Raw genomic sequence first — 46,159 nt, 5'->3', positions numbered from 1 at the left:
TTATTTGAACAATCTAAAATATTTGTATTACCTGAAAAAAGGCAAAGGCAATGTCCGCGAGTAGTGAAAATTAAAGCACAAAAATATCCAAGAAAATGCCAGTCAATTTCTTAACTGACTGGCATTAACCCGAAGGTGGCTCTTTTTTGAATGGTTTAAAGGCTAATTAAAGACCGTTAAATTCATCGCTAAATGCTTGGCTTAAAGCTTGATCTACATCAGAGAAATCATTGTGAAGTTCAAGCTCTGCAGCTTCAGATTCTTGACGACGACGCTCTAAGTGGTAAGCCAAACCTGTACCCGCTGGGATCAGACGACCTACAACTACGTTTTCTTTCAGACCGCGTAATTCATCTTCTTTACCTGTTACAGCCGCTTCAGTTAACACACGAGTTGTTTCCTGGAACGATGCAGCAGAAATGAACGAGTCAGTAGAAAGTGACGCTTTGGTAATACCCATCAATTGACGTTCAAACTTCGCTGGGAATTTGTTCTGAGCTGCCACTGCTTGGTTTTCTTGAACAACGCGGATGTATTCCACCTGTTCGCCTTTGATGAAGCTTGTATCACCACCGTCAGTGATTTCAACTTTACGCAACATTTGACGTACGATAACTTCAATGTGCTTATCGTTGATTTTTACACCTTGCAGACGGTATACGTCCTGAACTTCGTTCACGATGTAGTTTGTCAGTGCAACTTCGCCTTTCAAACGTAAGATGTCATGTGGGTTTTGCGGACCATCAGAAATGGTTTCACCACGGTTCACATGCTCGCCTTCGAACACGTTAATGGTACGCCATTTCGGAATTAACTCTTCGTAAATCTCAGAGCCATCATCCGGAGTAATCACAAGACGGTTCTTACCTTTGGTTTCTTTACCGAAGCTCACGATACCTGAAATTTCAGCAAGGATCGCATGCTCTTTCGGTTTACGTGCTTCGAACAAGTCAGCTACACGCGGTAGACCACCGGTAATATCACGTGTACGTGAAGATTCTTGTGGTACACGACCAATAACGTCACCGACACCAATTGTTTCGCCGTCGCGAACAGTCAGAATCGTATTTTGTGGCAAGAAGTAGAACTGTTCGCCGCCATCCGTTGTATCCAATACAACAGCTGGACGCATATCTTTACCAGATGCTGGACGTGAAGTTACTGGAAGTACTTCAATAGTCGTCATACCTGTTGCATCATCAGTTTTCGATGTAACAGTTACGCCATCAGCGATTTGGCTGAAACGTACTTTACCTGCAACTTCTGTAACAAGTGGATGTGTATGCGGATCCCAAGTCGCTACGATACCGCCAGCTTCCACAGCTTCGCCATCTTTAATGATGATTGAAGCACCGTATGGAAGTTTGTAACGTTCGCGTTCACGACCTAAATCATCCGCAATACCGATTTCACCTGAACGTGAAGTTGATACCAAGTGACCTTTTGCGTGTTGTACTGTTTTCACATTGTGGAAACGTACTGTACCTTTGTTACGAACTTGTACGCTGTTTGCAGCAGAAGTTCGGCTCGCAGCACCACCAACGTGGAACGTACGCATGGTTAACTGAGTACCTGGCTCACCAATTGATTGAGCAGCCATTACACCTACAGATTCACCTGGGTTCACTTGGTGACCACGTGCTAGGTCACGACCATAACACTTCGCACATACACCGAATGTAGACGCACAGTTTACAACTGAACGTACTTTAATTTCGTCGACACCTGCATTTTCAATAAATGCAGCAAGTTTTTCATCGATCAATGTGTTACGTGCAAGAAGAACTTCTTCTGTACCCGCTTTTTTCACATCTTCAGCAACTACACGACCCAATACACGAGTACCAAGGTTTTCAATTACATCGCCACCTTGAATGAACGGTGTCATTACTAGACCGTCGTAAGTACCACAATCTGGCTCAGTAATTACTAAGTCTTGTGCTACGTCTACAAGACGACGAGTCAAGTAACCAGAGTTCGCAGTTTTCAATGCTGTATCGGCCAAACCTTTACGCGCACCGTGTGTTGAAATGAAGTACTGAAGTACTGTCAAACCTTCACGGAAGTTTGCTTTAATTGGTGTTTCAATGATCGAGCCATCTGGCTTAGCCATCAAACCACGCATACCCGCTAACTGACGAATCTGAGCTGCCGAACCACGGGCACCTGAGTCAGACATCATATAAATCGAGTTGAATGATTTTTGTTTCTCGTCTTCACCCTGTTTGTTTTTAACAGTTGTGAATGACAAGTTGTCCATCATTGCTTTCGCTACTTGGTCGTTTGTACGTGCCCAAATATCGACAACTTTGTTATAACGTTCGCCGGCAGTTACGAAACCTTGCTCAAATTGTTGTTCGATTTCACGAACTTCAACTTCAGCTTTTTCGATAATTGCTTGTTTTTGTGGCGGAATCAACATGTCTTCCATACCAACAGACACACCTGAGTGAGTCGCTTGACGGAAGCCCAAGTACATCAATTGGTCAGCAAAGATAACCGTATCTTTTAGACCCAATTTACGGTAGCAAGAGTTGATCAATTTAGAGATGTTCTTTTTAGTCATCTCAACGTTAATTTGTTGGAAATCCATGCCTTCAGGCACAACTTCCCAAAGTAAACAACGACCTGGTGTTGTATCAACAACAATCGTTTGTTGTTCACGGTTACCATTTTCGTCGATTACAGTTTGGTGTACACGCGCTTTAACACGAGCGTGTAAATCAACTTGACCTGTTGCAAGTGCACGGTTTACTTCGTCAGTATCCGCGAACACCATGCCTTCACCTTTGGCATTAATTGCATCACGTGTGATGTAATAAAGACCTAAGACAACGTCCTGAGAAGGTACGATGATTGGCTCACCGTTCGCAGGAGACAAGATGTTGTTAGTTGACATCATTAACGCACGAGCTTCTAACTGAGCTTCAAGTGTTAATGGTACGTGTACCGCCATTTGGTCACCGTCGAAGTCGGCGTTAAATGCCGCACAAACTAACGGGTGAAGACGAATCGCTTTACCTTCAATTAGAGTCGGTTCAAATGCTTGAAGACCCAAACGGTGAAGTGTTGGCGCACGGTTCAACATCACTGGATGTTGACGGATTACGTGAGCAAGAACGTCCCAAACTTCTGGTGTTTCGCGCTCAACCATTTTCTTCGCAGCTTTAATGGTTGTTGCTTGGCCAGATGCTTGTAGTTTCGCAAAAATGAATGGCTTGAATAATTCAAGTGCCATTTTCTTCGGAAGACCACATTGGTGTAAACGTAAAGTAGGGCCTACAGTAATTACCGAACGACCTGAATAGTCAACACGCTTACCAAGTAAGTTTTGACGGAAACGACCTTGTTTACCTTTGATCATGTCTGCCAAAGATTTAAGAGGACGTTTGTTCGAACCAGTAATTGCACGACCACGACGACCGTTATCCAGCAATGCATCCACAGATTCTTGCAACATACGTTTTTCGTTACGTACGATGATATCTGGAGCCGCAAGGTCAAGTAGACGTTTCAAACGGTTATTACGGTTAATTACACGACGGTAAAGATCATTCAAGTCAGAAGTCGCGAAACGACCACCTTCTAGAGGAACTAAAGGACGAAGATCTGGTGGAAGTACTGGCAGTACAGTCAACACCATCCATTCAGGCTTATTGTTCGAATCTTTAAACGCTTCCATCAATTTCAGACGTTTCGATGCTTTTTTCAGCTTCGTTTCTGAAGTTGTATTTGGAATTTCTTCACGAAGACGTGAAATTTCTGCTTCAAGATCGATGTCTTTCAACAAGTCTTGAACAGCTTCCGCACCCATTTTCGCGCTGAATTCGTCACCGTGTTCTTCTAATGCTGTGAAGTATTCTTCATCGTTTAGAAGTTGGTATTTCTCAAGCGGAGTCATACCAGGATCAGTGACAACATAAGATTCGAAATACAATACGCGTTCGATATCACGTAGCGTCATGTCTAATAATAGACCGATACGGCTAGGAAGTGACTTTAAGAACCAAATATGTGCAACTGGAGAAGCAAGGTCAATATGACCCATACGCTCACGACGTACTTTTGCAGTTGTTACTTCAACGCCACATTTTTCACAAATGACGCCTTTGTATTTCATACGCTTGTATTTACCACACAAGCATTCGTAATCTTTTACTGGACCAAAGATTTTGGCACAGAATAAACCATCACGTTCTGGTTTGAACGTACGGTAGTTGATGGTTTCTGGCTTCTTCACTTCACCGTGAGACCATGACTTAATCATTTCTGGTGACGCAAGACCAATACGGATGCGATCAAACTCTACAGGAGCATGACCGTCTGAATCCGTCTTTTTGCGCATGATATCGAGCAAGTCTTTCAATTTTTTTCTCCGTGTGTTGTGGAGATTTTCACTTCACAACTGGGTCACAAATATTGTTTTTTAACTGAGTAATCCCCCTCAATCCCGCCTGATTTAAGCGGGAAACTCCCCTTAAAATAAGAGGAGTAAATCCCCCCCTTATAAAGGGGGTTGGGGGGATTGAATGGTTACTTAGTCACCATTTTTCAGTTCAATGTTGATACCTAAAGAACGGATCTCTTTGGTCAATACGTTGAACGATTCAGGCATACCCGGATCCATATAATGGTTACCATCTACAATGTTCTTGTAGATACGAGTACGACCTTCAACGTCATCCGATTTCACAGTTAACATTTCTTGAAGTGTATATGCAGCACCGTAAGCTTCAAGTGCCCATACTTCCATCTCACCGAAACGCTGACCACCGAATTGAGCTTTACCGCCCAATGGTTGTTGTGTAACTAGAGAGTAAGAACCAGTAGAACGCGCATGCATCTTGTCGTCAACCAAGTGGTTCAGTTTCAACATGTACATGTAACCTACAGTTACTGGACGGTCAAAACGTTCACCTGTACGTCCATCATACAATACTGTTTGACCAGTACGTGAAATGTTCGCAAGTTCAAGCAACTCTTTAATTTGTGATTCTTCAGCACCATCAAATACAGGCGTCGCTAAAGGAACACCTTTACGTAGATTGCCTGAAAGTACCAAGATTTCTTCATCAGTTAAGCTATCAAGATCTTCTTGCTCGCCACCAACTTTGTTGTAAATCTTGTCTAAGAATGCACGAAGCTCAAGAATCGTACGTTGCTCTTTCATCATCTTGTCGATTTGATCGCCAAGACCTTTTGCAGCCATACCCAAGTGAGTTTCAAGAATCTGACCCACGTTCATACGTGATGGTACACCCAGTGGGTTCAACACGATATCAACAGGTACACCGTTTGCATCATGCGGCATGTCTTCTACTGGTAAGATGTTAGATACAACACCCTTGTTACCATGACGACCTGCCATCTTATCACCCGGTTGGATGCGACGTTTTACAGCAAGGTAAACTTTAACAACTTTCAACACGCCAGTTGTAAGCTCATCACCTGTAGAAAGTTTGCGTTTTTTCTCTGCAAATTTCTCGTCAATCTCAATGCTCTTCTCTTTTAAGAAAACTTGGATTTGAGTTAGACGTTCAGCAACTGCTTCATCTACTGGTTGAATTTCAAGAAGTTCAACAAGCTCTAAGCTAGACAATAAATCTTCAGACAGTTTATCGCCACGTTTAGTCGTGCCGCCGCCATTCGATTCTTGGCCTTTCAACAAGCGAACGATACGTTCACGTGCTGCTTCTTCGAAGATTTTGTATTCTTCTTTCAAGTCTTTACGGTACGCATCAAGCTGTGCTTTCTCAATTGCTTGAGCACGTTCGTCTTTTTCTAGACCGTCACGTGTAAACACTTGTACGTCAATAACTGTACCTTTAACGCTTGAAGAAACACGTAAAGATGAGTCTTTTACGTCAGCAGCTTTTTCACCGAAGATTGCACGAAGCAATTTTTCTTCAGGTGTTAATTGCGTTTCACCTTTAGGCGTTACTTTACCTACAAGGATGTCGCCCGCAGTAACTTCAGCACCAATGTAAACGATACCTGATTCGTCAAGTTTAGAAAGTGCTGCTTCACCCACGTTTGGAATATCGGCAGTAATTTCTTCAGCACCCAATTTAGTATCACGTGCTACACATGATAATTCTTGGATGTGGATTGACGTTAAACGGTCTTCTTGAAGAACACGCTCAGATAATAAGATCGAGTCTTCGTAGTTGTAACCGTTCCAAGTCATGAACGCTACACGCATGTTTTGACCTAATGCCAATTCACCGCCATCTGTCGATGGACCATCAGCAAGAACGTCACCACGTGCAACTTTGTCGCCTAAACGTACAACAACGTTTTGGTTAATACATGTATTTTGGTTCGAACGTGTGTATTTGATCAGGTTGTAGATATCTACGCCTGCTTCACCCGCGATCATCTCTTCTTCGTTTACACGAATAACCACACGAGATGCATCAACAAACTCAATACGACCACCACGTTTCGCAAGTACACACACACCAGAGTCATGCGCTACGTTTGCTTCCATACCTGTACCAACGAGCGGTTTATCAGCACGTAAAGTAGGCACAGCCTGACGTTGCATGTTTGAACCCATCAATGCACGGTTCGCGTCATCGTGTTCAAGGAACGGAATCAGTGACGCCGCTACAGATACAACCTGCTGAGCAGATACATCCATATGCGTTACTTTTTCAGGAGGCATACGTACGAAGTCACCTTGGTGACGTACAGATACGAACTCTTCAGTCAAATGACCGTCTTTATCTACACCAGAATCGGCCTGTGCAATCACAGTACCTACTTCTTCAATCGCAGAAAGATATTCAACATCATCAGTTACACGACCTTCAACAACTTTACGATACGGCGTTTCTAAGAAGCCGAAGTTGTTACATTTCGCATAAACAGACAATGAGTTGATCAAACCAATGTTTGGACCTTCAGGAGTCTCAATTGGACAAACACGACCGTAGTGAGTTTGATGTACGTCACGTACTTCGAAGCCCGCACGTTCACGTGTTAAACCACCTGGACCAAGCGCCGATACACGACGTTTGTGTGTGATTTCAGACAACGGGTTGTTTTGGTCCATGAACTGAGATAACTGGCTTGAACCAAAGAATTCTTTGATTGCAGCAGCTACTGGCTTCGCATTGATTAAATCTTGCGGAGACAAGTTATCAGTTTCAGCTTGTGATAGACGTTCTTTAACAGCGCGTTCTACACGAACAAGACCTACACGGAATTGGTTTTCTGTCATTTCACCAACAGAACGAACACGACGGTTACCTAAGTGGTCGATATCGTCGACTTCACCTTTACCGTTACGGATTTCAACCAATGTTTTTAATACATCAGTGATGTCTTCGTTAGAAAGAATGCCTTCAACTTCACGAGACTTCTGATCTGTACCTACTTCGTAAGGACGACCCAAACGACGGTTGAACTTCATACGACCTACTGGTGATAAGTCATAACGTTCAGAAGAGAAGAACAAGTTGTTGAATAAGTTTTCAGCAGCTTCTTTTGTTGGTGGCTCACCTGGGCGCATTACTTTATAGATTTCAACTAGCGCTTCTTCGCGACCAGTTGTTGTATCAGCACGTAATGAGTCAGCAATGAACGGACCACGGTCGATGTCATTGGTATAAAGTACGTTAAATTGTTTAACGCCACCTTCAGCCAATTTCACCATAATTTCATGGCTTAGTACTGTATTTGCAGCAATTACTTCGCCGTCACGTAATGCAACGTCTTCAGCAATAATACGTTCATACAAATATTCGTCAGGTACTAAAAGTTTTTCCAGACCAGCTGCTTCCATTTGACGAACATGACGCGCATTAATACGTTTGCCTTGTTCAACAATTGTTTTGCCATCTGTACCAACGATATCAAATTGAGCCATTTCACCACGCAGGCGTTCAGGCACAAGATCAATTTGATAGCTACCCATGTCCAGGTAAACAGGAACTTTTTCATAGAACATGTCTAAGATTTGTTCGTTGTTATAACCCAACGCACGAAGCACTACAGTCGCTAATAATTTACGACGACGGTCAATACGAACGTATACAAGATCTTTCGCATCAAATTCGAAGTCTAACCATGAACCACGGTATGGAATGATACGAGCAGAATAAAGAACTTTACCGCTAGAGTGTGTTTTGCCTTTATCGTGGTCAAAGAACACACCTGGTGAACGGTGTAATTGAGATACGATTACACGCTCAGTACCGTTAACAACAAAAGTACCGTTGTCTGTCATGAGTGGCATTTCACCCATGTAGACTTCTTGCTCACGCACGTCTTTAATTGTCTTCGTTTCGCGATCTTTAATGATCAGACGAATTTTTACACGCATTGGTGCAGCATAAGTTGAGCCACGAAGGATACATTCGCGTACATCAAACTCAGGCTTACCAAGACTATACTCAACAAATTCTAAAGCAGCATTGCCAGAATAACTTTCAATAGGAAAAACTGAACGAAATGCGGCTTGGAGACCGATATCTTCGCGGTTTTTTGGAGTTTTGCCGTCTTGAAGGAAGGTTCTGTACGAGTCCACTTGAATCGCGAGCAAGTACGGAACATCCATTACCTTGGGCAATTTACCAAAATTCTTACGGATCCGTTTCTTTTCGGTATATGAGTATGCCATCTGGAGTCCTCGGAAAGTAAACTAAGGCCGCCTGCAGAACGGACTTAGAAGGAATTACGCAGGCCGATATGGCCACCACTTTCACAAATGCTGCAATTTTTAGTGGTATTAAAACGCTTAACAATATTTTTTACTGAAAAATATTGGTAAGCGTTTGTTTTTATAAATTATTTCTAATTTGTATGATTTTTATATCATGCAAACAAAAATCGAGCCGATTATTGTAACGCAAAAAGGCTGATGACCCAAGGGGCACCAGCCAATTTGTGGAGTCGATTATAAAAAAATCGACTCCCCTTAAGATTACTTAAGTGTAACTGTAGCACCAGCTTCTTCAAGTTTTTTCTTAAGCTCTTCGCCTTCTTCTTTAGAAACGCCTTCTTTAAGAACTGAAGGAGCGCTTTCAACAAGATCTTTAGCTTCTTTAAGACCAAGACCAGTAGCTTCACGAACTGCTTTAATTACAGCAACTTTGTTAGCACCGAAAGAAGTCAACTCAACGTTGAATTCTGATTGTTCTTCAGCAGCAGCAGCAGCGCCAGGAGCAGCAGCAACAGCTACAGCAGCAGCAGATACGTTGAATTTTTCTTCGAAAGCAGAAATAAGTTCAACAAGTTCAAGAACAGTTTTTTCAGCTACTGCGTTTAAGATTTCTTCGTTTGTTAAAGCCATGAGATTAACTCCAAATGGGTATTGAATGATGTGTGTTTAAGTTTGAGCTTATGCAGCTTCTGACTCGTTTTTCTCTTTGAGCGCAGTAATAAGGCGACCCAATTTCGAAATAGGAGCTTGAAGTACGTTTGCAAGCATAGTAAGAGCTTTCTCTTGGTTTGGAAGGTTCGCGATAACGCTAACTTCAGCACCTTGATAAACTTTACCGTCAAATGCAGCAGCTTTAAGTTCAAATGCTTTATTAGTTTTAGCAAATTCTTCGAACAAACGAGCAGCAGCGCCCATGTCGTCTTCAGAAGTTGAGAAAGCTAAAATTGTTGGGCCAACAAGGTTGTCGTTCAAGATATTGAATTGAGTATCTTGAAGAGCGCGTTTAGCCAAAGTGTTACGAACTACGCGAGTAGCAACACCCAGTTTACGAGCTTCAACACGTAGAGTAGTTAATTGCTCTACAGTTAAACCTTGATAGTCAGCAACAACAGCAGCAAATGCAGTAGAAGCAACTTCAGTTACTTCAGCTACGATCTGTTTTTTGCCTTCGATAAGAAGAGCCATTGTAAAACCTCCTAACGGTGATTTATGCACTCAAACAAGTGCACTCCCAATTCGTAAATTCATTACTGAACTTACACGCGGAGGATGAACAAATCACACCACCGCGTCTACGCAGGCTGGACGATTAAGAAAAGAGCATAAAACTCCCCTCACCTGCGGTCTTTGACGCTGATAAACGAAAAATTTATCAATTCAAAGTTTGCCTAAGTTTGCAAGTAGTCCGAAACCGGTTTCTTCTTGCGTAATATTTAAAGCAGTGCTTCAAATATTACTCAGGGCTTTAAAATTCTGTAATAAGTCGAAACTTATTTAGAAACGTTAGCTACATCAATAGTAAGACCAGGACCCATAGTTGAGCTCAAAGTGATCTTTTGAATGTAGATACCTTTAGAAGTAGCAGGTTTTGCTTTCTTAAGGTCAGCAACAAGTGCTTCAACGTTTTGACGAACAGCTTCAGCAGTGAAACCTACTTGACCGATCGCAGCGTGGATGATACCTGCTTTGTCTACACGGTAACGTGCTTGACCAGCTTTCGCGTTTTTCACAGCGCCAGCTACGTCAGGAGTTACTGTACCCACTTTAGGGTTTGGCATTAAGCCACGTGGACCAAGAATCGTACCTAATTTACCCACAACACGCATAGCGTCTGGTGCAGCAATTACTACGTCAAAGTCAAGGTTACCCGCTTGGATGCTTTCAGCAAGATCATCAAAACCAACAACGTCTGCGCCTTCAGCTTTAGCAGCTTCAGCAGCCGCGCCTTGAGCAAACACAGCAACACGTACAGTTTTACCAGTACCTGCAGGAAGTGTAGTCGCGCCACGAACAACTTGGTCAGATTTACGAGGATCAACACCTAGATTTACTGAAACATCCAAAGATTCTTTGAATTTAACAGCAGGAATAGTGTTAAGAACTTGCACTGCTTCTTCCAAAGTGTAAACTTTGTTTGCTTCAACAGCAGCAGCAATGGCTTTTTGACGTTTAGTTAATTTAGCCATGTCTTATAGCTCCACTTCCAAGCCCATAGAACGCGCAGAACCAGCGATGGTACGTACACGTGCGTCTAAATCAGCACCAGTAAGATCTGGTTCTTTAGTAGTCGCAATTTCTTCTAATTGAGCACGAGTCAACTTACCAACTTTAGTTTTGTTAGGTACAGCTGAACCCTTTTGGATACCAGCAGCTTTCTTAAGAAGAATCGCAGCAGGTGGAGTTTTCATGATGAATGTGAACGACTTGTCGTTGTACACAGTGATCACTACAGGAATTGGAAGACCAGCTTCAACTTTTTGTGTAGCAGCATTGAATTCTTTACAGAATGCCATGATGTTTACACCACGTTGACCTAGTGCAGGACCAATCGGTGGAGATGGATTTGCTTTACCAGCTGGAACTTGCAGCTTGATATAGCCGTCAATCTTCTTAGCCATTTTCAATTACCTCTGGGTACAAGCGCCGATGAAGGCTCCCCAATGATTTCAAGTAACGACAACCGTTACAACAACAATGCCCGACTTATAAAAAATCGGGCGTTTATCAACCAACTAAAATTAGTTCGCTTTTTCGACTTGTCGAAATTCGAGTTCTACTTGAGTCGGTCGATTAAATACATTAATCGTCAAAGTAAGACGAGATTTTTCGTATTGAACTTCTTCCACCACGCCTTTAAAGTCGGTGAATGGACCATCAATAACGAGTAATTCTTCACCTGGCTCAAACATTGTCTTAGGACGAGGCGCTTCACCAGTATTACGTACACGAGCAAGAATCGCATCAGCTTCTTTTTGCGTAATCGGTGCCGGTTTTTCAGCCGTACCACCAATAAAACCTAAAACTTTTGGACATTCTTTAACAATGTGCCAAGTTTCATCGTTCATTTCCATTTCGACTAACACATAGCCTGGAAAGAACTTACGCTCTGACTTACGTTTCTTACCATCCTTCATTTCCACCACTTCTTCAGTAGGGACAAGGACTTCACCAAAGCTATCGGCTACAGCGCTACGCTGGATTCGATCATTAAGTGAGCGTAACACTTGTTTTTCATAGCCTGAATAGGCATGAATAATGTACCAACGTTTCATAGCTCTCTTACCCGATAATAAACTTCATTAACCAGCTCAAAGCGTAGTCAAAACACCATAATAAAATGGATGCCACTAAGACTACAGCAAGTACCTGCCAAGATGTGGTCACGGTCTCTTGCTTTGTTGGCCAGCTCACTCGACGTAGCTCAATACGAGCATCTTTCAACAATCGAACAAAGCCTTTGCCTTGATGGGTGGCGTATAATAAACCTAAAGCCACGATGATACAAGCCAAAATCACCCCAACACGAACCCAGACATCATTCGCTGGTGCCCAGTATGCTGGCAAATATTGATTCACCATCATTGAACCGCCGAGTAAAATCAATGCGATAGCCCACAGAACAAAGTCCAGAGGGGAACCAGAATTAACAACTTCAGCAGAATTATTTCTTTGAGGAATTGGCGCGTCGCTTAATGCGTCACGCGATTTATCATTCGACATTTTTGTACTCGTCGTAGAATTCGCGACTTATTATATGACCAGTTGAGCCAGCATCAAGCTTCTTTTTAAAAAAATTGGCAGGTCAGGAGGGACTCGAACCCCCAACATTCGGTTTTGGAGACCGACGCTCTACCAATTGAACTACTGACCTGCAGAGCAAATCGAGAGTCGTAACTCTCGATCTGTATTTAACAATGTGTATTATGCAGTAACTTTAGCAACTACACCAGCACCAACTGTACGACCGCCTTCACGGATTGCGAAGCGTAGACCTGGGTCCATTGCGATCGGGTGGATAAGCTCTACTGACATCTCAACGTTGTCACCAGGCATTACCATTTCAACACCTTCTTTAAGTGCAATCGCACCAGTTACGTCAGTTGTACGGAAGTAGAACTGTGGACGGTAACCGTTAAGGAATGGAGTATGACGACCACCTTCTTCTTTAGAAAGTACGTATACTTCTGCGTCAAATTTAGTATGCGGTTTGATTGCACCTGGTTTAGCAAGTACTTGACCACGTTGAACGTCTTCACGTTTAGTACCACGTAGAAGAACACCACAGTTCTCGCCCGCACGACCTTCGTCAAGAAGTTTACGGAACATTTCTACGCCAGTTACAGTTGTTTTAACTGTATCTTTGATACCAACGATTTCAACTTCTTCGCCTACTTTAACGATACCAGTCTCAACACGGCCAGTTACTACTGTACCACGACCTGAGATTGAGAATACGTCTTCGATTGGCATAAGGAATGGAAGATCGATAGCACGTTCTGGCTCTGGAATGTAAGAGTCAAGCGCTTCAACAAGAGCAACAACAGCTGGTTCGCCGTATTGACCTTGGTCACCGTTAAGAGCTGCAAGAGCAGAACCACGGATAACTGGAGTGTCATCACCAGGGAAGTCATAAGTAGAAAGAAGTTCACGAACTTCCATTTCCACTAATTCAAGAAGCTCTTCGTCGTCTACAAGGTCGCATTTGTTTAAGAATACAACGATGTAAGGTACACCTACCTGACGAGAAAGAAGGATGTGTTCACGAGTTTGTGGCATTGGACCATCAGTCGCAGCACATACAAGGATCGCGCCGTCCATCTGAGCAGCACCAGTAATCATGTTTTTAACATAATCGGCGTGGCCCGGGCAGTCTACGTGAGCGTAGTGACGAATAGTTGAATCGTATTCTACGTGTGAAGTATTAATTGTAATACCACGTGCTTTCTCTTCAGGTGCAGAGTCAATTGCAGCGTAGTCTTTCGCTTCGCCACCAAAAGTTTTTGCACATACAGTTGCAATTGCAGCTGTTAAAGTTGTTTTACCATGGTCGACGTGACCAATTGTACCCACGTTAACGTGTGGCTTATTACGTTCAAACTTAGCCTTAGCCATGCTCTTCTTCCTCGTTTACGTCGAAAACAATTCTGAGTAACACCCAGCTCCGACATATCGCCTAAAAAATAAACACCCAATACTTGAAAAGCAGACTAAATAGCCTGCTTTTTGGAATCTTGTGCAACAATGTTGCTAAACTGTAATCTGGAGCTCTTATCGAGATTTGAACTCGAGACCTCTCCCTTACCAAGGGAGTGCTCTACCACTGAGCTATAAGAGCAAATATAAGTACTTCAATATATATGGAGCGGGAGACGAGGGTCGAACTCGCGACATGCAGCTTGGAAGGCTGCCGCTCTACCAACTGAGCTACTCCCGCACGATGTTGGTACAAACCACTTATTGAAGTCTTAAAATTGGTGGTGAGGGAAGGATTCGAACCTTCGAAACTTTCGTAGCGGAGTTACAGTCCGCCCCCTTTGACCGCTCGGGAACCTCACCATTTTACACTTACTTCAGTGTTGTTCTTTTTACTCACTCTCAAACTTCTAAGATGGTGCCGGCACACGGATTCGAACTGTGGACCTACTGATTACAAGTCAGTTGCTCTACCAACTGAGCTATGCCGGCGTTTCTTAGTGTTTCGTACGTTTCGTATCGGAACGGTGTGCAGTTTAGCAAAAACAAAAATCTGTGCAAGTGTTTTTTCTAAAAAAAACGTGAAAAACTCACAAAATCAATCCATTTGACGATAATTCAACCGCTTTGATCACTGCGCGAGCTTTTATTTGGGTTTCATTCCATTCAGATTCAGGATTTGAGTCATAAACCACCCCTGCTCCCGCCTGTACATAGACCTTATTTTCACGAATTACACAGGTACGAATCGCAATCGACATGTCCATTTCACCATGCCAGCCTAAATAACCAACAGCACCGCCAAAAATTCCACGTTTGACCGGCTCAACTTCGTCAATAATTTCCATTGCACGTATTTTTGGTGCACCAGATAGCGTACCCGCTGGGAATGTTGCCTTAAAAACATCCAACGCATCTACATCATCGCGCACTTCACCTTGCACATTTGACACAATATGCATGACATGTGAATAACGCTCGATCACCATTTGATCAGTCACGTGAACTTTACCGATTTTTGATACACGACCAACGTCATTTCGACCTAGATCAATCAACATCAAATGTTCTGCAATTTCTTTCTCATCAGATAGCAGATCTTTTTCCAGCGCCAAATCTTCTTCTTTGGTTTTACCACGTGGGCGTGTACCCGCTAATGGACGCACGGTTGCGATACCATTTTCTAAACGCGATAAAATTTCTGGTGATGAACCAACAATATGAAAAGGTGTATTGTTTTCTAAAGTCTGCCCTTGCACCAAGAACAAGTACGGTGATGGATTAAGGTGGCGTAATGCACGATAGACCTGTAACGGCTCACCATCAAAGTCTGAGACCATCCGATGCCCTGGTACAACCTGCATCACATCACCCGCCTTAATGTATTCTTTCACCTTGGCAATCGACTCAATAAAGTTATCGTGCCCTGTAATAGATTCAAAATTTGGTGCAGTGTGCTTTTCAGCAATCAAAACAACAGGTGTTGCCAACAATGCTTCGATGTCATCGAGCTGCGCTTGTGCTTTGGTATAAGCCGCTGGATCATTCACATCTGCATGCACAATTAAAAACAGCGTATCTTTTAAGTTATCAAAGACAATGACTGTCTTCGATAACATCATCCAAATATCAGGAATGCCGACTGGATCAGCTTCTGGGACATTATTCAACTTAGGTTCAATATAACGTACAGCATCATAACCAAAGTAGCCCACTAGACCACCAGTAAAGCTTGGCAGTGCAGGTAGCTCTTGCTGTGTCGGCACTTTAAACTGTGCTTGGAAGTCACGTATGTATTGGAATGGATCTAAGCAAGCCTGTTTTTCGATCTGACCATTGGTATGTTGAACCGTTAATTGCCCTTCATTACAAGAAAATACGGTCGATTCACCTAAGCCAATGATTGAATAACGTGCCCAGTTTTCACCACCTTCAACAGATTCAAATAAATAGGCTTGTTTATGTTGTTTTAATCGAGCAAAGACAGATAAAGGCGTTTCCGTATCTGCTAAGCGCTGGCGATACACAGGAATGAGGTTATAACCTGCTGATTTTAAATCTTCAAATTGAGCTTGTGTAGTCATCTTGTTTCTCTATCTATTTTCGTATGGTTGATTTTCATTTGCTATTTTGGATGCTGAATTAATCACGCCATCGAAAAACTACACACTCACTCATTCCCACGTCCTTACCCACTGCTTATTTCAACCCAATAATTCTTTTAAATTATCAACCACCATTTGTGGCTGGCAATCTTGAATATTTTCCCCATGATTATAGCCATAGCTGACCACAATACAATCGATACCCGCACGGCGTGCAGCTTCAACATCATTCACCGAATCACCAATCATTAGAATCTGCTCTTTCGGCAAACCATAATGTTCTGCACAATACAAAAGTTGTTTCGGATGCGGCTTACGCTCTTCAAAGCGATCACCACCAATTACATCTACAAAGTATTGATTCATCCCCAGTGCCTCAACAATGCTGCGCGCAGGCTGCTCAGGTTTATTGGTGACACAAATTAAAGTCTTTTGCTCAGCTTGCCCCCATTTTAAAAATTCTAGGATGCCATTAAAAGGCTGTGTTAACACACAAGGATCTGCATTATAAATTTTCAAGAAAGTTTGCAGTAACAAATGATGTTGTGCCGCATCCACCTTACCAGTCAAATGTTCTAATACACTTTGACAAAATAACGATGTTCCTTTACCTATCCAATTACGCACCTGCACTTCTGTCACAAGCGGCAACTGCAAGGTATTCAAACTCATATTCATGGCACGATATAAATCTGAAGCTGAATCCACTAGGGTTCCATCCAAATCAAACAAAATCATTTGGCGATCTGCTAGGCGTACATCCAACATTTTTACCCTCTTTAAATTGAAACTGAAACAAAAAAGGCATGCTCATGCATGCCTTTTGATTGAGCTGTCCAAAATTATTTGAACATTACCCATGCAATAATGGCAAGAATGACCAATACAATGACAGAGATCAAACCCACAGAGGCATTTTTTTGCGCTTCTTTTTCTTGCTCAACGCAGCTCTCTGGAATTTCAACATTGCAGGCTTCGGGTGTCACAGGCGCATTAACATCAACCCCTTCAGGAATTGGTGCTGGCTTAGGAATACCCACATTCGTAGGCATACCATCACGGGTTAACTGCACCGAACCATCACGTTCTTTGAGTTCAGGCATGCCTTGATCATTCATTTGCTGCGCAGCAGACTTTTCTTGCGCAGTTTCAGATACAGCCACAGCTTCTGCTGGCTGTTGAATAGCTTCAACACTTTGAATCTCATTAATGCTTTGCTGTATTTCAACAGGCACATCAACAGCTTTAGCAGGTGCAAGCACGCTAAACTTTAAACTCGCAAACTGAACAATATCACCCTGTTTTAATAAAGACTCACCATCCAAACGCACATCATTAATAAATGTACCATTTGAAGAGTTTAAGTCCTGCAACCAGAGTGCCTGTTCTTTAATTAAAAATGCCGCATGCTTACGCGAAATTTCAGATTGTTGTAGCACAATATCGGCCTGTTGGTGGCGACCCACCAACATATCGCGATCAATACTGATTTCCTGACCGGTTAAATCACCTGAAATCGCTTGAATTTTCCAAGTCATAGCTTATCTCTCTTTACCTAAATCAATCATAACACAGAGAATATCCATTCCCATTCTGACAACTTGGCGTCGATTGTGTGAACGGTTGATTTTTTTGAAATGCTAACAAATTTTCAGGGTTCAAATGTATGGTTCGGTATTCATCTTTGTGATCATTCATTCTATTGGCAGAAGCTGATGCTTCATCCAACTGAAAAGATCTAGATAAACCTGCAACAACCATCGGTTGATCAATTTTTTGCACCACACTTTGCTGAATTTCCCGCACTAACACTGATTCATTAACCTTTACATTCATTGTGTGGGTAGATTGAGCAACAGTAACTTTTTTTGTGGACTGTGGTTGTGTCGGTAACACATGATAATTTGAACTTGTTTGTCGACTGCCATTTGGTACAGCAATTGTTTGACGCTTAACAGGTGGCTCAATCGCAACAGGGGTTGTCACCACAGGTTGTGTCACTTGTGGCTGTGCAACAGGGGCCGGCTGAACGGGTGCAGGTGCAACACCTTTAGACACAGGAATACGTTGCTGATAAATATCTTCAACACTTTCAGGCAACTTAGCAAAGTTGCCATCGGTATCCAGTGCCAATTGCAAGCTATATAACTGGTTATAACGCTGCTGTGACATTTTTTTCACATCAGCTGAATTACCTACAATTGTTGGATGAATGAAGATTAATAAATTTCGCTTAACATTGGACTTGCCCTCAGAACTGAAGAGCTTACCCAAAACAGGAATCGAACCTAAACCAGGCACAGACTGACGGCCATGCTGGGTATTATCTGAAATTAACCCACCTAAAACGATGGTTTGACCATGCTCAGCCAAAATGGAGGTTTTAATGGCACGCTTACTGGTCACCAAGTCAGATGCTTCACCTTTATTGGTTTTCACATCTGAAACTTCTTGCTCAACCTCTAAACGAACCGAACCACCATCACCAATGTGCGGAACCACTTTTAAGGTCACACCGACATCTTTACGCTCGATGGTAGTATATGGATTTGCAACGCCTGCTGCACCGGTCGATACAGAACCTGTTACAAAGGGTACGTTCTCACCAACCACAATATAGGCTTCTTCGTTGTCCATGGTCACAATCGACGGCGTAGACAGTAAGTTCGACTTGGTTTTTTCTTTTAATGCTTGAATCATGGCACCGTATAATTTACGAGAACCATCACTTCCTTCTCGATAATCACCCAATACTAATGATGTTCCCGCACCGACCGCACTACCCGCGCCCGCAGCACCACCTGTCAAATAACCTGCTGCAATATTTTTTAAACTTGAACCAAAGTTATCAAAGTTAATCAGTCCAATACCACTACTGATATCCCCTAATGCCCATTGCACACCCAATTGATCTGCATCGGAACCCTCTACCTCGATGATGGCAGCCTCGATCAATACCTGTTGACGACGGATATCTAATTGTTGAATAGCTGATTCGATTTCACGCATCAATTGCGGATCAGCTTTGACCACCAAAGCATTTTGCGTCGCGTCAGCAATAATGCTAACACCATTGGCATTAAAGCTACTGATACTGTTTTGATTATTTGAATTATTATTACTGTTGAGATTAATCCCAGAACTAGTATTGTTATTGGCTGTTAATGACTGATTATCAGATGTGCCGTTGAGTAAGTTACTCGTTGAATTATTATTTGAATTAGCCGAATTATTGTTACTTGAAACCGCCTGCCCAGTCACTAGCCCTTGTAATATTTCAGATAAATTTTTCGCACTGGCATATTTTAAACGGAAGACTTTCAGCCCACCTAAACGATCCGCTGCAGGAACATCTAAGGTTTCAATCATCTGGCGGATACGTTTACGCGTCGCCGTATCCCCTTTAATAATAATACGATTGGTACGATTATCAGCGATCAGGCGAATGCGCGAGCCTTTCGGATCTTTCGACGCACCTGTCGAGCTCATTGCTTCAAGCAAACCAATCATTTCTTCCGCCTGACTTGATTGCAAAGTCACGGCTTCAATATCATTTTGCCCAGTTCCATCCAAATTACGAATAATGGTTTCAAGCTGATAAATATTGCTCGCACGGTCTGAGACAATTAGCGCATTGGTCCCCGCTACTGCAGACAAATGTGCAAACTGTGGCATCAATGGGCGTAAAGCAGGGATCAAGTCATTGGCATTGGTATTATCCAACCAAATCACACGCGTCACAATTTGATCGCCCGAAGCACGGTGTCGGGCATCATAAGGAATACCTGAACTTTTAACGTTACTATCAGGTACAAGCTTAATGGTATTGCCTGATGGAATGGCCACCACACCATTAACGTTTAAAACACCCAAAAATAAATCGTAGACTTCTGTTTTATTTAAAGCCTTATTGGAAATGACTGTGACATTACCACGCACACGAGGATCAACAGCAAAGTTTTTCCCCGTGATATCAGCGACTTCATTAATGAACGCTGTTAAATCAGCATCACGTAGATTGATTTTCCAAGTTTGAGCGAAACTTGCCGTACTGACCATCGCAGCCAAGGGCAACATGGCATAGGCAGCTAGAGTTGAACGATTATTATTAAAAAAAGCCATATACGCCTGTGTTTCCTAACCCTATATAGTGATGAATCATCACTAAAAATCCTGTTGTATGGTCATCACTTGATCACCACGTTTTACTTCAAGTTTCACCTGCCCTTCACGGCGGGCTTGTTCTAATAATTGCGCTTCTGATTGACCTTGACCTACGGTTTGCCCGTTTAAAGACATAATACGGTCACCCGGTTGCAATCCTAGCTTATTTCTTAATGCGGTCGGTGTGCGGCTTGTCACTTCAAAGCCACCACTTCCTGAAGGGGTAACCCCCATTTCTTGCATATATTGTTCACGGTTTTCAGCCATGCGCTGAACTGCTTGCCCGATCGCCGTTTGTGTCTGACTTTGTGCCTTGTTCGATGTCATGGCGCTATTGTCAGTGCTGCTATTTTGCATCGTTGTATTATTGGTCGCATTGGCTGTAGGGACAATCGGCTGATTCAGCCCATTCTCGATGCCTTTAAATGCCAGTTCTCGTGTTGCCCCATTGGCTTGACGCAAAATCACTTTATCCCAATAGACTTCAGACAATTGATAAGAAGAACCCTCTATCGTTTCACCTACCAAGTAACGGTCTGAACTTTCATTAATTTTGATCACCGCAGATGAATAGCGACTTGGCTGCCCAACCACCACACCTTGTAACACCATATTCAGTTGTTCGTTTGCTGCATTTGATGATTGTTCCTGAAACAACGCAAACGAACTAATATTCGGTACTTGCACTTGAGCAGAACCTAGCTCAACACGCTCAATTTGCATAGCCTGAGGTGGTGCAATCAAGAGCCAAAAAAATGCCGCCAATTTCCAGCATAGATACAAGATTAATAAGGCCAAGACCAATGGAGCAATACGATCAGCTTGCTTCCAGTTCAATTCGCGCATTGTGTCTAGATAATTACGCATCAGTTCACCCCAGCTAATAAAGGCTGACGTGAGCTAATTACGTAAGTATCAAGACCAGCTTTACCTTCATAGGATGCAACATTCATCAAAAACCGCTGGGTGAGCTGCACATCTAACATCAAGTCTGGCTCAAGCTGCAAATTCATCATTTTTTGTTCACGTTGATCCCGCACATCAATCGTTAACTTACCGTTATCATCTTTTAATTTTGCCGACAAAACAGGAATATTCATCGACTCTTGGCGCTGCGCAAAGGTAAAACCAAGATCTCCACCCGCCCATTGCAATTCACCATCCGTCGCAGTAAATCCTTGTTGCGGCTTGTATTTAAACTGCACGTCTTTCAGCTGGATCGCATTGATTGGCCATTGCCATTGGGCAAAACTTTTTAATGTTTCAGGTGCAATTTGCCCTTCTAACGCTTTAATGGTGATGGCTTTACCCAAGCCATAACCCACTACGCCTTGTAGTTTGGTGTTACCGCTATGAATTTCAACATTTGCACCAAGACGCAATAAGATCAAATCCCAAGGTCGTGTCTTCCAATTTAAAGAACCTTTAAGGTTACCTTTGGTCCAATCCGCTTGGCCATGCCAAATATTGCCGCTAACGTTGTGCAACATTTGATTATTTTTATAAAATTTTGTGATCAACCATGCTGCTGGGACTTGCAGCAAGACAAAAATAAAAAAACTCAGGATGGCGAAAATGAGCCATCGAATATTATTAGATTTACTGATCATCCCACCACAACCGAACTTTCAACTTTACATCCATGATTTAAACTTTTTTTCTTTATAGGCACATTATGCATACTTTTTCTGCATAGCCAATTCAAAGAGCTAAAAAAACCGAGCATTTGCTCGGTTTCATCATCCTAGATTCAGGATGTTACGACTTGATGAAAGACTTAGATTAAGAAGTCTTCAAGTTTTGCGCCTTTTTCAAGCTCAGCAACTAACCAACGTGGTTGTTTACCGCGACCTGTCCAAGTATCAGCAGCATTCGCTTTACTACGGTAACGTGGCTCAACAGCTTTACGTGTTGATTTTTTACGTTTGTTCGCGCCAGATTCAAGAATCTGCTCTACGGTTAAATCTAAGTTTTCAGCAATTTCTAAAATACGATTATACGCATCTTCAATCGCTTGGTCTTTTTTAGACGCAATTAAAGCTTCCGCTTCAACTTGTAATTTCTTTAACTCTTCAACTGATAGATTGCTAATATCAGGCATAATCTTTACTCCGAAATATCGTATTATTTTGCTTTTTAAAACTTGCACATAATATTTATAATAAAATAATTATTCAATAAACAATTTACGCTACACAACAATAAATTAACACAAATATATTCATTTCATCATGCATTTTTGTATTTAAATATTATTTTGAGCAGTCAATTCAATTTCTTTAATACGTTGTTTAATATTTTCAGGTATCGCCATTTTTTGCATCAATTGATTATCGACGCATACAATAACTGCATCACCCGATGCTACATAGGCTTGCTGTGACTCGCTCCATAATAGATAACTCATACGAAATGCACTATTTCTTAATTCTTCTACTCGCGTTGCCACTTTTAATTGATCTGGATAAATTACAGGACGAATAAATTTGCACTGACTTGATGCAACAACAGTAAGTACATCTTGATTAAATATATTCAACAAATCTAAATATGCAATTCGTGCACTTTCCATATAGCGATAATAATGCACATTATTAACATGACCAAATGCATCCATATCGCCCCATGCAACTTTTTGTTCATATATCACAGGATAGTTGTTTAATTCTTGCATATTCAATTTCCTTATATTTTTATTTCCATAAAATTCGCATTGTTTTCAAAGATTAAATTTAATTGTCGAATTAAATCATCCTGCTGATTTAATGCTGATTTAATTCTGAGATAGCTCATTAATACATCATCAGGATATTGTGCCAACAAAGCATCCGCTTCTGCACTACGCTGGGTTGCGTTATAAATATTCCACTTTGCAAAATTCAATACAGGCAATGCAGGATATTTTTGTTCCCACAGCGCAATCTGTTGCTCCACCGCGACATAGTCAGGATTTTGTTTGAGAAGTTGTGCCTGAAACCACATATAAAACACATCTTGATTAAACTGCTGTTCTAGCAGATGCACAGCTAATCGTTCATGTTCTTGGCTCATATCCGGCATGCGAGATAACACTTTGAGCCACAGCACTTTGACCGCATAATTTCTCTCGGCAATTTGATCCTGCAAATCATGGTAACGCTGTTTTAAATTCTGCAAATCATCGACATCTGCTTGATCAAAAGCTTGTAATAACTGTGCCAACCAGGCCTGCTTAGTCACCTCATCCAAATGGCCATAACGTGTTGAGCGTAAATACAACCATGGAAATTGTAAAGCAAAGGCACCCCACAAGGTATTCAAGCGCTGTTCATACGCAGTTTTTACTTTATTTAACCATGGTGACAATTCATGTTGATTTAAAAACTCTAAATGCGTTAATGCTTGCTCACCATCATTTTGTCCTAAATAAATTTCTATTCGTTGTAATTCAGCCAATTCAAAAGCCATAGGACTGGTTTGATTTAATGCCTGTAATGCTGCTGGATAATCTTGCTGAATCCAAGATAATCGTGCATCGATCACACCTTTTAATAAACCTGACTCAGTAAATGCTTGTTGAATAAAATCCTTTTGATCATGTGCAGCATTCAATAACCAAATAACTGCAAGCTGTTCATAAGGGTGTAATTTATTAAAATTAAAAACAGTTTCACTTTTGCGTTGCTCACGGCTTAAATAACGCTTTAGCCCATACCAAAGCATTTGAACAATAAAACTGATTAAAGCTAAAACAAAAATAATAAACCAAATATTGGATTGAACTTGCCAATCACGCCAGTAAACATAGACATAACCAGCACCATAACCAAAGCTCAATACACTCATAATGGCTATGGCAAATAAGCTAATCAATAAATAGGCCAATAAAATTTGTTTCATCGCCATTAACCTATCAGTGCACGGGTATTTAATTGAGGAACAGATAAAACAGGTGTTTCTTTTAATTGCACTATTTTTTGTTGTATCTGCTTTAAATGTGGATCAGGCAATTGCTGCATGATTTGAATAATTTCAGTCAATTCTTGTTGAAATTCAGGATACTGCCCTTTCAACATAATTTGCTGAGCCAATAATAATCTGAGTTGAATTTCTTTTAAGACAATTCCACGTTGTAATAAATCCACACTCGGCCGTTCAACAGCTTCAACCTGAATCCAGCGACTCAAAAATGACTGTTCTTTTTGTTTTGGGGTATTTTGATAAGGCTGCTGTATTTCTTTTTGCAGTGCTTGATCCAGTGTCTGTAAAACTTGTTTAATTTTATTTTGCTGAGTTTGGCGCGCAACCACATATTGCGTCAGCATCTCTCGATCTTTCGCAATCACCTGATGCAGACTCATTCTAAGTGCGGGTGCCAAACTAAATATTTCCAGCTGTTGATCTAGCTGATTCAATTTTTCTAGCGCCACACCAAATTGCTGCTGTTGTAATGCGAACTCAACCAACTCTAAACGCTGCCCAATCAAAGTAATCGGCTGAACACCAACGTGATCATCTGCTTGCATTGCTGGCGGATTTGCAGGTGAAGAAGTTACAGGCTGACCATCATATTGTCGCTTCATCGCAACCAACTGATCATTCAAACCTGCATTTTGCTGCTGCAATTGCGTTTGCTGCTGCATCAACTCCGTTTGTTTGGCATTCATTTGATAAACATCAAAACTTAACTTGAACAGCCAAAGTAGCGCGGCAATGACAACAACAATAACCAACCTCTTCATGTATTTCCCTGCACCTGCCTAACCTGCTGCAAAATATGTAATGCATTTAAATCGTTTAATTGCAGTATTTTGAGTTCTAAATTTGACTGCTGTCCGTAATGTTCAAGCAATTGCATCAGACGCTCGCCCAACACCAAATAATATGCATCCGCAACACATTGTGGATATGGCTGCATCAGTCGCAACCAATTGAGCCAACTGGCTTCACTGGTCACGAGCATACAATACGAAGATGACGACTCAAAAACAGTACGATTTTTTTTAATAATTTGTTCGGCTTCAGTTGGACATTGCCGATGGTATAAAACAAAGTTAAGGACATGAATACCACGATCAATTAACTGCTGCATCATAAATTGGCGACCACCTTCACCACGCCAAAATGCAACTGTGGCACCAGCAGCCAATTGTTCTAGAATCGGTAAACTCAACATGCCTTCTGAAGTTTCGACTTCTGGAACTGCACTATTGATACCGTAATCCGCTAATGTATTTGCAGTTGCCTGTCCTACAGCAATCCAATGAATCTGCTTTAATTGCTCAATCTTCAGTCCCGCTTGAGCCAATCCAGCCATTCCCATATGTACGGCAGAAGGACTCACCACAACAATGACTTGCGCATACAAAAGGGCTGAATATAGCTGCGCCAAATCTTGTGACCATGGGGCAGCTTTTAACTCAAGGAGTGGAAGCTCTAGTACACGCACTCCGGCCTGTTGCAAAGTCTCAGTGAGAACCGCTGCACGATCTTGAGGGCGTGTATTGATAAACAACATGTATTAATACAATGCCTTCAAAATATCACCAGCACCTTGCGCTAAAAGCTCTTGTGCTAAGGCAACACCAAGTTGTTCAGCGTTCTCGCTTGCGCCAATTCGCTGTGCTTTCAGTAATGTTTTACCGTCCACACTGCCGACACGACCTTCTAAGTGAATTTGACCATTTTGCAGTACTGCATAACCTGCAATTGGAACTTGGCAACCACCTTCCAAATACGCATTGAAAGCACGTTCTGCACGTACACATGCATTAGTTTCACTATGCATTAAAGGCTGAATCAAATCTAAAACGGCTTGGTCATCGGTACGGCACTCTAGCCCCAATGCACCTTGACCTACTGCTGGTAAACTAAATTCCGGTTGGATGGTATGACGGATACGCTCGGCCAAACCCAAACGTTTCAAACCTGCACTCGCCAAAATAATGGCGTCATAGTTACCCGCATCTAATTTTGATAAACGTGTACCCACATTGCCACGCAGATCAATAATCTCAAGGTCAGGACGTTGTTTTAAAATCTGACATTTACGGCGTAGACTTGATGTACCGACTTTTGCACCTTGTGGTAGCTCATCAAAATGATTGTAGGTATTCGAAACAAAAGCATCGAGCGGATCTTCACGTTCACAAATTACCGCTAAATTTAATCCTTCAGGCAGCGCCATCGGCACATCCTTCATTGAATGCACCGCTAAGTCTGCACGACCATCTAATAAGGCCGCTTCAAGCTCTTTTACGAATAATCCTTTACCACCAATTTTAGCCAAAGGTGTATCAATAATTTTGTCACCTTGAGTGACAAAAGTAACCAACTCAACTTTTAAATCGGTATGGAGTGCTTCTAAACGCGCACGAATATGTTCCGCTTGCCATAATGCAAGTGGGCTTTGTCGAGTTGCAATCTTGAGGATTTTCATAAAATTTAAAATGCAGTCTGTTTAAGCGTTATTCTAAACTTAACCTGCTCACTTTAAAATGCAAGCATATTTAAATTTGAAAATACGCGTGTGCATTATAATTTTTGAATTCGCTCACGTAAATTTGGCAAATGACGGCGACTCACCGCAAGGCGTTCTTCCAGATCGCGACAACGCACTTGGTATTGACCTGAACTCACAACCTCAAGGCCATCTAGAAAACCAATAGAAACCAAAGCGTTACGATGGATACGTATAAAACGATCACCAAATTCATTTTCTAAATCTTTTAGCGTCTCATCAATTAAGACACTGCCATTTTTATGTCTTACCGTGACGTATTTTTGATCTGCTAAAAAGTAGTAAATATTTTCAACAGGCACCAATTCCACACCACGATAGGTTTTTGCCGCTATTTGATGTCGGCTGATTTTGATTTCGTCCATATTTTCTTTTTGTTTTATCGTGCTCAGCTGAGCTTGGGTTAATTTAATAATATGATCTAAAACCTGCTGCAATTCCTGTTGCATAACTGGTTTTAGCAAATATCCCTCTGCATTTGATCGAAACGCATCAAGTGCATGATGATCATAAGCAGTACAAAAAATAATTGCGGGCATTGGATCTAACTGACGCAAATATTGCGCGCAAGTTAATCCATCCATTTCAGGCATTTGAATATCTAATAGTATGACATCTGGCTCTAGGCTTTGAACCAACTCAATTGCTTGCCGACCATGTGTTGCTGTTGCCACAACATGATGTCCAAGTTGAGTGACTAAACGTGACAATCGTTCTATCGCTAGAGACTCATCATCACAAATCAGGATGTCCATATCTCCTCCTTTATACAGTTAACATCAGTTGTTTTTATAGATTAACTGTAATTTTCTACTTATATCGATATTGCACCACAGTCGTATACATTCCTTCGCCTGCATTGGTTTGAAAGATGACGCTTTGACCATAGTATGCCTCAAGTCGCTGCTTCACATTTTCAATTGCAATACCATTCCCCTGACGTAAATTTATTTTATCCTGTGTATAAGGATTTGTAATAACGATATTTATTTGATTTTGTAAGATTTCAATCAATATACTTATCGTACTCTTTGTCAGAATTTTTTCAACTCCATGAAAAATACTATTTTCTAGCAAAGGTTGTAAAGTTAATAGTGGAATTTGTACGCTTGAGTATCGATCTGACGGCTGTAATTTCCATTCAACATTTAAACGATCTCCCAATCGCATCTGTTCAATCGCCAAATAGCGCTGACATAAGTCTATTTCCTCTTGCAAACTCACCAACTTTAACTCTTGAAAACTGGCTCGAAATAATCGAGACAGATTTAATAGCATTTGCTCTGCTTTATCCGGATCAATTGCGATTAAACTAATGACACTATTTAAACTATTAAATAAAAAATGTGGATGAATACGTGCCTGCATGGCCTGTATACGCGAATTTAACTCGCTATGTTGTTGACGCCCCCACTGTTCTCTTAAATATAAATAACGAAAACAAAATGCGCCAAGCAATACACCATAACTTAAATGCAAAACCAAATTTTGCGTCGCCGTAGCCAAATTAAGGTCTGAAAGACTCATATTTGTACCAAAGTGCAGCAAGATATTTAAAGCGACTGTGGTGAGAAAGACCAAAGCTTGTAACAAACTAAAACCACACAGCAAAGCCATTTTAATACCCATTTGACTAAATCGATCTTTCCAGAGATCTACAAAAGCCGCAAAGGCAAGGAGTATCCAGTTAATAAATAGAATATGTTGTAAAACAGAATTTAAGCTCAAAGCCTGCCATGATTGCACCTGTGCTAAAGCCAACACCAAGCCTAATATATTGCCTGCTACAAATAACTCCAGAAGATGCTGCCAACGCCCCATTCTGCTAAAAAAATACGATGCTGGATCATGCCTATTTGAAGAAGTCGAAGATAGATGTCGCTTGACTGCGGCAACAGAGCTCGAATTTGCTATACTGTTTTTAGTTCTACTGCTTTTTATCTTATTGAGCCGACATGACCACATCTTCTAATTCCTCAAATCCGTCACAAGCCCAAACTTCAGGCATGTGGGGCGGTCGTTTTTCTGAAGCTACTGACGCTTTTGTTGCTGAATTTACAGCATCTGTACAATTTGACCAACGCTTTTATAAACAAGATATTGCAGGTTCAATTGCACATGCAACCATGCTTGCAAAAGTAGGCGTATTAACCGAGCAAGAACGCGAAGACATCGTAAATGGTTTGAACACCATTCAAGCTGAAATTGAAGCGGGTAACTTCGAATGGCGCATTGATCTTGAAGATGTGCACATGAACATTGAGTCTCGTTTGACTCAACGTATTGGTATTGCGGGTAAAAAACTTCATACTGGCCGCAGTCGTAATGACCAAGTTGCAACTGATATCCGTTTATATGTACGTGATGAAATTGATGCCATTTTAGGTTTGTTACAAAAATTGCAAAAAGGTATTTTGGGTCTCGCTGCTAAAAACACCAATACCATTATGCCTGGCTTTACTCACTTGCAAACCGCACAACCTGTGACTTTCGGCCACCATTTAATGGCTTGGTTTGAAATGTTGGTACGTGACTCAGAGCGCTTAATTGACTGTCGTAAGCGTGCTAACCGTATGCCATTAGGTTCTGCTGCACTTGCAGGTACGACTTACCCAATCGACCGTGCATATACTGCTGAATTATTAGGTTTTGAAGCGGTTGCTGAAAACTCGCTAGATGCAGTGTCTGACCGTGACTTCGGTATTGAGTTCAACGCTGCGGCATCTTTAATCATGATGCATTTGTCACGTATGTCTGAAGAAATGATCCTATGGACATCTGCTCAGTTCAAATTCGTGAACATTCCAGACCGTTTCTGTACAGGCTCTTCAATCATGCCACAGAAGAAAAACCCTGATGTTCCTGAGTTAATTCGTGGTAAAACTGGCCGTGTTTATGGTGATTTGATGAGCCTATTGACCCTCATGAAAGGTCAACCATTGGCTTATAACAAAGATAACCAAGAAGACAAAGAACCGTTGTTTGATGCGATTGATACCGTTCGTGGTTCATTGATGGCCTTTGCGGATATGATCCCAGCATTAGTACCAAACATTGAAATCATGCGCGAAGCAGCACTTCGTGGTTTCTCTACAGCAACTGATCTTGCTGACTACTTAGTTAAAAATGGCGTTGCATTCCGTGATGCACATGAAATTGTAGGTAAAGCCGTTGCACTAGGTGTTCAAGAAGGTAAAGACTTATCTGAATTAACACTTGAGCAACTTCAGCAATTCTCTGACTTGATTCAAGCGGATGTATTTGAAAAAGCATTGACTTTGGAAGCATCAGTCAATGCCCGTAACCACATTGGTGGTACGGCACCGGCTCAAGTTGAAGCTGCGATTGAACGTGCACACGCTCGTTTAGAAAAACTTTACGCATAACTGTTCAAGTTAAATGGAGTATTGATATGTCTCGACAAGTTTTTTGCCGTAAATATCAGGCTGAAATGGAAGGTTTAGACTTTGCACCATTCCCCGGTGCAAAGGGTCAAGAATTGTTTGACAGCGTGTCAAAGCAAGCTTGGCAAGAATGGTTAAAACACCAAACAACGTTAATCAATGAAAAGCGTTTAAATGTGTTTGAACCAGATGCAAAAAAGTTTCTTGAAGAACAGCGTGAAAAATTCTTCAGCAATGATGAGTCTCTTGAAAAAGCCGAAGGGCTCAAGCCTGAAGCGTGATAAAGCGGAGCACTGCTCCGCCACGCTGCAAGACGAGAAGCTATGCTTCGAGTGAAAAAAAGGCGCTGCCTTATTTTTCTGCAAGACAAGCGAAGCGCGTAGTTCTAATTGTCAAAATGGGAACTCATTCCGGGTTCCCTTTTTATTTTAAGAAGCACTGCCCCGCTCTTTCGCAATACAAACATCGAAGATGTGCATAGGCTTGAATAAAAAAAGAGACTCTATGGAGTCTCTTTTTTTATTTTAGAAGCATTAGTACACTAGGCTAAAAGAAAGCGGAAGCGTAATTTACAACCACATCACAGGGTCTAAAAGGCCGCTTTTTATCTTGATCTAAGCTAAAACCAAAAGCAGAACTAAACGAAAAATATTGCTTATTTTTTTATTTAAACCATAGAGAATAGTGGTAAAAATTATGAGCTAAAATATTTTACAGCACAAAAAGTTTTTATTACGTAGTCAATTTTATTTCAAATTAAATCATTCAATATATTATAAAAAATTAAAATATTTCGATTTTCTAGGGTTCAATTAACACATTTAACTGGCTTTCAAAAGGCAGATTACACCAAAGTAAGCTTATAAGTTGTATCAAAAATTAAGTTTGTAAATCTGTGATACATTTCTCAATAAAACACAACATTACACTACAAGAACCTACATGCTTTTTTTAAATCACTTTCCTATAATACAAATCAAGGAGATGGAAACATCTTCAATAATAGCGATAAGTAACCCCGATTTCCTTCCCAGTCTTCCCCCAAAGTCTGGGAATTTTTTTATCCAAAATTTGCTTATTTAATCATGATCTAATTACCTGAACAATTTTTGCTTCATTTGTTCATTCCTGTCTTCACTTTATAATTTTTAAAAACACAAAATTTAGTTAACTCAAATAGTTGGCCATAAAAAAGCCCCTTATGAAAGGAGCTTTTCAACTGTAATCGTCAGTTTAAGGCTGTTTTAAATAGGGCCATGCGGCTTTTAAATAAATAAACATCGACCATAATGTTAATACGACTGCGGTATACAGTAATCCATACGCCAACATTTCAAGTGGTTGCCAATTCAATAAGAAGACTGAAATTGCAATCATTTGAAATGCTGTTTTGTATTTACCGACAGTAGACACTGCAACGCTAGTACGTGCACCCAGTTCAGCCATCCATTCGCGTAGTGCCGAAACTGTAATTTCACGTGAGATAATGACAATTGCAGCAAATGCCATAGAAATGGTCGGCTGCCATTGCACCAAGACGATCAATGCCGCCGCAACCATCAATTTATCTGCTACAGGATCTAAAAAACGCCCGAATGCAGAGGTTTGATTTAATGATCGTGCTAAATAACCATCAAACCAATCCGTCACAGCAGCAATAACAAAAATCGACGTCAACAAAATATGACGTGACATACTTGCAACATGCTCACCCACACCCATTGCAGGTGGCCAATAAGCCACAAGCAAAAATACAGGAATTAAAGCAATTCGTGCCAGTGTTAAAATATTAGGAATATTCAGGATTCGACCTGTTGTCATAGACACCCCAGTTTTCCCCTCATGCACGATGTAAATGCAGAATAATTTGAGGATTTATCCATCGTTAGTTGCACTCACTTTATACGAAATGCCTAGCAGTGTCACTAGGCAAACACTGTAACCGTCTGCCGTGCAATTGCAATTAACCGATCCTGATCATCCCATAAATGCGCATATTCTGTTGCATAACCATCTGCTGCATAGTCTGTAAATACTTTATATTTAAACCAGTTATGCACATTCGATTGTAATGGATGTACATAGGTTAAAGTCCAGGTCAGTGAGCTCGCTGGTGCCATGGTTTTAAACATGGGTAACACGCCAGGCGGCCACATATCCATCGAGACCAATAGATCAGCCTCAGTCATCTTCCGATTTTCATGTTTGAGGGGATTGAATCGCATCCAACCACTGAAGTCGGGCTTACGACTGGCTGTACATGGATATTGCCCATCAACCCAGGCCAAATCCATTTGCTGAAAGCATTGCGGTGCCAGTGGATGATGTTCTGCAATTTTGAGTGTTTCTACTTCTGGAAAAGTCGGTGCGATACGCTCTTGATTAACAACAATCGAGGATTCACGTGGAACACCAAAGCTCACCAATAGAATACTTTGCACTGCATCATCTTGCCAAAGACGGACTTCAATGGTGGTCACTGACTTGCCCTGTCTTAAAATTTCCGCAGCTAAGCGGACAGGTGCCAATTGAACAGGGCCTACAAATGTCACATTACAACTGAGTAGACGACGCCCCGTATCAGCTAGAGTTATCAAGGCCTTTTGCATCATCATGCCTGCAACTAAACCACCATAGATGGTTCTGCCTTGCAACCAACCTTCTGGAATATCCACCCATTCATGCTGTTCTATATGTTGATATAACGCTGTAAGTGACATATCCATCCCTGATCTTTTTTGAATTTTATATCATTGTCTAAAACTCAATTGATGTGAATGATCAGTGACCCATGCGTCAATGTACATTTTGGCAAATACATGCAACTTATCATGCTTAAAAATATCAAAAAGTCTTATTCGTGCAGGATTTTATAAATGGTTCTTGCCATTACATCACCTAATCCCGGCACCAATTTCAAATCATTTTCCGAAGCTTTGAGTACCCCCTGAATCCCACCAAAGTGTGTCAGTAAATCTCGGCGACGCTTTGGTCCCAGTCCAGGAATGGCTTCAAGCACCGAAGAGCCTCGCTTTTTATCACGTTTCGCTCGATGTTTAGTAATGGCAAAGCGATGGGCTTCATCACGCACTTGTTGAATTAAATGCAGCGCTTTATGGTCTTCAGGTAACTGGATTTTTTCACCATCGGTAAAGTGTAAAGTCTCTAAACCAGGTTTACGTCCTTCTCCTTTCGACACCCCGACTATAAAGGCATCTAACTGCAGTTCTTGCATGACTTCCATCGCCATGTGTAACTGACCTTTACCACCATCAATCAGCAACAAATCAGGTAACATGTTCTTTTTATAACGACGAGTCAGCGCCTGACGCATTGCAGCATAGTCATCGCCTTCAGTAATGTCATTGATGGCAAATTGCCGATAATCACGTTTACGTGCACCACCTGCATCAAAGACCACGCAGGAGGCTATCGTTGCCTCACCCATTGTGTGGGAAATATCAAAACATTCAATACGATCTATCGGACGACCAACCACTTGTTCCAGTTGATGAAAACGTTCATTCAATTCAAAATGATCAGCCAGTTTGCCTTTAATGGCGTGCTGCACATTCATTTGTGCAAGCTCTTGCCATTCGGCACGGGTTTCTCGCACCTTATGTTTGATTTGAATTTTTTTATCAAAGTGCTGATGTAGTGCATCTTCCATGTCTTTGCGGTCTGGAATCTCTACATTAACAATCAACTCAGCAGGAATTTCATCTGCCACCTGAAAGTAAAAATTAGCAATAAAGTCTGATAGCATTTGTCCTAAGTCATCGCCCTGCATATCAGGGAAATAGCTTTTCCCACCCAGCATTTTACCATTGCGTACATGCATAATCTGCACACAGGTCACCCCTGCTTGATAAGCAATCGCAATAATATCGGCTTCACCTTTAACCTTATAAATCGCCTGTTGGGTTTGCACATCACGTAGTAGCGCCATTCGGTCACGGTAAAATACGGCTTTTTCAAACTCGAGTGCTTCGGCCGCCGCTTCCATTTTGGCAATCAACTCTTGGTTGAGTTCTTTGGTGTCTCCTTGCAAGAAGCGAATCGAGTTATTGACATCCTCTTTATAATCTTCGGGTGAAATCAAACCAACACATGGCGCAGAACAGCGTTTAATTTGGTATTGCAGGCACGGTCGTTTGCGCTGAGAAAAATAGCTATTTTCACATTGGCGTACATTAAAAAGTTTTTGTAATACCACCAAGGTATCCCTTGCGTTATAGGCACTCGGATAAGGTCCAAAAAACTTACCAGCTTGATGCTTACCTTTCCCACGTCCTGCGGCAATGCGTGGATAGGGCTTATCGGCAGAGATAAAAATATAAACATATGACTTATCATCACGCAGCATGATGTTATACGGCGGACGATGCAGCTTAATCAGGTTTTGTTCCAGCAACAATGCTTCAGTTTCGGAACGCACTACTAGCGTTTCAATATCATAAATACGGGCAACCAAAGCCTGTGTTTTGGGATGCTCAATGGTTTTAACAAAATAACTCGACACGCGATTTTTTAAATTTTTAGCTTTACCGACATATAGTAGTTCATCCTCTTTGCCGAGCATGCGATATACGCCGGGCAAGGTGGTCATGTGGGCTAGAATCTTTTCGATATGTTCGCGTGCGTTTTCGTTCACTCAGAATGTTATCCCATGCTATTTAGCGCTGTACTGACATGATGTGATGCTTTGCCTTGCATTTTCAAGCAATCAAATGAATTTATTCTTGTTGGCAGCAATGATCTGATTGCTAAAAGCTATTAATGGAAAATTCTAATTTTGCTATGCTCAGAACATCCCACCATAGGAACATAATGCATGACGAATGCTAATCCCGCCATTCATGTGGTAAAACCGACGACTTCGACCTTAAGTAATGCCGAAAAAAAACGTTTGATGGGGAAGCCTCGTTTTCATTTTGAACCGCTTGAGGTCATGCAGCTTTTAAAGCAACGCATTATCGGTCAAGAGGGTGCGTTAAATGAAATTGAAAAAATGCTGCATGTAGTTAAAGCAGATTTTTCTAGTCCTGAGCGTCCACTTTCTGTCACCTTAATGCTCGGCCCAACTGGTGTTGGCAAAACTGAAACCGTGCGCTTGATCAGTGAAGTCATCTATGGTCGCCCCGATGCTTTTTGCCGTATTGATATGAATACCCTAGCCCAAGAACATTATGCCGCTGCAATTACTGGTGCGCCTCCGGGTTATGTCGGTTCAAAAGAAGGTCATAGTCTGTTTGATGAAACAGCGATTGCCGGCAGCCACACACGCCCGGGTATTGTTTTATTTGATGAATTGGAAAAAGCCTCAACCGAAGTTTTGCGTGGCTTAATGAATGTATTGGACAGTGGTAAATTAACCCTGACATCCGGCACTAAAACCATCGACTTTCGTAATTGCATGATCTTTATGACCAGCAATGTCGGCGCACAAGCAGCACAGCAATATTTAGATAAGCTGAATTTTTTACCCGAAAAAATTCAAAAGGTTTGTCTGAAACGTGTGCCTGTCAGCAGCATTATTAAAAAAGTCATGCAGCGTAAATTTGACCCTGAATTTATTAACCGTATTGATCGTGTGTTGCAATACCAACCTGTGCAAGATGATGCACTGCCGAAACTGGTGGAAATTGAATTGGAAAAACTTAATCAACGCCTACAACATCAAAAACGTAGCATTCAGCTTACGGATGCTGCAAAAGCACATTTTTATCAAAACCACGATATTCGTTACGGTGCGCGCCATCTAGCACGAAAAATTCGAGTCGAACTTGAGCCCATTTTGGCTGTATATTTTTTGAATTATCCCGAACAAACTGAAATACACCTAGATGCACAACTTGGACAATTGGTTATTCTTAAATAATTCACTTGTCTTTAAAAGGCATGCTCACATGCCTTTATTCTACATTCTTATATTTATTGGATTGGAACACCAATCGCTTTAGCAAAAGCTTGCGGATCTTTTGGTGAAACCATGACAAATTTGGTTTTGCCATCTTGTACATATTCAATTTTTAAACGTTTAATGGAAAGCGCAGGTGCTGCCGATAAATCCTGACTTGGGCTAATTCGCTGGATATTCTGTAATGGAATCTGCCAACCTACAAACATACTGCGAATATTCAGCTGTTCCGCAGAAATCTGATAACGCGTATTGAAGGGCCACCAAAGCAGTAGCACCGTCAAAATATACACTGCGCTATGCATAGGATATTGCTGCATCGTGCCTTTAGCTTGCATGGTGAGTAATAACTGGATGAGTAAACCACTCATACAAATAATAAATGCGACTACCCACCAATCTTTTTTAGAATGAAATACTTGCATCTTACCCCCTCATAAGCTGCTTTTATTCTATACAAGATTTAGCCAAGCGCATGGATGCGAGAGAATATTTTTTCACTCATTCCGCATTGATTAAAGCATCATTTTTCCAGTATAGCGTTAAGAGCCTGTGGCTGCTTATGACACCTCACCTTGACTGGCTTTGTATTGCTTCTTGACCAAATACATTTCGGCATCTGCCTGTTGCACCAACGTCATGGCATCAATATAGCCACTAATATGATCCGTCTGGCGCACACCAATACTCAAACTCAAGCCACTTTCCATTTCTTCCACGGTTTCAAGTAATCGCGGAATAAAACTACTTTGCACATGCAGTTCAGTACACCCCGGTAACACCAAACAAAATTCGTCCCCACCATAGCGAAAACAATGATCATCTAACCGCGCGACCGACTTAATCGCCTCAGCGACCGTTTGTAAAACTTGATCGCCTTTAGGGTGCCCTTGCTCATCATTAATTTTCTTAAAATCATTGATGTCGATAAACACTACAGTAACTGGATCTAGATTTCGCTGTGCGGTATATAAAATACTGGTGAGCATGGAAGATAGATGTCGAACATTCAGTAATCCTGTCAACGGATCACGTTGAGAAAGCTCCTCCATTTCTTGTGCACGGAACTCAAGTGTATGCGCATATTGTTCCATTTTTTCACGTGAAACCTTCACCTCACTAATTAGACTCCAGACATAGGTTTCAACCACCAATGTGGTATCGAACATGAATAGTTTTTCTAAGGTATTCACAATGCCATGGCACTGTTCCACATCATTAAAAGTGCGTCGTATCAAACTAAACAGCATAGTTTTTAAAGTATGTACAGCCGACAAATACAGCTTAGGCTCAACTCCAATGCGTTTATGCACCAAGCCAATGCGTAAGCGGTTATTCACATAAGCACTGTCATAACGCCCAGAAAATAAATCCAATAAATATTGATGCTGCGCGCGTTGCAGTCGCTTTAAGGTATCTAAATCACCAATCAACGTGGCAATTTCAGGAATTGAGGTCTGATTTTCATAAAATTCATCGACCATGGTGTCTAAAATAGGTGCGACTATGCCACCAATTGAAGCCAGTTCTGCGAGTTCCTGATCCGTCAATCCGAGTAATTGTTTACGCCGTTCAATATCCTGCATCGAAATATGCATTTGATGCATTAAGGTCTGATTTGTCGCTTTCATCTTAGATTACCCTATCCCCAAACCAGAGTATGCTCATCATATGATGGGTCAATGACCATATGTGATGTATAGACAAATACTGCATCTTTATTGAAAAATTCTGCTCTATTTGTCATCAAGCGATATTGTGGTTGTTCTTTAAATTTTGACCGAACTGTATTGTTTTCCTTGAAGTCGCAATGCATCTCCGAATAGCAAAACGCGACAATACGCCTATGTCCTTAGCACGCTGTTCTAGCTCTCATTAAACATTTTATTTTTTTTATTCTGCATTCACGATAACCGATATTTTGCATGCTGTCAGCATAAAAAAACGCCCCTAAGGGCGCATTTTTTAAATATTTATTACACTTTTAAAATAAATATGGGCGAACAAAAATAAGGAAGAAAATACTTAGCATCAAGAACCATTTTAGGAAATAGTACATTGAGCGATTGGTTTTTTTCAGTGCTTTGGCTTTAATTCGAAGCTGATAGACATAGCCAAAGACCTTGTTTAAGCCACCCGTTTGATCACCACTTTCATTCGGTGAACTCGCCGCAGTCATCACATTTTTACCAAACCAATGATTAAAACGTTCCATCCATTTAGATGTTAAAGGGCGCTCTACATCGGCAAAGAAAATAATACGATTTTCTTCAGTTTTATTTTCTGCATAGTGAATATAAGTCTCATCAAATACCACACTTTCACCATCACGCCATGAGTAACGTTGTCCATCGACATCAATAAAACAGCGATCATCATTCGGCGTTAATAGCCCCAAATGATAACGTAATGAACCCGCATAAGGGTCACGATGGCGAACCAAACGACTATCGGGCGCCAACTCAGTAAACATTGCCGCTTTAATCGAAGGTAATGTTTTGAGTAAAGCCGTGGTTTTCGGGCAAAGCTCCGCCGCTGATGGATGTGCGGAGTCATACCACTTTAAATAAAATCGCTTCCACCCCGTCTTAAAAAATGAGTTAAAGCCTAAATCATCATAACTGCTTGAAGCTTTAATCCCACCCTGTTCATACAATGCTTTCGCTTCATCACGAATCATTTCCCAATGTTCATCCAACACTTTTAAATCTTTAAAGTGTTGTGTTTCGATATAAGGTTGATTGGGTACTTTGGAAAACATGTACATCAGAAAATTAATCGGTGCGAGTAGCGTAGAGTGATCAAAGAACTGACGATAAAAGGAATGACGAACCTTACCGCGCTGCTGAATATAAAAAGCAGAAATGACAAAGACCGCCAGGATAATCCACTTAATCATACAAGGACCTGGAGCGTTGAAGCAAAATGCTTAAATCAAGAAAAGAATTTTAAAAACCAGGACATTGTAACATAGCGATTATTTTCGCTTAAATATACGCCATAGAACACTGTGTTGCATAAAGTCATACCTTGAAACAACTGAGCGATTGACCATTCTGCCAAAAATTATCCTTGCATTTTCTTGATTTTTATCTGATTTACCCAATATAAAAAATAGTTTTCGAAATAAAATGTGAATTGAAACATAAGCTTCAGCACATTTTATTAGAACGCGCACTAAAAAGACTTATAACAATCAGTTTTCAAAACGAAAAATTGATGACCCTAGCGTCACGGCTTGATACAACTTGTTATATTCTTTTTGGATATAGTTATCGTAAGATTAGCGAGGCAAAAAGTGTACGCAGGAAGCGCGTACTCGCTTCACAACATCAACTTAGAAGTCCTCCAAAATAAAGGAGATCAGGCATGATCCACGCTGGCAATGCCATTACCGTCCAAATGCTTTCGGACGGAATTGCAGAATTCCGCTTTGACTTACAAGGTGAGTCGGTCAACAAATTTAACCGCGCAACCATTGAAGATTTTAAAGCTGCGATTGACGCTGTTAAAGCAAACGGTGATATCAAAGGTTTAATCGTAACTTCAGGTAAATCTACATTTATCGTTGGTGCAGACATCACTGAATTTGGTGCGAACTTCGCTCAAGGCGAACAAGCGATTGTGGATTGGGCATTGCCTGTTCACGACATCTTCAATGCGTTTGAAGATTTAAACGTTCCTAAGGTTGCTGCAATCAATGGTATGGCATTGGGCGGCGGTTTTGAAATGTGTTTAGTGTGTGACTATCGTGTGATGTCAGAAGCTGCACAAGTTGGCCTTCCAGAAATCAAACTTGGTATCTACCCAGGTTTTGGTGGTACGGTTCGTTTAAGCCGCGTGATTGGTATCGACAATGCGGTTGAATGGATGGCAATGGCTAATCCAAAGAAACCTGCTGCTGCGCTCAAAGACGGTGCAGTTGATGCGGTTGTTGCTGCAGACAAACTACAAGACGCTGCAATTGACCTTGTGAAACAAGCAATTGCTGGCCGTCTAGACTGGAAAGCAAAACGCCAAGAAAAATTGGATCCTGTTAAATTGAACATGCTTGAACAAATGATGGCATTCAATACAGCGAAAGGTGCAGTTCTTGCTAAAGCAAACCCTGCACAATACCCAGCGCCAAAACTTCTTCTAGACTCATTACAAGCAGGTGCAAGCCTTCCACGTGATGAAGCATTGAAAATCGAAGCGCAAGGTTTTGCTAAAGCTGCGGTAACTCCACAAGCTGGTGCGTTAATTGGTTTATTCCTTAACGACCAAATTGTGAAGAAAACTTCGAAGAAATATGAAAAAGGTGCTCACCCTGTCAACCAAGCCGCTGTACTAGGCGCGGGTATCATGGGTGGTGGTATTGCTTACCAAGCGGCAAGCAAAGGCACACCAATCATCATGAAAGACATTGGTAACCCACAACTTGCTTTAGGTATGAAAGAAGCCAATGGCTTACTGACCAAACAAGTTGACCGTAAGAAAATGAAGCCTGCTCAAATGGGTGAAACTCTTGCGCGCATCCGTCCGACTTTAAGCTATGACGAGTTTAAAGAAGTGGACATCGTGATTGAAGCAGTAACAGAGAACCCGAAAGTAAAAGGTATCGTACTTGCTGAAACTGAGAAGAACGTTCGTGACAACACGATCATTGCTTCAAACACTTCAACAATTTCAATCACACGTTTGGCTGAAAACCTACAACGTCCTGAAAACTTTGTCGGTATGCACTTCTTTAACCCAGTTCACATGATGCCATTGGTTGAAGTGATCCGTGGTGAGAAAACATCTGCTGAGGCAATCGCAACGACTGTGGTTCTTGCTCAGAAAATGGGTAAAACGCCAATCGTGGTAAATGACTGCCCGGGCTTCCTTGTAAACCGCGTACTGTTCCCTTACTTCGGTGCATTTGACCTTCTACTGAAAGACGGTGCTGACTTCCAGCAAGTTGATAAAGTGATGGAAAAATTCGGCTGGCCTATGGGTCCTGCTTACCTCATCGACGTTGTGGGTATCGACACAGGCGTACACGGTGCAGAAGTGATGGCGGAAGGTTTCCCTGACCGCATGAAGCCAGACTATAAAGGCGCAACTTTAACCATGTACGAAAACAAACGTCTTGGTCAAAAGAATGACGTTGGTTTCTACAAATACGAACTTGACCGTAAAGGTAAGAAAGCCAAAGTGGTTGATCCAGTGGCTTACGAACTTGTGGCTTCTGTTGCAACTGCGGAAAAACGTGAATTTGATGCGCAAGAAATCATTGACCGTATGATGCTGACGTTCTGTAACGAAACTGTTCGTTGCCTAGAAGACAACATCGTAGCGACTGCTGCTGAAGCAGATATGGCGATGATCATGGGTGTAGGTTTCCCTCCATTCCGTGGTGGTCCATGCCGTTACATCGACCAAACAGGTGTCGCTGAATACGTAGCGCTTTGCGACAAATATGCGTATTTAGGTAAGGCTTATGAAGCGCCACAAATGTTGCGTGACATGGCTGCAAACAATAAAAAATTCTACGGTTAAGGAGCAACGTGAATGGCTACTTTAAATCCACGTGACGTTGTCATCGTTGATGGCGTACGTTCAGCAATGGGTAAAACCAAAAATGGTATGTTCCGTAACGTCCGTGCTGACAGCTTATCTGCTGAATTAGTACGTGCGCTTGTTGCTCGTAACCAGTTTGATACCAATGAAGTTGAAGACGTAATCTGGGGCTGTGTAAACCAAACCCTAGAGCAAGGTATGAACATTGGTCGTAACATTGCATTGTTAGCAGACTTACCACGTACTGTTGCAGGTCAAACAGTGAACCGTCTGTGTGGTTCTTCTATGCAAGCAATCCATACTGCGGCTGCGCAAATTGCAACTAACCAAGGTGATGTTTTCATCATCGGTGGTGTGGAGCACATGGGTCACGTTGGCATGATGCACGGCATCGACATCAACCCTGAAGCGTCTAAGCACTATGCAAAAGCGTCTAACATGATGGGCTTAACGGCTGAAATGTTAGGTCGTATGAACGGTATTTCTCGTGAAGAACAAGATGCGTTTGGTGTTGAATCACACCGCCGTGCTTGGGCTGCAACACAAGAAGGTCGTTTCAAAAATGAAATCGTGGGCGTTGAAGGTCACGATGCGAATGGCTTCAAAATCCTGTGCGATGTCGATGAAGTGATTCGTCCTGATGCGAACCTTGAAGCGTTCCAATCTTTACGTCCAGTATTTGACCCGAAAGGCGGTACGGTAACTGCTGCGACATCTTCAGCGTTGTCTGATGGTGCTTCTGCAATGTTGCTTATGTCTGCTGAACGTGCTCAAGCGCTAGGTCTTAAGCCACGTGCTGTGATTCGTTCTATGGCGGTTGCAGGCTGTGATGCTGCGATCATGGGTTATGGTCCTGTACCAGCAACTCAAAAAGCGCTTAAACGTGCTGGCTTGTCAATTGCTGATATTCAAACGTTTGAATTGAACGAAGCGTTCGCAGCACAAGGTTTGTCTGTTCTTAAAGGCTTAGGCATTTATGACCAACAAGACCGTGTGAACTTGAACGGTGGTGCGATTGCATTGGGTCACCCATTGGGTTGTTCTGGTGCGCGTATCACAACGACTTTGCTGAACGTTATGGAACAGCAAGATACACAAATCGGTCTTGCAACGATGTGTATCGGTTTGGGTCAAGGTATCGCGACCATTATCGAACGTGTTTAATTTTTAATTAAATACTGAGATAAAAGAAACCCCGCTTATTGCGGGGTTTTTTATTTGTTAACTAAACTCGCATGAATAATACTAGAAGCCCCTTCTCCCTCTGAAGCAAGCAGCATGCACCACAAGAGGGTGAGGGGAAATTTTTCATATAAATCCTCTTCCTGAGCGGTATTCTGCGCAAGTCTCCTTAAAAGGAGAGGGAAATTTCATAGTGAAATAAATTTTGTTCAAAAATCTTCAGCAATAAACCGTGCTAAACAAACCTTAAAAACGTCTCAGCATATTTTTAAAGTTAATACGCTAATTCTCGATTTTCAGCGTTTTTTGAATTATTGTAAGGCCTAAACCAAAACTTAAATATGCATAACAATGATAAATAAACGACTTCACTACCTCTTAAAGATGAGCTGCCTAGGCACTTTTATTTTTCTTACAGCTTGCGTTACAAATAATCAAATCGGTGAACTCTCCCGTGATCTGTTTCAAAAATACGAAACAAAATATGCATGGAGAACAATCCTTGAAGATGATGTGATCGCATTTGGCAAACCCGCTAAAGCAATACCCAATGAACCAATCGATAGCATCGTAGTCGCAGGCAATAAATACAGCTATTTGATCAATAAAGGCGGTGCTGATTTTATTCAACTGATTAGCCAACTCAATCCACAATATATTCGTCTCCATCGAGAACTAGAATTTAATTCTCCGAGCCCGAACAGCACTAAATTTAGCGGAAGCTTTAAATTTTATTATGCGCCTCCCAATGGAACACTAAGCCCTACGGAAAGAGCATTATTTAACCAATATGGTGTAGCACCATGTGATTGTTCAAAGGCAGAACATCAAGATCATCTGTTTAATTTAGAAATTGCAGGTACGGTTTACCCAAAAGTTGCGAATGCCGCAGATTTAAAGCCCTTAAGCCATCCCTATAAGATCCGTATCCAGCATTACGAAGACCAAAGTGGCTATGTTAAAAAGTCAGGGCAGGAAAAAATGGCAGAATTACCACTATTACCTTTAACACTCACAATCGACATCATTCAATTGCCTCTAAAAGCTTTGGGCTTTATTTATCAGCCTTAAATCAGAGTATGATCATATTCAATTGGTTGAATTTTCTAAGTACACATACAGCCTGACTAGCTCAAAAATGGATCCCATTTTTTCATTATTAAGTAAAGTAAGTGTTGAGTTGATCCCCCAACCCTTCAACTCAACATCCTACAATTCTAGGCTTAAACTTTTTGCGCCAACAAGGTTGCAAAATGCTGTTTAATCCGATTGCCTTGTGCATCTACCCGATGTAACTCACCGACATTTTCATTGTATTTCACAATATTCCAGCCATCATATAGCGCACTTAACTCGCCTGCTTTAAACGTAAAAGGAAAGTCAGGCTGTGCCGGAATATCCGACGTGTCCATCGCGCAAACAATCAGGTTATAGCCATTAATATTCGTGGCTTTTTGCATCTGCTGAATCAGTGGCTTCACTGTCCTGGCTTCTAAAAACATCATCACTACAGTACAGCAAATAAAGTCATATGTATCTGTAATGCTTTGGTCTGCATTGAGGTCGCATTGCTGTACATCAATATGCTCAATGCTTTCTGCGGTAATAATCTCATGTAACTTTTGCAAACTACGTGGATTTACATCCCAAGCATCAACCTGATAGCCCTGCTGATTTAAATATAGGCTGTTACGTCCCTGACCACAACCGACATCCAAAGCACGACCACCTTGCAAATACGGCGCTGCTGCCAAAATTTCTGAGTGCGTTGGGCTGAGTTGATACTTCTTATTAAAATAATCCTGTGGTTGGCAATAAAAACTCAGCTGACATTGCACATCATCACTAACAGAAACAATTTTATGCCACGCCTGAGGTTCAATAAATGGCGGCTGCTGCGCTGGACTAAATACATGTTCGGACAAGACCTTTCCAGCATCATCTAACATGGCAAAATTCACTTCACCCTGAAGCACAATCAGTTTTGCCCATGTCCCTGCCTTGGTATTGTGCTGACGTTTAAAACCCTCCGGAATGGTCTGCTGAGTCCATATTGGGAGTTCTTTATAACTCATCAATTGATTCATTTTGTTTTAACTCCACAGTTTCATCTTGTTATATAGATCAATAAATAGCGATCAATCTAGCTTCAGCCTAACAGAGTATTCCACCTGATAAGTGTCGAAAAGACAGTTTAATTTGTCACGGCTTGTCTTTGTAGGTTCTCCCTCTGTTATTCGTTTGTAACATTAGTGGATTATTCACACAAATAAGCAGCATGCGTTCTAAGTTGTAACCTACAACGGCAATATAAGGCATAGAATTTACAATGCCTTATTTTAACTAAGTTTTATAGAGTGATGACTATGAACGCAATCAAAACTACTTTAGCAATGGCTTTAGTTGCTGCGACAACTTCTACAATGGCGGCTACAGCTATTGAACAAAAACCAGCTACTGTAGTTAAAGCTGTAAAAGCACAAGCAGTAGAAACTAAAACTGCTACTGTTGCAGCTGCAAAAGCAACTAAAGATGTTGTTAAAAACCAAGTTGCTGTCGCTGAAAAAGCAACTGAAACAAAAACTTTAACAATCAAAGAAACTACAAAAGCGAAAGCTGTAGATGCTAAAAAAGCTGTTGTAGAAAAAGCTGAAACTGCGAAAGAAGCAACTGTTGCTAAAACAGTAGCAGCTAAAGATGCGACTGTAACTAGAACAATGGAAGCGAAAGAAACTGTTGTAGCAAAAACTGAAGCTGTAAAAGATGCAGCTGTTGCAACTAAAGATGTTGCTGTGGCTAAAACAGCCGCTGCAAAAGATGCTGTCGTTGAGAAAACAACTGAAGCAAAAGACGCTGCTGTAGCAAAAACTGAAGCTGTAAAAGCTGAAGCGAAAAAAGACTGCGCAAAAAAATGTGCTGAGAAAAAAGCTGAAGCTGCTAAAGCTGAGAAAAAAGGCTTTTTCTCTTGGTTCAAAAAATCAGCTTAATTTCTGATTTAAAAAAAGATGCCGAAATGGCATCTTTTTTTTGCTTAACTAAATAACATTTGTGCAAATTATAAAACTGCTGGAATAATTTTATGCGTCACAAATTGGTTTTTACCTTGTGTTTTCGCTTGATACAAACACGCATCGACTTGCTGTAAAGTACTTGAGTAATTTGATAAATCTAATTGCTTAAAGGTCGTCAGCCCCATACTAAACGTCACTTCCAAACGTGTACGATCCAGCTTATATGGATTTTTTTCGCAGGCATTTAAGATCGACTCACACAAATCTTGTGCTTTGTCTAGATCATAATCCTCAAGCAAAATTAGGAATTCCTCTCCACCCCAGCGACTAATAAAACTATTAGGTGGTGTTTCAAAAAGTATGCTGAAAAAAAGCAGGTTGAATTTTGATAAAATAGAGAAATGCAAATAACTCTAGAAATCAAATGTCCAACCTGCCTCAGTGACAGTATAAAGAAAAATGGCATCAA

General features: G+C 41.4%; 37 protein-coding genes, 5 tRNA genes and 1 pseudogene. 7 read left to right on the top strand and 36 right to left on the bottom strand.

Annotation, left to right across the window (positions count from 1 at the left end):
• Window positions 1–166: 166 nt before the first annotated feature.
• The 28 genes and pseudogenes from rpoC to FTV09_RS07665 all read right to left on the bottom strand — a co-directional run bounded on the left by rpoC (window position 167) and on the right by FTV09_RS07665 (window position 28,594).
• A complete protein-coding gene (rpoC, locus tag FTV09_RS07800) occupies window positions 167–4,366 on the bottom strand; it encodes a DNA-directed RNA polymerase subunit beta' (protein ID WP_067761347.1) in 4,200 nt (1,399 codons plus the stop codon).
• Window positions 4,367–4,537: 171 nt separating this feature from the next.
• The gene (gene rpoB, locus FTV09_RS07795) at window positions 4,538–8,626 is read right to left on the bottom strand and encodes a DNA-directed RNA polymerase subunit beta (protein ID WP_067761350.1); all 4,089 of its coding nucleotides are present in this window, start codon (window positions 8,624–8,626) and stop codon (window positions 4,538–4,540) included.
• Window positions 8,627–8,929: 303 nt separating this feature from the next.
• Window positions 8,930–9,298, bottom strand: a complete 369-nt coding sequence (gene rplL, locus FTV09_RS07790; protein WP_067761353.1) for a 50S ribosomal protein L7/L12 — start codon at window positions 9,296–9,298, stop codon at window positions 8,930–8,932.
• Between the two features lie 48 nt (window positions 9,299–9,346).
• Window positions 9,347–9,853 carry a 50S ribosomal protein L10 gene (gene rplJ, locus FTV09_RS07785; protein ID WP_067761356.1) on the bottom strand — a complete coding sequence of 169 codons (507 nt, stop codon included), beginning with the start codon at window positions 9,851–9,853 and terminating at the stop codon, window positions 9,347–9,349.
• 305 nt (window positions 9,854–10,158) lie between these two features.
• Entirely contained in the window at window positions 10,159–10,854 is a 696-nt protein-coding gene (gene rplA, locus FTV09_RS07780) for a 50S ribosomal protein L1 (protein WP_067761358.1), read from the bottom strand.
• A gap of 3 nt (window positions 10,855–10,857) precedes the next feature.
• Entirely contained in the window at window positions 10,858–11,286 is a 429-nt protein-coding gene (rplK, locus tag FTV09_RS07775) for a 50S ribosomal protein L11 (protein ID WP_004868049.1), read from the bottom strand.
• A 120-nt stretch (window positions 11,287–11,406) separates the two neighbouring features.
• Window positions 11,407–11,940 carry a transcription termination/antitermination protein NusG gene (gene nusG / locus FTV09_RS07770; RefSeq protein ID WP_067761361.1) on the bottom strand — a complete coding sequence of 178 codons (534 nt, stop codon included), beginning with the start codon at window positions 11,938–11,940 and terminating at the stop codon, window positions 11,407–11,409.
• 7 nt (window positions 11,941–11,947) lie between these two features.
• Window positions 11,948–12,388, bottom strand: a complete 441-nt coding sequence (secE, locus tag FTV09_RS07765; RefSeq protein ID WP_180057772.1) for a preprotein translocase subunit SecE — start codon at window positions 12,386–12,388, stop codon at window positions 11,948–11,950.
• A 75-nt stretch (window positions 12,389–12,463) separates the two neighbouring features.
• Window positions 12,464–12,539 (bottom strand) — tRNA-Trp (locus FTV09_RS07760).
• A 50-nt stretch (window positions 12,540–12,589) separates the two neighbouring features.
• Window positions 12,590–13,780 (bottom strand): elongation factor Tu, encoded by a 1,191-nt coding sequence (gene tuf / locus FTV09_RS07755; protein WP_067761367.1) that lies wholly within the window; start codon window positions 13,778–13,780, stop codon window positions 12,590–12,592.
• A 148-nt stretch (window positions 13,781–13,928) separates the two neighbouring features.
• Window positions 13,929–14,003, bottom strand: a tRNA-Thr gene (locus tag FTV09_RS07750).
• 23 nt (window positions 14,004–14,026) lie between these two features.
• Window positions 14,027–14,102 (bottom strand) — tRNA-Gly (locus tag FTV09_RS07745).
• 38 nt (window positions 14,103–14,140) lie between these two features.
• A tRNA-Tyr gene (locus tag FTV09_RS07740) sits at window positions 14,141–14,224 on the bottom strand.
• 53 nt (window positions 14,225–14,277) lie between these two features.
• Window positions 14,278–14,353: transfer RNA gene (locus FTV09_RS07735), tRNA-Thr, on the bottom strand.
• Between the two features lie 98 nt (window positions 14,354–14,451).
• Window positions 14,452–15,945 (bottom strand): anthranilate synthase component I, encoded by a 1,494-nt coding sequence (gene trpE / locus FTV09_RS07730; protein ID WP_067761370.1) that lies wholly within the window; start codon window positions 15,943–15,945, stop codon window positions 14,452–14,454.
• 120 nt (window positions 15,946–16,065) lie between these two features.
• Window positions 16,066–16,734: a phosphoglycolate phosphatase gene (gph, locus tag FTV09_RS07725; RefSeq protein ID WP_180057769.1), complete on the bottom strand. Its 669-nt coding sequence runs from the start codon at window positions 16,732–16,734 to the stop codon at window positions 16,066–16,068.
• A 74-nt stretch (window positions 16,735–16,808) separates the two neighbouring features.
• Window positions 16,809–17,504, bottom strand: coding sequence for an FHA domain-containing protein (locus FTV09_RS07720; protein ID WP_180057767.1), 696 nt, complete (start codon window positions 17,502–17,504; stop codon window positions 16,809–16,811).
• 528 nt (window positions 17,505–18,032) lie between these two features.
• Window positions 18,033–20,088: pseudogene (gspD, locus tag FTV09_RS07715) on the bottom strand (type II secretion system secretin GspD); the annotation flags it as partial.
• Window positions 20,089–20,130: 42 nt separating this feature from the next.
• Window positions 20,131–20,997, bottom strand: a complete 867-nt coding sequence (locus FTV09_RS07710; protein ID WP_180057764.1) for a type II secretion system protein N — start codon at window positions 20,995–20,997, stop codon at window positions 20,131–20,133.
• Complete coding sequence (gene gspN, locus FTV09_RS07705) at window positions 20,997–21,740, bottom strand: type II secretion system protein N (RefSeq protein WP_180057761.1); 744 nt, start codon at window positions 21,738–21,740, stop codon at window positions 20,997–20,999. Before gspN ends, FTV09_RS07710 begins: the two co-directional genes overlap by 1 nt.
• A 167-nt stretch (window positions 21,741–21,907) precedes the next feature.
• Window positions 21,908–22,234: an H-NS family nucleoid-associated regulatory protein gene (locus tag FTV09_RS07700; RefSeq protein WP_067761817.1), complete on the bottom strand. Its 327-nt coding sequence runs from the start codon at window positions 22,232–22,234 to the stop codon at window positions 21,908–21,910.
• Between the two features lie 141 nt (window positions 22,235–22,375).
• Complete coding sequence (locus FTV09_RS07695; protein ID WP_067761385.1) at window positions 22,376–22,804, bottom strand: thioesterase family protein; 429 nt, start codon at window positions 22,802–22,804, stop codon at window positions 22,376–22,378.
• Between the two features lie 11 nt (window positions 22,805–22,815).
• Window positions 22,816–24,009: a heme biosynthesis protein HemY gene (locus FTV09_RS07690; RefSeq protein ID WP_180057759.1), complete on the bottom strand. Its 1,194-nt coding sequence runs from the start codon at window positions 24,007–24,009 to the stop codon at window positions 22,816–22,818.
• A gap of 5 nt (window positions 24,010–24,014) precedes the next feature.
• Window positions 24,015–24,851, bottom strand: coding sequence for a hypothetical protein (locus tag FTV09_RS07685; protein ID WP_067761388.1), 837 nt, complete (start codon window positions 24,849–24,851; stop codon window positions 24,015–24,017).
• A complete protein-coding gene (locus tag FTV09_RS07680; RefSeq protein ID WP_067761391.1) occupies window positions 24,848–25,627 on the bottom strand; it encodes a uroporphyrinogen-III synthase in 780 nt (259 codons plus the stop codon). Before FTV09_RS07680 ends, FTV09_RS07685 begins: the two co-directional genes overlap by 4 nt.
• 3 nt (window positions 25,628–25,630) lie before the next feature.
• A complete protein-coding gene (gene hemC / locus FTV09_RS07675) occupies window positions 25,631–26,548 on the bottom strand; it encodes a hydroxymethylbilane synthase (RefSeq protein WP_218949592.1) in 918 nt (305 codons plus the stop codon).
• A 95-nt stretch (window positions 26,549–26,643) separates the two neighbouring features.
• Entirely contained in the window at window positions 26,644–27,384 is a 741-nt protein-coding gene (locus FTV09_RS07670) for a LytTR family DNA-binding domain-containing protein (RefSeq protein WP_067761397.1), read from the bottom strand.
• Window positions 27,385–27,439: 55 nt separating this feature from the next.
• Window positions 27,440–28,594 carry a sensor histidine kinase gene (locus FTV09_RS07665; protein ID WP_180057756.1) on the bottom strand — a complete coding sequence of 385 codons (1,155 nt, stop codon included), beginning with the start codon at window positions 28,592–28,594 and terminating at the stop codon, window positions 27,440–27,442.
• On the opposite strand from FTV09_RS07665, the gene argH reads away from it, so the two are divergent.
• Both argH and FTV09_RS07655 read left to right on the top strand, forming a co-directional pair.
• Entirely contained in the window at window positions 28,585–30,015 is a 1,431-nt protein-coding gene (gene argH / locus FTV09_RS07660; RefSeq protein ID WP_171256639.1) for an argininosuccinate lyase, read from the top strand. The genes FTV09_RS07665 and argH overlap by 10 nt on opposite strands.
• Window positions 30,016–30,041: 26 nt before the next feature.
• Window positions 30,042–30,314, top strand: a complete 273-nt coding sequence (locus FTV09_RS07655; protein ID WP_067761406.1) for an oxidative damage protection protein — start codon at window positions 30,042–30,044, stop codon at window positions 30,312–30,314.
• 952 nt (window positions 30,315–31,266) lie between these two features.
• Here FTV09_RS07655 and pgsA read toward each other — a convergent pair.
• From pgsA to uvrC, 3 genes are all read right to left on the bottom strand, one after another.
• The gene (pgsA, locus tag FTV09_RS07650) at window positions 31,267–31,854 is read right to left on the bottom strand and encodes a CDP-diacylglycerol--glycerol-3-phosphate 3-phosphatidyltransferase (protein WP_067761409.1); all 588 of its coding nucleotides are present in this window, start codon (window positions 31,852–31,854) and stop codon (window positions 31,267–31,269) included.
• A gap of 104 nt (window positions 31,855–31,958) precedes the next feature.
• Entirely contained in the window at window positions 31,959–32,753 is a 795-nt protein-coding gene (locus tag FTV09_RS07645; protein ID WP_067761412.1) for a thioesterase family protein, read from the bottom strand.
• Between the two features lie 134 nt (window positions 32,754–32,887).
• Window positions 32,888–34,687 (bottom strand): excinuclease ABC subunit UvrC, encoded by a 1,800-nt coding sequence (uvrC, locus tag FTV09_RS07640; RefSeq protein ID WP_180057753.1) that lies wholly within the window; start codon window positions 34,685–34,687, stop codon window positions 32,888–32,890.
• 180 nt (window positions 34,688–34,867) lie between these two features.
• Between uvrC and FTV09_RS07635 the strand changes: the two genes are divergently transcribed.
• A complete protein-coding gene (locus FTV09_RS07635) occupies window positions 34,868–35,914 on the top strand; it encodes an AAA family ATPase (RefSeq protein WP_180057749.1) in 1,047 nt (348 codons plus the stop codon).
• Window positions 35,915–35,967: 53 nt separating this feature from the next.
• Here the strand turns inward: FTV09_RS07635 and FTV09_RS07630 are convergent, their stop codons facing one another.
• The 3 genes from FTV09_RS07630 to lpxO form a co-directional block, all read right to left on the bottom strand.
• The gene (locus tag FTV09_RS07630; RefSeq protein WP_067761421.1) at window positions 35,968–36,378 is read right to left on the bottom strand and encodes a PH domain-containing protein; all 411 of its coding nucleotides are present in this window, start codon (window positions 36,376–36,378) and stop codon (window positions 35,968–35,970) included.
• A 135-nt stretch (window positions 36,379–36,513) separates the two neighbouring features.
• Window positions 36,514–37,584 carry a protoglobin domain-containing protein gene (locus FTV09_RS07625; RefSeq protein WP_180057746.1) on the bottom strand — a complete coding sequence of 357 codons (1,071 nt, stop codon included), beginning with the start codon at window positions 37,582–37,584 and terminating at the stop codon, window positions 36,514–36,516.
• Window positions 37,585–37,937: 353 nt separating this feature from the next.
• Window positions 37,938–38,852, bottom strand: coding sequence for a lipid A hydroxylase LpxO (gene lpxO / locus FTV09_RS07620; RefSeq protein ID WP_067761430.1), 915 nt, complete (start codon window positions 38,850–38,852; stop codon window positions 37,938–37,940).
• A 470-nt stretch (window positions 38,853–39,322) separates the two neighbouring features.
• Between lpxO and fadB the strand changes: the two genes are divergently transcribed.
• The 3 genes from fadB (at window position 39,323) to FTV09_RS07605 (ending at window position 43,750) form a co-directional block, all read left to right on the top strand.
• The gene (gene fadB / locus FTV09_RS07615) at window positions 39,323–41,476 is read left to right on the top strand and encodes a fatty acid oxidation complex subunit alpha FadB (protein ID WP_180057743.1); all 2,154 of its coding nucleotides are present in this window, start codon (window positions 39,323–39,325) and stop codon (window positions 41,474–41,476) included.
• 12 nt (window positions 41,477–41,488) lie between these two features.
• On the top strand, window positions 41,489–42,661 hold the full coding sequence (gene fadA, locus FTV09_RS07610) for an acetyl-CoA C-acyltransferase FadA (protein ID WP_180057730.1): 1,173 nt from the start codon (window positions 41,489–41,491) through the stop codon (window positions 42,659–42,661).
• 369 nt (window positions 42,662–43,030) lie between these two features.
• Window positions 43,031–43,750, top strand: coding sequence for a hypothetical protein (locus FTV09_RS07605; protein ID WP_180057716.1), 720 nt, complete (start codon window positions 43,031–43,033; stop codon window positions 43,748–43,750).
• A 152-nt stretch (window positions 43,751–43,902) separates the two neighbouring features.
• On the opposite strand, the gene tehB is transcribed toward FTV09_RS07605, so the two are convergent.
• Complete coding sequence (tehB, locus tag FTV09_RS07600; RefSeq protein ID WP_180057713.1) at window positions 43,903–44,766, bottom strand: SAM-dependent methyltransferase TehB; 864 nt, start codon at window positions 44,764–44,766, stop codon at window positions 43,903–43,905.
• Between the two features lie 279 nt (window positions 44,767–45,045).
• On the opposite strand from tehB, the gene FTV09_RS07595 reads away from it, so the two are divergent.
• The gene (locus tag FTV09_RS07595; protein WP_180057710.1) at window positions 45,046–45,666 is read left to right on the top strand and encodes a hypothetical protein; all 621 of its coding nucleotides are present in this window, start codon (window positions 45,046–45,048) and stop codon (window positions 45,664–45,666) included.
• A 68-nt stretch (window positions 45,667–45,734) separates the two neighbouring features.
• On the opposite strand, the gene FTV09_RS07590 is transcribed toward FTV09_RS07595, so the two are convergent.
• Window positions 45,735–46,097: a GGDEF domain-containing protein gene (locus FTV09_RS07590; RefSeq protein ID WP_257222856.1), complete on the bottom strand. Its 363-nt coding sequence runs from the start codon at window positions 46,095–46,097 to the stop codon at window positions 45,735–45,737.
• Window positions 46,098–46,159 lie beyond the last annotated feature (62 nt).

This window comes from Acinetobacter sp. YH12227, from assembly GCF_013417785.1.
GTDB classification, from domain to species: Bacteria; Pseudomonadota; Gammaproteobacteria; order Pseudomonadales; family Moraxellaceae; genus Acinetobacter; species Acinetobacter gandensis.
This window is presented reverse-complemented; position numbering and strand designations above follow the sequence as displayed.

Coding starts and splice junctions, on each gene's coding strand:
- rpoB (WP_067761350.1), bottom strand. CDS start 8,626: ATGGCATACTCATATACCGAAAAGAAACGGATCCGTAAGAATTTTGGT.
- rplL (WP_067761353.1), bottom strand. CDS start 9,298: ATGGCTTTAACAAACGAAGAAATCTTAAACGCAGTAGCTGAAAAAACT.
- rplJ (WP_067761356.1), bottom strand. CDS start 9,853: ATGGCTCTTCTTATCGAAGGCAAAAAACAGATCGTAGCTGAAGTAACT.
- rplA (WP_067761358.1), bottom strand. CDS start 10,854: ATGGCTAAATTAACTAAACGTCAAAAAGCCATTGCTGCTGCTGTTGAA.
- rplK (WP_004868049.1), bottom strand. CDS start 11,286: ATGGCTAAGAAGATTGACGGCTATATCAAGCTGCAAGTTCCAGCTGGT.
- nusG (WP_067761361.1), bottom strand. CDS start 11,940: ATGAAACGTTGGTACATTATTCATGCCTATTCAGGCTATGAAAAACAA.
- secE (WP_180057772.1), bottom strand. CDS start 12,388: ATGTCGAATGATAAATCGCGTGACGCATTAAGCGACGCGCCAATTCCT.
- tuf (WP_067761367.1), bottom strand. CDS start 13,780: ATGGCTAAGGCTAAGTTTGAACGTAATAAGCCACACGTTAACGTGGGT.
- trpE (WP_067761370.1), bottom strand. CDS start 15,945: ATGACTACACAAGCTCAATTTGAAGATTTAAAATCAGCAGGTTATAAC.
- gph (WP_180057769.1), bottom strand. CDS start 16,734: ATGTTGGATGTACGCCTAGCAGATCGCCAAATGATTTTGTTTGATTTG.
- FTV09_RS07720 (WP_180057767.1), bottom strand. CDS start 17,504: ATGACTTGGAAAATTCAAGCGATTTCAGGTGATTTAACCGGTCAGGAA.
- FTV09_RS07710 (WP_180057764.1), bottom strand. CDS start 20,997: ATGCGTAATTATCTAGACACAATGCGCGAATTGAACTGGAAGCAAGCT.
- gspN (WP_180057761.1), bottom strand. CDS start 21,740: ATGATCAGTAAATCTAATAATATTCGATGGCTCATTTTCGCCATCCTG.
- FTV09_RS07695 (WP_067761385.1), bottom strand. CDS start 22,804: ATGCAAGAATTAAACAACTATCCTGTGATATATGAACAAAAAGTTGCA.
- FTV09_RS07690 (WP_180057759.1), bottom strand. CDS start 24,009: ATGAAACAAATTTTATTGGCCTATTTATTGATTAGCTTATTTGCCATA.
- FTV09_RS07685 (WP_067761388.1), bottom strand. CDS start 24,851: ATGAAGAGGTTGGTTATTGTTGTTGTCATTGCCGCGCTACTTTGGCTG.
- FTV09_RS07680 (WP_067761391.1), bottom strand. CDS start 25,627: ATGTTGTTTATCAATACACGCCCTCAAGATCGTGCAGCGGTTCTCACT.
- hemC (WP_218949592.1), bottom strand. CDS start 26,548: ATGAAAATCCTCAAGATTGCAACTCGACAAAGCCCACTTGCATTATGG.
- FTV09_RS07670 (WP_067761397.1), bottom strand. CDS start 27,384: ATGGACATCCTGATTTGTGATGATGAGTCTCTAGCGATAGAACGATTG.
- argH (WP_171256639.1), top strand. CDS start 28,585: ATGACCACATCTTCTAATTCCTCAAATCCGTCACAAGCCCAAACTTCA.
- FTV09_RS07665 (WP_180057756.1), bottom strand. CDS start 28,594: ATGTGGTCATGTCGGCTCAATAAGATAAAAAGCAGTAGAACTAAAAAC.
- FTV09_RS07655 (WP_067761406.1), top strand. CDS start 30,042: ATGTCTCGACAAGTTTTTTGCCGTAAATATCAGGCTGAAATGGAAGGT.
- pgsA (WP_067761409.1), bottom strand. CDS start 31,854: ATGACAACAGGTCGAATCCTGAATATTCCTAATATTTTAACACTGGCA.
- FTV09_RS07645 (WP_067761412.1), bottom strand. CDS start 32,753: ATGTCACTTACAGCGTTATATCAACATATAGAACAGCATGAATGGGTG.
- FTV09_RS07635 (WP_180057749.1), top strand. CDS start 34,868: ATGACGAATGCTAATCCCGCCATTCATGTGGTAAAACCGACGACTTCG.
- FTV09_RS07630 (WP_067761421.1), bottom strand. CDS start 36,378: ATGCAAGTATTTCATTCTAAAAAAGATTGGTGGGTAGTCGCATTTATT.
- FTV09_RS07625 (WP_180057746.1), bottom strand. CDS start 37,584: ATGAAAGCGACAAATCAGACCTTAATGCATCAAATGCATATTTCGATG.
- lpxO (WP_067761430.1), bottom strand. CDS start 38,852: ATGATTAAGTGGATTATCCTGGCGGTCTTTGTCATTTCTGCTTTTTAT.
- fadB (WP_180057743.1), top strand. CDS start 39,323: ATGATCCACGCTGGCAATGCCATTACCGTCCAAATGCTTTCGGACGGA.
- fadA (WP_180057730.1), top strand. CDS start 41,489: ATGGCTACTTTAAATCCACGTGACGTTGTCATCGTTGATGGCGTACGT.
- FTV09_RS07605 (WP_180057716.1), top strand. CDS start 43,031: ATGATAAATAAACGACTTCACTACCTCTTAAAGATGAGCTGCCTAGGC.
- tehB (WP_180057713.1), bottom strand. CDS start 44,766: ATGAATCAATTGATGAGTTATAAAGAACTCCCAATATGGACTCAGCAG.
- FTV09_RS07595 (WP_180057710.1), top strand. CDS start 45,046: ATGAACGCAATCAAAACTACTTTAGCAATGGCTTTAGTTGCTGCGACA.